The organism is Streptomyces sp. B93, from assembly GCF_018070565.1.
GTDB lineage: Bacteria > Actinomycetota > Actinomycetes > Streptomycetales > Streptomycetaceae > Streptomyces.
Genome location: NZ_JAGPXL010000011.1, coordinates 172,623 through 218,644, shown reverse-complemented (window position 1 = coordinate 218,644; position 46,022 = coordinate 172,623). Strand labels below are relative to the sequence as shown.

Here is a 46,022-nt window from a genome sequence, read left to right as displayed (position 1 = left end):
GGTGGGGGTGCGTGGATTACGGCAGTAGGTTGCCCCTTCTTGACAGCAGGAACTTCTTGAACGCCGCCACCGGTGGGGTGTCCGGGCGGCCCTCCAGCCAGGCGACGCCGATCTCGCGCGCCGCGCGGGGGGCCGTGACCGTGAGTTCCACGACCCCGGGGCGGGGGACGGCCGGGGGTGGCAGCAGGGCCACCCCGAGGCCCGCGGCGACCAGGCCCCTGAGGGTCTCCGCCTCCTCGCCCTCGAAGGCGACGCGCGGTTTGAAGCCCGCCTCCTGGCAGAGGTCGTCGGTGATGCGGCGCAGGCCGTAGCCGGGTTCCAGCGTGACGAAGGCTTCCTCGGCGGCCTCCGCCAGGCGGACGCGCCTGCGGGCCGCGAGGCGGTGGTCCGCCGGGACGACCAGGCGTAGCTTCTGTTCGTCGAGGCGGCGGGCGACGAGGTCGGGCGCGGTGGGGACGGGTGACGTCAGGCAGAGGTCCAGCTCTCCGGCGCGGAGGCGTTCGAGCATGGCCTCGCCGTAGTTCTGGACGAGGCTGAAGCGGACCCTCGGGTGGTCGGCACGGAAGGCGTGGATCAGGCCGGGGACGGTCTCGGCGCCCATGGTGTGCAGGAAGCCGAACGCGACCTTGCCGGTGGCCGGGTCGGCGTCGGCGCGGACCTCCTCCGCGGCGCGTTCCACCTCCGCGAGGGCGCGTTCCACGTGGGTGAGGAAGGTGCGGCCCGCCGGGGTGAGGGAGACGGTGCGACCGCGGCGGGCGAACAGGTCGACGCCGAGGTCCTGTTCGAGGCGGACCATGGCGCGGGAGAGGGTCGACTGGGGGACGTTCATCTCGTGGGCGGCGCGGGTGACGTGCTCGGTGCGGGCCACGCCCGCGAAGTGGGCCAGGCGGGGGGCGAGGCGGGTGACGATGTCTGGTGCGTCACTGGCTGTGTCACTGATTGGTGACAGGCGGGGCTGGGAGCTGGGTTGATGCGTCACGGGAACGATTATGAGGGTTCTGTGCATTGGACGCATGAAAGCGGGTGTACGTAACTTCTGGGTATGTCTCCCGCGAGTACCGGGGCGTCCACGGTTGTGGATGCCGCTGCCATTGCCACTGCCTCCGCTTCCGTTCCTGTTTCCGATGACCGTATGGCGCCGGGTGGTCCCGGTTACCGGCGGATGAGCTTCGCGCTGTTCCTGGCCGGGGTCGCGACGTTCGCGCTGCTGTACTCGACGCAGGCGTTGCTGCCTTTGATCTCCGGCGAGTTGGGGGTGACGGCGAGCGCGGCGAGCTGGACCGTGGCGGCGGCGACGGGTGGGCTCGCGGTGTTCGTGCTGCCGATGAGCGCGCTGTCGGAGCGGTTCGGGCGGCGTGCGGTGATGACGGGGTCGCTGGCTGTGGCGGTGGGTGTGGGGCTGCTGGTGCCGTTCGCTCCGTCGTTGCCGGTGCTGGTGGCGTTGCGGGCGGTGCAGGGGGCGGCGCTGGCGGGGCTGCCCGCGTCGGCTACGGCGTACCTGGCGGAGGAGGTCCGGCCGAAGGCGCTGGTGACGGCGATCGGGCTGTTCGTCGCCGGTAACAGTGTGGGCGGGATGAGTGGTCGGGTCATCACCGGGTGGGTCGCGCAGGAGTGGGGCTGGCGGGTCGCGGTCGGGGTGATCGGGGGGATCGCGGTGGTGTGTGCGGTGGCGTTCCGGGTGTTGCTGCCGGCGCCGCGGCACTTCTCGGCGGGGTCGCTGCGGCCGGGGGTGCTGGTGCGCACGGTGCGGGAGCACCTGGGAAATCCGCTGCTGCGCCGGCTGTACGCCATCGGCGCGCTGTTCATGACGGTGTTCGGCGGCATCTACACGGTGGTCGGGTACCGCCTGACGCAGGAGCCGTTCTCGTTGCCGCAGGGCGTGGTGGGCTCGATCTTCCTCGTCTACCTGGTCGGTACGGTGTCGGCGTCGACGGCCGGACGGCTGGTGGGGCGGCTGGGCCGCAGGGGCGCGTTGTACCTGTCCGGAGGGACGACCGCGGCGGGCCTGCTGCTGTCCCTGGCCGACTCGCTCGGCGCGGTGCTGCTGGGCCTGGTCCTCATCACGGCGGGCTTCTTCGCGGGCCACGCGGTCGCCTCGTCGGCGGTCAGCAAGACGGCGACGCGGGGGCGGGCGCAGGCCTCCGCCCTGTACCAGTCCGCCTACTACATCGGCTCCAGCGTCGGCAGCACGGCGGGCGCGGTGGCGTTCCACGCCGGGGGCTGGGGCGGGACGGTGGCGGTGGGGCTCGTGGCTGTGATGGGGGTCGTGGCCATCACGGTGGCGGGGTCGCGGGCGGCCGCGCGTGCGTGATGCCTGCGGCGGCCTGTTTCCGTCCGGTGCCTGCCGCGCGTAGCGCTGGCCGCCGGGTGGTGGGTCGGGGCCGCGCCGGGGGGTGTCCGTCCTCGGAACCGCGCGATCTGCCAACTGGAACGGCAACGGGGCTTTCCGCGCGAACCACTGCGGGCGGACACCCCCCGACACGTCCCCTTCCGTGACACGGCGGGTGCGGGCGCGCGGTGGCTCGCCGCCGTAGCGGTCCTAGCTGCGGGCAGTCGTGCCGCAGGGCGGCACGGGTGGGCGCAGCGTCACCCCCGTAGCGCCGGGTTGCGCAACGCCCCCCGGCCCGCACTCACGCCGCCAGAAGTCCGCTGACCTGCGACTTCCCCTCTCCAGGCGCCATTGTCAGTGGGCTGCGGTAGCTTCCAAGGTGCTGGGCGCGATGGCGCGACTGGGATGCCACAGGGGTGGGTGGACGGATCATGAGCAACGGCACGGCGACGACGACACAGCTCGAGGAGCAGCTCGAGAAGTACCGCGTCGAGCTGACCGGTTACTGCTACCGCATGCTCGGCTCCTCCTTCGAGGCGGAGGACGCGGTGCAGGACACGATGGTCCGCGCCTGGCGGAGCTACGAGAAGTTCGAGGGGCGGTCAAGCCTGCGGTCGTGGCTCTATCGGATCGCGACGAACGTGTGTCTGGACCTGCTGGCCGCGGGCAACAAGCGGGCGCGGCCGATGGACCTGTCGGAGGCCACCCCGCTGGCGCAGGCGGCGCTGTCGCCGCGCCCTGATCACACCTGGCTGGAGCCCATGCCGGACGCCCGTGTACTGCCGACCACCACGGACCCGGCGGAGGCCGCCGTGGCGAAGGAGTCGGTGCGGTTGGCCTTCATGGCGGCGTTGCAGCAGCTGCCGCCCAAGCAGCGGGCGGTGCTGATCCTGCGGGAGGTGCTGGCCTGGAAGGCGAGCGAGGTCGCCGAGCTGCTCGGCACGTCGGTCGCCTCGGTGAACAGCGCGCTCCAGCGGGCCCGGGCCACGCTCGCCGAGCGGGCGGACAGCGGTGCCGAGGCGGCCGTGTCCGATCCGCTGGACGAGGAGCAGCGCAAGCTGCTGGAGCGGTATGTCGCGGCGTTCGAGGGCTACGACATGACGGCGCTGACCGCGCTGCTGCACGAGGACGCCGTCATGACGATGCCGCCGTTCGACCTGTGGCTGCTCGGCCCGTCGGACATCACCGGGTTCATGACGACGCTGGGGGCGGCGTGCGCCGGGTCGCGGCTGTTGCCGGTGGAGGTGAACGGGCTGCCCGGGTTCGCGCACTACAAGCCGGACGAGGAGGCGGGTGGCTTCAGTCCGTGGGCGGTGCAGGTGCTGGAGATCTCAGAGGGGCGCATCACCGGGTTCCACTGCTTCCTGGACACCAAACGGTGGTTCCCGCTGTTCGGGCTGCCCCTCCATCTCGAAGCGGAGTCCGACCAGGTCGAGGAGGGCGCGTAGGGCTGGGGAGGGGTCGCGCAGGCGGATGTGGCCGCCGGACCGTTTCGCGGTCAGTTGGAGGCGGGCCAGCAGGTCGACCGTCGTCAGGCCCGGTGGGCCCAGTCCGGCGACGTCGCATACGACGACTCTGGCGCCGGTGTCCTCCAGCCGCGCCCGTACGTCGTCACACAGTCCCGTCACCTCGTCCCTGGTGAGGGGGCCTTCGAGCACGAGTTCGGCGGGTGTCTTGGCGTCCACGATCGATAGACCGGGGGAACGCCGTGAACTAATCGGCGCGCACGCCTCCGTCAGTCGGTGAGGAACTCCGAGGTGTCGAGGTCCAGCTCGAAGGGGCTGGGCAGCGGGACTGGGACACCGAACTTGCTCGCGTGCAGGACGCGGTACACCGCCCCGTGCGGCTCACCGAACAGTGTGACAGTGGGCCCTCCCGGCGCCCAGCCGTCGATAAGGAGATAGAGCGGCACCCCGGCTTGCGCATAGCCTGCGGCCTTCTTGATCCGGTCATGGCTCGCGTTCGACTTGGAAGTGATCTCCACGATGAGTTCTGCCGCATCCGCAGGAACGTAGTTGCCTTTCCGGGAGCGGACGACCTCCCTCGGAGCCACAGCGATGTCCGGAATGTAGAGCCCGTCCCTGGAGGGAATGGCCGTGCCCAGTGTCTGGTAGACGCCCCACTCCTTCGAGATCACCTCGTACAGGCTGCGCTGTACTAGATCAGCGATGTCGTTGTGCGGGTTCGACGGCGGCGGCGCCACGGTGACGATCCCTTCGATGATCTCCACCTTGCAGCCCTCTGGCGCGTCCGTCTCCTGCCAGACCCGGACGAGGTCGTCCCACTCGTGGCCGCTGGCCGCCGAGTGGTCGACGGTGAGTGCGCTCATGGCGGTCTCCTTATCGGTGCGTCACCGAGTCCAGCATGCCGAACGGGATCGGCGGTGGTCCACCGATCCCGTTCACCCGAATGAGGAAACCGCAGGTCAGGCGATACGTTCCAGCACGACCGGGGACGCGGTGAAGTCGGTTCCCGTGGGGGCGATGTCGTATGCGTGCGTCAGGGGTTCCAGGGCGTAGGCGAAGCGTTCGGGGGTGTCCGTGTGGAGGGTGAGGAGGGGCTGGCCCTCGGTGACCTCGTCGCCGGGCTTGGCGTGGAGTTCGATGCCCGCGGCGGCCTGGACCGGGTCCTCCTTGCGGGCGCGGCCCGCGCCGAGGCGCCAGGCGGCCACTCCGATGCCGTAGGCGTCGAGGCGGGTCAGGACGCCGGAGGACGGGGCCTTGACGACGTGCTGTTCGCGGGAGGTGGGGAGGGGGGCGTCCGGGTCGCCGCCCTGGGCCTGGATCATGCGGCGCCAGACGTCCATCGCCGAGCCGTCGGTCAGGGCCTTCGCCGGGTCCGCGTCGTGGATGCCCGCCGCTTCCAGCATTTCGCGGGCCAGGGCGAGGGTGAGTTCCACGACGTCCGCCGGGCCGCCGCCCGCGAGGACCTCGATGGACTCGCGGACCTCCAGGGCGTTGCCCGCCGTGCGGCCGAGGGGGGTGGACATGTCCGTGAGGAGGGCGACCGTTCGTACGCCGTGGTCCTTGCCCAGGCCGACCATCGTCCCGGCCAGTTCGCGGGCGTCCTCGAGGGTCTTCATGAAGGCGCCGGTGCCCACCTTCACGTCCAGGACCAGGGAGCCCGTGCCTTCGGCGATCTTCTTGGACATGATCGAGGACGCGATCAGGGGGATCGCCTCGACGGTTCCGGTGACGTCGCGGAGGGCGTAGAGCTTCTTGTCGGCGGGGGCCAGGCCGTCGCCCGCCGCGCAGATCACCGCGCCGGTGGTGTCGAGGACGTTCAGCATTTCGTCGTTGGTCAGCAGGGCCCGCCAGCCGGGGATCGACTCCAGCTTGTCCAGGGTGCCGCCCGTGTGGCCGAGGCCGCGGCCGGAGAGCTGCGGGACCGCCGCGCCGCAGGCCGCCACCAGGGGGGCCAGGGGGAGGGTGATCTTGTCGCCCACGCCGCCCGTCGAGTGCTTGTCGGCGGTGGGGCGGGAGAGGGAGGAGAAGTCCATGCGCTCGCCGGAGGCGATCATCGCCGCGGTCCAGCGGGCGATCTCGCGGCGGTTCATGCCGTTGAGGAGGATGGCCATGGCGAGCGACGACATCTGCTCGTCGGCGACCTCGCCCCGGGTGTACGCGTCGATGACCCAGTCGATCTGTTCGTCGCTGAGTTCGCCGCGGTCCCGCTTGGTGCGGATGACGGAGATGGCGTCCATGGCCATGGGTTTCCTTCCGAGTGGTTCTGGAAGTGTGCGGCCCCTCCGGGTTCTCGTTCGGAGGGGCCGCTGGTGCGTCAGGTGGTGAGGTGGTCCGGGCCGAAGGCCTGGGGCAGCATCGCGGAGAGCGGGAGGATGCCCGCGGGGGTCTCCAGGAGGAGGTCCGGGCCGCCGTGCTCGTAGAGGAGCTGGCGGCAGCGGCCGCACGGGACGAGGATGTTGCCCTTGCCGTCGACGCAGGTGAAGTGCGTCAGGCGGCCCCCGCCGGTGCGCTGGAGTTCCGAGACCAGGCCGCACTCGGCGCAGAGGCCGAGGCCGTAGGAGGCGTTCTCCACGTTGCAGCCGGAGACCGTGCGGCCGTCGTCGACCCTGGCGGCGACGCCGACCGGGTAGCCCGAGTAGGGGGCGTAGGCGTGGGTCATGGCCTCGCGTGCCGCCTCGCGGAGGGCGTCCCAGTCGGCCTCGGTCACTTGCCCTGTCCCTTCCGGTAGGGCAGGCCGTCCGCCTTGGGCATCCGCAGGCGCTGGGCCGAGAGGGCCAGGACCAGGAGCGTGATGACGTAGGGGGTGGCGGAGACGACCTGGTTGGGGACCTCGTTGGTGCCCGCGTACCAGGCGAAGACGCCGGCGCCGACGATGAGGGTGATCATCGCGTGGACGTACTTCTTGCGGACGGCCAGCCAGATCGCGCCGATCAGCAGGAGCAGGGCGCCCAGCAGGAGCAGGGCGTGGACGTTCTCCGAGCCGCCGCGGAGGTTGAGGCTGTCGGTGTAGCCGAACAGGCCCGCGCCGATGGCGAGTCCGCCCGGCATCCAGTTGCCGAAGATCATCGCGGCGAGGCCGATGTAGCCGCGGCCACTGGTCTGGCCCTCCAGGTAGAAGGGGTTGGCGACGATGGAGAGGAACACGCCGCCGAGGCCCGCGAGGGCGCCGGAGATGATCACGGCGATGTACTTGTACTTGTAGACGTTGACGCCGAGGGACTCGGCGGCGATCGGGTTCTCGCCGCAGGAGCGCAGACGGAGGCCGAAGGGGGTGCGCCACAGGACGTACCAGGTGCCGGGGATCAGGGCGACGGCGATCAGGGTCAGCCAGGAGACGTTGGTGACCAGGCCGCCGAGCAGGCCCGCGAGGTCGGAGACGAAGAACCAGCCCTTGGCGTTCAGGTCGCGCAGCCAGTCGGAGAGGCCGGGGACCGTGAAGTGGCCGAGGGATTCGACCGGCGGGGACTGCTTCGCGGAGCCGCCCTGGTGGCCCTCGAAGGCGAGGGGCGCGAGGTAGCGGGTGATGCCCAGGGCGAGGATGTTGATGGCCACACCGGAGACGATGTGGTTGACGTTGAAGGTGACGGTGACGATGGCGTGCAGCAGGCCGCCGATCGCGCCGCCCGCGAGGCCGACGAGGATGCCGGTCCACGGGCCCCACTGGAAGCCCGCCCAGGCACCGAACCAGGTGCCGAAGATCATCATGCCTTCGAGGCCGATGTTGACCACGCCCGCGCGTTCGGCCCAGAGGCCGCCGAGGCCCGCGAGGCCGATCGGCACGGCGAGCTGGAGCGCTGTGGACATCTGGCTGACGTTGGTGATGCCGTCGGCGCCGGTGATGATGCGGACGATCGAGGTCAGGGCCAGGGCTCCGGCGATGAGCAGGAGCAGTACCGGCAGGGAGAGACGGCGGCCGGTGGGCGCCGCGGGCGTCAGCGTCGGCTGGTTGACGTCGGTCGCCGAGGTAGGGGCAGTCATCGGCCAGCCACCTCCTTCGTGTTGTTGTCGGCGCCGAGGACGTTTCCGGCGGCCAGTTCCGCACCGACGCGGCGCTGCTGGCGGCGCAGGCCCCATTCCCGTACGGACTCGTAGGAGACGACGACCGCGAGGACGATGATGCCCTGCATGATCACCGCGATCTCCTTGTCGTAGCCGTGGAAGTCCAGTTCGGGCGAGGCCTTGTCGAGCCAGGCCCACAGCAGGGCGGCGAAGGCGATGCCCACGGGGCTGTTGCGGCCGAGGAGGGCGATACCGATACCGAGGAAGCCGATGCCGGTGGGGAAGTTGAGGCTGTAGGTGTGGGTGCCGCCGAGGAGGATGGGCAGGCCCGCGAGTCCGGCGACGGCGCCGGAGATCAGCATGGCGGAGAGCACCATCCGCTTGGGGTCGACACCGCTGGCCGCGGCGGCGGTCTGCGAGGCGCCGGAGGCGCGCAGGTCGAAGCCGAAGCGGGTGCGGTTGAGGACGACCCAGTAGCCGACGCCGAGGAGTACGGCGAGGAAGACCAGGCCGTAGATCTCGCCCGCCTCGCCCATGTCGATGCCGGGCACCCAGCCGGACTCGTGCATCACGCCGGTGGTGTTGTTGTTGCCGACCTTGACGCCGAAGACGTCCGGCAGCCAGAGGTAGGCGATGACCGAGGTGGCGATCGCGTTCAGCATGATCGTGGCGACCACTTCGCTGACGCCTCGGGTGACCTTCAGGACGCCCGCGATGCCCGACCAGAAGGCGCCGGTGAACAGGGCCGTGAGGATCAGCAGGGGGACCTGGAGGCCGGCCGGGAGGTTCATGTGGGCGCCGACGATGGCGGCCATCATGGCGGCGAGCTGGTACTGGCCGTCGACGCCGATGTTGAACAGGTTCATCCGGAAGCCGATGGCCACCGCGAGCGCCGCGATGTAGTACAGCGAGGCCTGGTTGATGATCAGGACCTGGATGTCGGAGAACGTGGCCTGCTCGAACATCAGGGCGTACGGCTCGACCGGGTTCTTGCCCGAGGCCAGCAGGACGACCGAGGTCAGGGCGAAGGCCACGGCCAGGGCGATGACCGGACCGGCCACCGTCAGGAGCACGCGCTCCTTGTCGAACTTCTTCATCAGCGGGCCTCGTCTTCCGGAGACTCGGGGGCCTTGGCCGGGGTCTCGGGGGTCTCTTCGTGTTCGAGGTGTCCGGAGGCCGCGCCGGTCATGGCGGAGCCCAGTTCCTCCGGGGTGACGGTGGCCGGGTCGGCGTCCGCGACCAGCCTGCCGTTGTAGATCACGCGGAGCGTGTCCGACAGGCCGATCAGCTCGTCCAGGTCGGCGGAGATCAGCAGCACGGCCAGGCCCTCGCGGCGGGCCTCGCGGATGTGGTCCCAGATGGCCGCCTGGGCGCCGACGTCCACGCCCCGGGTGGGGTGGGCGGCGATCAGGAAGCGCGGGTTGCCGCTCATCTCGCGGCCGACGATCAGCTTCTGCTGGTTGCCGCCGGACAGGGAGGCGGCGGTGACGTCGATGCCGGGGGTGCGGACGTCGTAGTCCTTGACGATCCGGCGGGTGTCCTCCTGGGCCGCCTTCGGGTTCAGCCAGACACCCTTGGCGTTGGGGGCCTCGGTGACATGGCCGAGGATGCGGTTCTCCCAGAGGGGGGCCTCCAGGAGCAGGCCGTGGCGGTGGCGGTCCTCGGGGATGTAGCCGATGCCCTGTTCGCGGCGCTTGCGGGTGGGCCAGGAGGTGATCTCCTCGTCGGCGAGGGTGATCGTGCCGGAGTCGGCGCCCTTGAGGCCGATGAGCGCGTCGACGAGTTCGGTCTGGCCGTTGCCCTCCACGCCCGCGATGCCGAGGACCTCGCCCGCGTGGATGGTGAAGGTGATGTCGTCCAGCAGGGCCTTGCCGCCGGGGGCCGCCAGGCGCAGCTTGTCGACGGTGATGACCGCGCGGTCGGTGACCGTGGACTCGGCGGTCTCGGGGGTGGGGAGTTCGCTGCCGACCATCATCTCCGCGAGCTGGCGGGGGGTGGTCTCGGCGGGGACGGCCGTGCCGACGGTGGTGCCGCGGCGGATGACGGTGATCTCGTCGGCGACCGAGAGGACCTCGCCCAGCTTGTGCGAGATGAAGATGACGGAGAGGCCTTCGGCGCGCAGTTCGCGCAGGTTGGCGAAGAGCGCGTCCACCTCCTGCGGGACCAGGACGGCGGTGGGCTCGTCGAGGATCAGGGTGCGCGCGCCACGGTAGAGGACCTTGAGGATCTCCACGCGCTGGCGGGCGGCGACGCCGAGTTCCTCGACCAGGCGGTCGGGCTCGACTCCGAGGCCGTAGCGCTCGGAGATGTCCTTGATCTTGCGGCGGGCCTTGGCTCCGATGCCGTACAGCTTCTCGCTGCCGAGGACCACGTTCTCCAGGACCGTGAGGTTGTCGGCGAGCATGAAGTGCTGGTGGACCATGCCGATGCCGCGGGTGATGGCGTCGGCGGGCGAGGAGAGCGTGACCTGCTCGCCGTCGATGGTGATGGTGCCCTCGTCCGGCTTCTGCATGCCGTAGAGGATCTTCATCAGGGTCGACTTGCCGGCGCCGTTCTCGCCGACGAGGGCGTGGACGGTGCCCTTGCGGACGCTGAGGTGGATGTCGTGGTTGGCCACGACGCCGGGGAAGCGCTTGGTGATCCCGGCGAGTTCGACGGCGGTCTGCTGACCGTGGACCGCCGCTCCGGCCGGAGGGCTGCTGGACGCGTTGATGGCGCACTCTCCTGGGGACGGGGGTCGTCTACGCGCGTAGCGCCCCTACGGCATACAAAGGGGCGACGCACCGCTGACAACGGGGTACGGGGAGAAGCCTCCCCGTACCCCGTTGAGCGGACGTAACCCCGCGGTTACACGCTGCTCAGGGTCGTTCGAAAGTGTCAGCTGGACTTGACCTCGATCTCGCCGCTGATGATCTTCTCCTTGGCCGCCTCGACGGCCTTCTGGAGGTCGGCGTCGTCCTTGAACGCGGGGTTCGAGTCCGACAGGCCGACCTCACCCGTCTTCAGATCGCCCTTGACGATACCGGTCGCGGGGCTTCCGTCCTCGACCGACTTCGCCAGGTTGTAGACCGCCTTGGCGACATCCTTCATCGCCGAGGTCAGGATCGAGTCCTTGTACTTGGCGAGGGCTTCCTGCTGGTACTGGTCGGAGTCGACACCGATCGCCCACACCTCGTTGGCGGCGGCGGCCTCGATCACGCCCTGACCGGAGAGACCGGCCGCCGCGTACACGACGTCGGCCTTCTTCTCGATCTGGCCCTCGGCGGCCGTCTTGCCCTTGTCGGGGCTGGAGAAGCCGCCCTCCTCCGCCGTCTGGGTCAGGTACTGGGAGAGCACCGTCACCTTCGGGTTGGTGTCCTTCACGCCCTGCTCGAAGCCCGCCTGGAACTTGTGGATCAGCGGGATGTCCACGCCGCCCACGAAGCCGACGGTGTTGGTCTTGGTGGACTTGGCCGCGGCGACACCGGCCAGGTACGACGCCTGCTCCTCGGAGAAGACCAGGTCCGCGACGTTGTCCGCCTCGATGGTGGCGTCGTCGACGATGCCGAAGGTGGTGTCGGGGTACTTGGCCGCGGCTTCCTTCACGGCGGCGGCGTACGCGTAGCCGACGCCGATCACCGGGTTGTAGCCCTGCTTGGCCAGCGAGGACAGCCGCTGGGTCTTGTCGGCGTCCGTCTCGCCCTCGGTGGGCTCGATGTCGGCCGTCTCGTAGCCGAACTCCTTCTTCGCCTGCTCCAGGCCCGCGTACGCGGCGTCGTTGAAGGACTGGTCGCCCTTGCCGCCGACGTCGTACGCGATGGCGAGACCCTTGTCGCCCTGGGACTCCGAGGAGGCGTTGTCGGAGGACGTACCGCCGCAGGCGGCGAGGGCGAGGGCCAGGGAGGCGGTCGCTGCGCCTGCGACCGTGATCCGGGAAATCCGGCGCATGGTGGTGCTCCTGTCGTACTAGCGGGTCCGGGGAGGGATGGGGTACCCCCGCCCCCGGGGTCGCTCCGCGCCGGGACGGTTCAGCAACGGCGCTGGCTTTTCCGCAGATTAACGCGCGTAGACCAGCCTGAAAACCCCTTCTGTCCGCCTTGTTATGTCCCCGTGCCCAAGGACCCGGAGACCTTGGTCACAGGGTCGCCGACCGCGAAGGGCGGGTGGCGGTCGGTGATGCCCGGCGGGCAACGGTGAAGCGGGCGGGCCCCCAGGGCGCCGCCCGCTTCGTCACCGTGGGAGCACGGCGGTGGTCACTCGGTGTTGACCTTGATGGAACCGTCGATGATGCCTTCCTTGGCCTCGTTCACGGCGTCCTGGAGACCCTCGATGTTCGCGAACTCGGGGTTGGACTCCGACAGGCCCACGCCGTCCACCTTCAGGTCGAAGGTCTGGACGCCGGTCAGCGGCTCACCGTCCTCGACGGACTTGGCCAGCGTGTACACCGCGCCGCCGACGTCCTTGAGCGCGGAGGTGAGGATGTAGTCCTTGTACGCCGCGAGGGCTTCCTGCTCGTACTGGTCGGAGTCGACGCCGATCGCCCAGACCTTCGCCTTGGCGGCGGCCTCGATGACGCCCTGCCCGGAGAGACCGGCCGCCTGGTAGACGACGTCGGCCTTCTTCTCGATCTGGCCCTCGGCGGCGGCCTTCCCCTTGTCGGGGCTGGAGAAGCCACCCTCCTCCGCCGTCTGGGTCAGGTACTGGGAGACGACCTTGACCTTGCCGCCGCTGGTGTCCTGGACGCCCTGCTTGTAACCGGCCTCGAACTTGTGGATCAGCGGGATGTCCACGCCGCCCACGAAGCCGACGGTGTTGGTCTTGGTGGCCTTGGCGGCGGCGACACCGGCGAGATAGGACGCCTGCTCCTCGGCGAAGACCAGGGAGGCGACGTTGTCGCCCTCGACCACGGAGTCGACGATGCCGAAGGTGGTGTCCGGGTACTTCGCGGCCACGGCCTCCATCGCCGGGCCGTAGGCGAAGCCGACGCCGATGACGGGGTTGTAGCCCTGCTTGGCGAGGGAGGCCAGCCGCTGTTCCTTGTCGGCGTCGGTCTCGCCCTCGGTGGGCTCGATGTCGGCGGTCTTGTAGCCGAACTCGTCGCGGGCCTTCTCCAGACCGGCGAACGCGGCGTCGTTGAAGGACTGGTCGCCCTTGCCGCCGATGTCGTAGGCGATGGCGAGGCCGAGGTCGTCCTTGCCGCCGTCGCTGCCGCTGTCGTTGTTGTCACTGCTGGTACCACCGCAGGCCGTGGCGGCGAGCGCGAGCGACGCGACCCCCACCGCGACGCGGGTCAGTTTGGATATCCGACGCATCGTGAAGTTCCCCATTCTCCAAAGCCCCGCAGTGGGTGCTCAGTTCGGCGCACATTAACGCGCGTAGACACTCCTGGGAACGGGGTCTTGGCTGGCCGTTATCCATTCGTGCCGATGGCCGGTTACGTCCCCGTGAACCACCGGATCAAATGGTGTGCATAGGACAAGGTGCGCGTGCTTGAGCGTCACGCGCACCACGTTGCCCCCACGTCCGAGGGGCCGCAACCCGAACGCGGCCCGGGAATCACCAGCCGCCGTCGACAAGCGCGGCGGCCGTGAACAGTTCCACTCCTACGGTGATGGCGTGCTCGTCCGCGTCGAAGTCGCCCTGGTGGAGATCGCGCACGGTGCGCTCGCCGGGGGTGCGCACGCCGAGGCGGGCCAGCGCGCCGGGGACGTGCTCCAGGTACCAGGAGAAGTCCTCGCCACCGAGGCTCTGCTCGGTGTCCTCGATCGAGTCGGCGCCCCGGCGGGCGGTCATCGCGGCGCGCAGGTGCTCGGTGACGTCGGGGTGGTTGACCACGGGCGGCACCCCGCGCACGTAGTTGATCTCGGACTTGGCGCGGTGCAGGTTGGCCACCTCGTCGACGGCCGCGTGCACGACGTCGGGCGCGGTGCGCCAGGTCTCCAGGTCCAGGCAGCGCACGGTGCCGGACAACTCGGCGTGCTGCGGGATGACGTTCGGGGCGTGGCCGGACTCGACGCGGCCCCAGGTCACAGCGAGCCCGCTGCGGGTGTCCACACGCCGGGCGACGATCGCCGGGACGTCGGTGACCACCCGGGCGACGGCGGTGACCAGGTCGGTCGTCAGGTGCGGGCGGGCGGTGTGACCGCCGGGGCCGTCGAGGGCGATCTCCAGCCGGTCGCAGGCCGAGGTGATGGGGCCCTGGCGCAGACCGATCCGGCCCACGTCGACGCGGGGGTCGCAGTGCACGGCCATGATCCGGCCGACGCCGTCCAGCGCGCCGCACGCGATGGCGTCGGCGGCACCGCCCGGCAGCACCTCCTCGGCGGGCTGGAAGACCAGCCGCACCGGGCGGGGCAGCAGGCCACGGCGGTGCAGGTCGGCGAGGACCAGTCCGGCGCCGAGGACGACGGTGGTGTGCACGTCGTGGCCGCAGGCGTGGGCGCGGTCGGGGACGGTGGACCGGTAGGGGCACTCGGTCTTGGCGTCCGGGATGGGCAGCGCGTCGATGTCGGCCCGCAGGGCGAGGATGGCGGGGCCGCCCTCACCGCCGTCCTCGTCGACGCCGATGTCGCAGACCAGTCCGGTGCCCACGGCGAGAACGCGTGGCTTCAGGCCCGCCTTCTCCAGCCGGGCCTTGATCGCGGCGGTGGTGCGGAACTCCTGGTTGCCGAGTTCCGGGTGCATGTGCAGATCGCGGCGGAACGCGATCAGCTCGGTGCGCAGGGCCTCCGGCAGGGTGCCGGGAAGCCCGGCTTCCCCGGGGGCGCCGGCTTCGGACTCCAGTGACATCAATTGCTTCACCCTCTGAAGGGTAGGACGCCCGGACGGCCAACTGACCCGAGATCAACAAAACTTCAGCCCGTTAGGGGAAGAAAATCTGGCCGCCGGACGCATAGGCGTCGGGACGGATGGGTAGACTCGCCGGATTTCGTGCCCAGTGGGCTGTCCTCCGGCACCCATCCTCTCCCTCACGCATACCACGCCCCATGCCGCCCACGCTCGCGCGTTCAGCTGGCGGACGGGTGGGGGGAGTTCCCCGCGCCCCTCGGGGCGCCGCCCTCATGTTCCCCGGACGGCCAGGAGGCGGTCCACTCCCCTCGCCGTGCCCGTTACGCCGTTCAGGAAGCCCTGCGCCCGGGGGGACGCCCCGTGGGTGAGCCAGTCGGGGTCGATGTCGCAGACCGCGACGCGGACGCCGGTTCCGGCGAGGGCCAGGGGCAGGGTGTGGACGACCGTCGAGGGGAAGCTGAGGATCGTGCCGCCGATGGGGCCGCGGCGGGCGATCAGCTCCAGCGGGAGTTCGGGGCGTACGACCTCCAGGCCCGTCTCCAGCGAGAGGCGGTGGAGCTTGTCGGCGCCCTCGCGGCGGTGGGCGAAGTAGCGGGTGGCGCCGTGCGCCTTGGCGAGGGTGCGTACGGCCTCCAGGTACCGTTCGCCGTCGACGACGCCGGTCTCCACCAGGGAGGTGCCGACCAGGTCGGCGCCCCTGGTGATGCGGGGCGGGCCGAAGCGGGCGCGGGTCCAGGAGAAGTCGTTGGCGGTGATCTCCACACCACCGGGGGCCTCCGCGATCGGCATCGAGGAGAAGACGGTGACGCGGCGGCGCTCGCCGGGGGTGAGGCGGCGCCGGGCGGCGCCGGAGACCGGGCCGAAGACCAGGTCGCGGGGGCCGGGGCGGCTGCCCTTGCGGTGCCAGCGGACCAGGCGTTCGCCGCGGGCGAGCTGGGTGACGAACTCCATGGTGGCGGTGCCGTCGTCGACGACGACCAGGTCACGGGCGCGGGTGATCGTCAGCAGCAGCTGGACGTAGCGCGAGAAGGGATCGCCCATGACGATCCGTTCCGCGCGGCGCAGCGGGCCCATGAGGCCGCCGATGGTCTGGAAGGGCGCGGCGGCGCCGCCCCGCGCCTCCTCCCAGCGGACCTCGTACCCCTCCTCGCGGGCCAGCTCGGACATGCGTCTCAGCTGGCCGCGGGTCATCGGGTCGTTCGGGGAGAGCACGACGAGCGTGAGGTCCGCGCCGGGGGCGTGGCGGTGCGCCCACTCCAGCACGTTCAGGAGCTGGACCGGGCTCTCGACGAAGGCGAGAGTGGGGGCGCTGGCGTTCCCGGCGCGGGGGCTCATCGGCGTACGACCGTCCCGTGGGTGGGGTGGGGGTGGGGTGGGTTGATCAGACGGTGACCGGCTCGCCCGCGGCGGCGGCGATCTCGGCCTCGGCGACGGCGCCCTGGACGCGGCGGAGCTTCTTCATCGGGCCCAGCTCGGAGTCGTAGACCTTCTTGATGCCGTCGCCGAGGGAGGCCTCGATGGTGCGGATGTCGCGGACGAGGCGCTGAAGGCCCTGCGGCTCCACGGAGGCGGCCTGGTCGGAGCCCCACATGGCGCGGTCGAGGGTGATGTGGCGCTCGACGAAGACGGCGCCGAGGGCGACCGCGGCGAGGGTGGTCTGGAGGCCGGTCTCGTGGCCGGAGTAGCCGATCGGGACGTTCGGGTACTCCCGCTGGAGGGTGTTGATCACGCGCAGGTTCAGCTCCTCCGCCTTCGCGGGGTAGGTGGAGGTGGCGTGGCAGAGCAGGATGTTGTCGGAGCCGAGGACCTCGACGGCGTGGCGGATCTGCTTCGGGGTGGACATGCCGGTGGAGAGGATGGTGGTGCGGCCGGTGGCGCGCAGGGCGCGCAGCAGTTCGTCGTCGGTGAGGGAGGCGGAGGCCACCTTGTGGGCGGGGACGTCGAACTTCTCCAGGAAGGCGACGGCCTCGGTGTCCCACGGGGAGGCGAACCAGTCGATCCCCTTCTCCTTGCAGTACTCGTCGATCTGGCGGTACTCGTCCTCGCCGAACTCCACGCGGTGGCGGTAGTCGATGTAGGTCATCCGGCCCCAGGGGGTGTCGCGCTCGATGTCCCACTGGTCGCGCGGGGTGCAGATCTCCGGGGTGCGCTTCTGGAACTTGACCGCGTCGCAGCCCGCCTCGGCGGCCACGTCGATCAGCTTGAAGGCGTTCTCCAGCTCGCCGTTGTGGTTGATCCCGATCTCGCCGGTGATGTAGACGGGCTGGCCGGGTCCGGCGGTCTTCGAACCGAGGGCGCGGAGGCGGGAGTTGGTGCTCATGGCTGGGGATTCCTTACTTGGTGAGGGGGTCGAGAGAGTCGAGCGAGGGTCCGAGGATCCAGCCGGCGATCTCTCGGATCGCGCCGTCGCCACCGGGGACGGTGGTCACGGCACGGGCGGCGCCACGGACGATGTCGTGGGCGCTGCCGACCGCCACGGGCCAGCCGACGAGGGCGAAGCACGGGAGGTCGTTGACGTCGTTGCCGACGTAGAGCACGCGCTCGGGCGCGATGCCCTGGTCCTCGCACCACTGCTTGAGGGCGAGGTCCTTGCGGTCGACGCCGTGCAGCACCGGAAGCTTCAGCTTGCGGGCGCGGGCGGCGACGACCGGGTTCTGTTCCGTGGACAGGATCAGCATCTTCAGCCCCGACCTGCGCAGGGCGGCGATGCCGAGTCCGTCGCCGCGGTGCACGGAGACGAACTCCCGTCCCTCGGAGTCGATCAGCACCCGGTCGTCGGTCTGGGTGCCGTCGAAGTCGAGGACGACCGCGTCGATGTCGTCGGCGGTCGGGAGGGCGCCCGGGCGGTCGGCGTCGAAGAGCGGGGCGAGGGCGCGGGCCCGGGCCAGCTCGTGCGGGTCGTCGATCTCCAGGACGCGCGCGGGGTCGGTGCGCACGAGTTCGGTGTGGCCGAAGAAGCGGTGCCCGTGCTCGCGGAAGCCGGGGGCGGCCATCGCGTAGGCGGCGCCGGTCTCCAGGTAGTCCTGGGGGCGGTCCTGGCGGCGCGGGCGGAAGGACTTGTCGTGGTTGACGCCGTAGCCGCCGGTCACCGGCTCGCCCTCGGTGTCGGTGGCCTCCTGGTCGGCGTCGCGCCAGACGAAGCCGTGGAAGGGGGCGACGGTGACGGCGGTGTCGGCGCCGTTCTCGGCGACCGCGGCGGCCACCGCGTCGATGTCCTCGCGGACCAGGAAGGGGCTGGTGCACTGGACGAGCAGGACCACGTCGACGGGGACGCCGTGCAGGGCCTCGTGGGCGTCCATGGCGTGCCGGACGGCGGCCTCGGAGGTGGCGGTGTCGCCCGCGATGGCGGCGGGGCGCAGCACGACCTCGGCGCCGGCCTGCCGGGCGGCGGCGGCGATGGCGTGGTCGTCGGTGGAGACGACGACGTCGGTGACGAGCCGGGCGGCGCGGCACTCGCGCACGGCGCGGGCGACCAGGGGGACGCCGCCGACGGGGGCGAGGTTCTTCGCGGGCACGCCCTTGGAGCCGCCCCGCGCGGGGATCACGGCGAGCACCCGGCGCGGCGCGGCGCCCGGTGTCGCTTCCGGGTTGGACATGGAGGTACTCCTGCTTCGAAGGGCGTGCGGGAGGGTCACAGCTCCCCCATCCGCCGGATGACGGGCGCGACCCGCTGGACTCCGTGGCGGTAGGCGCCGCGGGCGGCGCGGCGCACTATCTGCCGTACGGGGCCGGGCTCGCGGTCGTGGGCGGGGGCGCCGGGCAGCGGGGTGCCGTCGGGGCCGAGGTGGTGGCGGGCGAGGATGCCGGGGAGGTATCCGGGCGCGGTCACGGGTGTGTAGTACGGCCGGATCGGCGGGAGTCCCCCGGGCCGGTCGAGGAGTTTGGCGATCCGTTCGCGGGCGGCGTCGAAGGCGGTCGGGTAGGAGCCGTCGGCGCACACGCCCTGGCGGGCGGTCCACTCCTCGTCGGGGGCGGGCCGGTGCCCGGCGTCGAGCTGGTCCCAGGAGGCGAGGCAGCCCGAGCCGGTGAAGTGGTGGTTGCCGAGCGTCTCGCGGATGCCGAGGTCGGTGAGGACGACGGTGGGGATACGGCGGTGCAGTGACTCCAGCGCGGCCGTGGAGCTGACCGTGACCAGCAGGTCGGTGCGGTCCAGGACCTCGCCCATGTTGCCGTAGACGAGCTGGAAGTTGGGCGGCAGTTCGCCGTGCCGCTGGGCGAGCTTCTGGTAGGGCAGTTCCTCGATGTGGGTGGTGTGCTCACCGGGCTTGGAGCGCAGTTTCAGCAGCACCTCGCGCTCGGGGTGCAGCCGGGCGTGCTGGATCAGCCGGTCGAGGAGGTAGGTGCGGTCCCTGCGGCTGTCCGGTACGGAGGGCTGGGCGGCGAACACCACGGTGTACGGGTCGTGTTCGCCGGTGTAGGGGGTGCCGCCGAGGAACGGCAGCGCCACCTCGGTGACCGTGGTCGAGTCGGCGCCCACCCCGTCGTACACGGCGCGGAAACGCTCGGCGTCCTGGCGGGAGTTGGCGAGGACGAGGTCCGCGCCGTGCCGCAGCAGCAGGCCGTCGGCGAGCTTCTCGTAGACGACGCCGACATAGCCGGTGACGATCACGGGCCGGTCCGCGCGGTCCTCGTAGACGCGTGCCAGACCGTGCAGCATCGCCTGGACACCGCCGCCGACCAGTGACAGGACGAGGACGTCGTACGACTCCCGCGCCATGGTGCGCAGGAACTCGACGGCGGTGACCTCGCGCAGCGAGTCGGCGCGCACGCCGACCTCGGCGAGCTGCCGGGCGGTGGGGGTGGCGCGGCCGCGCAGCAGGAATCCGTCCAGCGCAGTGGTGACTTGCGTGTCGCCGAGCGCTCCGGCTTCCATGGACGGGCCCGGAACGATGCGGCCCGCGGTCAGCGCACCCCATTTCCAGCGGGTGTCGGAGTCCGCGAGTACTGCGATCCGTGGGGGCTTCGTTGTACTTGGTGGCACATCCCAAAACCTAGGGAGGAATTCCTAGTTGTGGTCGAACCGCCACGCAACAAAAAGTAAACAGCAGACCACCGAAAGCCGAACTGGCTCGTCAACGCCCAGGAAGTACGCGGCATGCACCGTTCCGACACATTGAGTTCACCTTCCGTACCCCAAGCGGAAAGTTCCGCAGCCGGGCCACCTCCTAAGCTTTCCCAGGTGCCCAAGCTCTCCGTGATCGTGCCGTTCTACAATGTCCAGCAATACGCTCCGGACACCCTCAGGAGTCTTCGCGCAAACGCTCGAGAGGATTTCGAATTCATCCTCGTGGACGACCATTCGAGGGATGAAACACCGGCGATTCTCGAACGCGCTGCCGAGGACCTCTCGAAGGTCGCCGAAGTGCGCCATGTCCGCCACGAGGTCAACGGCGGCCTCGCCACGGCCCGCAACACCGGTCTCGACCTCGCCCGCGGCGAGTACCTCACCTTCCTCGACGGCGACGACTGGCTGGCCCCCGGCTACCTCACTGAACTGGTGACCGCCATCGAGGACTTGGGGTGCGACTTCGTGCGCACCGACCACGTACAGACCACCGCCCGCGCCCGGTCCGTGCACCGGGCCCCGGTCGGCCGCCGGTACGAGGTGCTGAACCCGCGTGAGGCCATCCTCCCCGTGGACCGCACCACCTCCGTCGACTACGCCTACGCCTGGGCCGGGGCCTACCACCGCAGGCTCCTCGACAAGGGGGTCCTGCACTTCACCGACGGGCTGCGCACCGCGGAGGACCGGCCGTGGATCTGGAAGCTGCACCGCGAGGCGGAGACCTTCGCCGTGGTGAGCCTGCTCGGCGTCTTCTACCGCCGTGGGGTGGCCGGTTCGCTCACCCAGATCGGTGATGTCCGCCAACTCGACTTCATCCGGGCCTTCGACCAGGTCGTCGAGGAGACGGCGGCCGACCGGGACGCGGACAAGCTGCTGCCGAAGGCGGTGCGCACCTACTGCGCGATCATCGCCCACCACCTGTCGGGGATCGAGAAGTTCGAGCCCCCGGTGGCCAAGCAGCTGCGGGTGATGGCGGCGGCGGCCATAAAGCGCATGCCCCAGGACGCCCTCGGCGACGTCCTCGACACCATGGACCTGCGGCGCGCCGCCAAACTGCGGCGGCTGCGGCGCCGTATCACTCCAGCGAAGGCGGCCGCCTGATGTCCCGAACCACCCGGACCACCCAGATCTTCTGTGTCTCCACGCTGTACGGCGCCGCCACCCTGGCCGCCGCGCTCGACTCCGACCTCTTCGAGGACGCGGACCGCCGGATGCTGCTGGTGTTCAACAACTCCACGACCCCGGAGACCACCCCGTCCGTGCACGAGATGCCCGGCTTCGGGCCCCTGCGCGACCACTTCGACGACGTCGCCCTCTACAACGACGCCATCCGGCCCTTCCACCCCGGAGCCTGGTCGCCGCGCCCCGACGACCTGCCGCTGTTCGAGCGGTATCTGCGGCTGCTGTGGGACCTGGGCGACGACCGGGTGGAGTTGGTGCTGGAGTCCATCCAGGTCAACCCCGCGCTCGCGCTCGCGCAGATGTTCACCGACGCGCCGGTGCACGTCTACGCGGACGGGCTGATGAGCTACGGCCCCACCCGCAACAAGCTGGACCCGCTGGTCGGCACGCGTGTACGGCGGCTGCTCCACCTCGACCTGGTGCCCGGTCTCACGCCGATGCTGCTCACCGAGTTCGACGTGAGCGCGCAGGTGGTGCCGACGCAGGCCTTCACCAAGGTGCTCAGCAGCCTCACCGGCGCCTCCGGTGAGCTGCCCGCGCTGCCGGAGAACGCGGCGCTGCTGCTCGGCCAGTACCTGTCGGCGCTGAACATCCTCACCCCGGCCGAGGAGGAGGAGCTGCACGTACGGATGATGCGGGGCGCCGTCGAACGCGGGCACCGCTCCGTCGTCTTCAAGCCGCACCCCACCGCCCCGGCCCGTTACAGCCTGGCCCTGGAGGCGGAGGCGGAAAAGCTCGGCGTGGAGCTGACCGTGATCGGCTCACCCGTCCTCGCCGAGGTGCTGTTCGAGAAGACCAGGCCCGCGCTGGTCGTCGGCTGCTTCTCCACCGCGCTGTTCACCGCGTCCGCGTTCTACGACCTCCCGGTCGCCCGCGTCGGCACCGAGCCGCTGCTCGACCGGCTCACGCCCTACCAGAACAGCAACCGCGTCCCGGTCACCCTGGCCGACGCGCTGCTGCCCGAGCTGTCCGACCAGCGCGACGGCAGCCGCGACGACCTCGCCGTCCCGGCCGAGCTGCTGGGCGGACTGGTCACCGCGGTCGGGTTCACCATGCAGCCGCAGATCTACCCGAGCCTGCGGCCGGCCGTCGAACGGTTCCTCGCCGCCCACTACGGGCCTCGCCTCCAGCGCTATTTCAAGCGCCGCCGTCTGACCTCCCTGGGGCTGCCGGGAGGCATCCCGGAGCGGCTGGGCTTCCTGCCGCGCAACGCCACGGCACGGCGCGTCGTGCGCCGGGCCCGGGCCCTGAAGAAGGCGGTACGGCGCTGACCGTCCGGGCGGGTCACGGCGGTGCGCCGCGACCCGCCCACCCGGGGGTTGCCCGGACGACGGCGAAATCCCGGTGAACAGCGCAGGAACGGATGTCCGAGCCGACGGGCCCGGTCCTACGCTCGCCGGGTGCGCATTCCTCAACTCGAAGAAGCCAACGCCCGCACGCTGGCGCATGCGGCGACCGTGCGGCCGGTGTCGACCGGGGACATCATCCGCAGCCACCGGAAGAAGCACCCGTACCGGGGTCTGGCCCAGATCGACTCCCCGTACGGACCACCCTTCGTGATGTTCTGCGTCAACGACGACGCCGTGGCCCTCGACACCCTGTGGAACGGGCGGTTCGGCTATGAGCCGGGCACCCTGTCCACCTGGTCGCGACTGGCCGCCGGGAGCGGGACGGTGGCCGACGTCGGCGCACACGTCGGCTACTTCACCATGATCGCCGCGCTGGCGAACCCCCGGGCGAAGGTGCACGCCTTCGAGCCGGTGGACATGATCCACGCCCGGCTCGCCGTGAACCTCCGGCTGAACAACGTGCAGAACGTACGGCGCCATCAGGCCGGGGTGTCCAGCGAGCCGGGCTGGGCCGACATCAGCGTCCGCTTCGCCGGGAACCTGCTGTCCACCGGCTCGACCCTGGAGCAGTCCGCCGGGGACGCCGAGCTGAAGCGGATACGGCTGGTCACCCTGGACGAGGTGTTCGACGGGACCCGGCTGGACCTGGTCAAGATCGACGTCGAGGGCCATGAGATGTCGGTGCTGCGGGGCGCCCGCGGGACGCTGGCCCGCGACCGGCCGACGGTGCTGCTGGAGGCTCTGGTGGGCGCCCCCCTCGACCCCCTGCTCGCCGAGTTCTCACCCCTCGGCTATGACGCCCACTGGATCGCCGAGGCCGACGGTGAACTCGTCCCGGCCTCCGCGCCGCGCCCGAAGGGCACCCGGAACCTGCTGTTCACACCGCGGCCCTGAGCACCGAGGGTCCCGGCGGCGCCGCCGGGACCCTCTCGCCGTGCCGGATGCCGTCAGCCGCCCAGCAAGGTGCGCAGCTCCGCCGCGTTCGCCTGGGTGACCTTCCACAGCTCCTGCTGCCGTCCGTGGAGGTCCGCGACGGTCCGGTCGTGGTCGGCGAGGAGATCGCGGGCGCGTTCCACCAGGACGGCGGCGAGGTTCCGCTCGTGCACCGAGACGCCCCACTCGGGCCGCTCGATGTCCCGCAGGAAGTACGCCATCTTCGGGTGCGAGATCAGGCTGATGATGGGCGTGCCACAGCCGAACGGGATCATGCCCGCGTGCCCGCGCATGCCGATGACCAGCCGGGTACGGGCGTAGAGGTCCCGGATCTCGTCGTTGTCGAAGTCGTACATCGGGATGACCGGCAGGGAGATCCCGTGCTCGCGGCGCAGGTCGAAGGCGATCCGCTCGTCGTCGAGGGAGTGCGCCACGCACCGCACCTCGGCGAGGTCACCGAGGTCCCGCACCGCCTGGGCCATCTGCGCGAGGAAGTGGCCGTAGTCGTGGCCGAAGCGCAGGGCGGCGCGGTCGTAGGCGGCGTTGATCAGGATGGTGTCCTCGCGCCGGGACGGGTCCGTCCAGCCGTCGACGAGCTGGCGGGTGACCGTGGTCGGGCAGGGCTGGAAGCGCACCCTGTCGTGCAGGTGCGCCGGGAGCATCGCGCGGACCTTCTCGATCGAGCCGTGGTTGCGCAGTCCGAAGAACGCGGACTTCTCCACCAGCAGCCGCAGCGACTCACGGAACCTGGTGGCGCGGTAGGACTGGCCGTCGAATGCGTTGAATCCGACGGCGTACACCGCGATCGGCACCTCGATGCGCTTGAGCAGGTCGTCGGGGACGTTCCACTGCCAGGCGCTGTTGCCGTTGGGCATGGTGTCCGGGATGAACAGGCCGCCGCCGCCGATGACCATTCCGCGGCGGGCGTTGACCCGTTCGAGGGCGGCCTCGTCGAAGAGGCGGTGGGCGTGCACCGGGTGCCAGCGGCGGGGGCCGGTGTCCTGGTCGAAGGCGAGCCGGACGCTCTCCGGGAGGAGCTTGTCGCCCGCGTTGCCCTGCCGGTCCATGTAGAAGGCGACGTGCGCGAGCTGGTCGGCGGCGCTGCCCTGCTGCTGGGCGGGGACGCCGACGGCGCGCTGGTGCCAGATGCGGCTGGCGCGGTGGGTGGGGTCGACGGTGAGGCCCTGGAGGGCGTACTTCTGCGCGGTCTCGTCGTCGCCGTGCACCCAGGCGATCTGGGCGAGCCGGGAGAAGGCGGTGGCGGCGCGGTTGGGCGCGGCGGTGGCCAGCAGCAGCTGGGCGCGGGCCTCGGCGTAGCGGGAGACGCTCAGCAGGGCGTGGCCGTAGACCTCGTGCGGCCAGGCCTCGTCGACGGGTATGTGGACGCGTTCCATGATGTCGACGGCGGCCTGGTAGTCACCGGTGCCGATGTGCGCGAGGGCGACCCGGCGGGCGGTGTCGACGTCGCCGGTGCGCTCGACGTGCGGGGTGCCGTAGTGCACCAGCAGGTCCCGGTGCGGGGCGCCCTTGGTGAGGAAGGCGGTGTGCAGCTCGGCGTCGTCGATGTCGAACTCGCGCCAGCGCTCCTGCGCCCTGTCGTAGCCCGCCTCGCCGCCCTGCCAGGGCTTGTGGCGGCCGGTGAAGTGCAGGATGGCGGTGTCCTCGGGCACCGCGAGGTCCCCGGACAGGCGCCGCTTGACGAAGTTGTACCGGGCGTCCAGGCGGACGAAGTCGCCGTCGAGGACGGCGTTCAGGATGCCCTGGTCGTGTTTGTCGAGTTCGTAGGAGCCGGAGCGGCCGACCTGGTCGATCTTCCGGCAGAACTCGTCGGTCAGGTACTCCTTCTGGATCACCAGCAGACCGCTGTTGAGCTTGTGCTGCCCGTAGAAGAACTGCGGTACGGCGGCCAGGCCCTCGCGCAGCGACAGCAGTTCGGCGATCGAGTCGAGGACCACCATGTCGGTGTCCAGGGTGATGACCGTGTCGTAGTCGCGTATCCGGAACACGTCGAGGATGAAGTAGGCCTTGCGGACCAGGTAGTTGTCCTGGTCGCCCTTGGCGTACGTCTCGTAGTGGTCGGCGTCGACGCGGCGGAAGACCACGCGCGGGTGCAGGGCGCGGATGCGGGCCACGGAGGACGGCTTGAGGTCGTCGTGCAGGACGATGAAGTCCTCGCAGACGGCCGGGTTGGACAGGGCCAGGGAGCGCAGCAGGACGAGGAACCCCGGCAGGTAGTTCTCGTCGACGAAGCTGGCGAAGGCGATCCGCCGCTTGCCGGTGAGGGCGCGGGCGTCGGTGGCCGGTCCCGCCGGCGCGGGGGCTGCGGGTATGTGGGTCGCGGTCATCGCAGGGAGATCCTCATGCCGGAGACGCTCTGGGCCCGTTCCATGACCCACGCCTTCTCGCTGGTGTATTCGTGCACGGACGTGATCGGCATCTTCATCGCGGCGTCGAGTCGGTACGCGCCGCTCTCGTAGAAGTCGAAGCCGATCAGGTCGAGGGTGGGGCTGACGTCGAGGAAGTCGAGCAGCCAGAGCATGTTGAAGCCGCTGGTGGGGATCGCGGGCCAGGCGTCCGTGCCGAGCTTGCCGATGTTGCGGACGGGCCAGCGCAGCGATTCGTCGCCCAGGTACTTCTGCGCGCCGGGCACCAGGCGGTTGCGCAGGGAGTGCTTCCAGTCGCCGGAGATCCCGCCGAAGACGAGCCGGATGTCGACCGGCCGGTCCCAGTTGAAGCCGTGCTTGTGGATGGTGACGTGGATGTCGGTCCGCGCGCCGGTGTGAGCCGGGTCGATCTTGAAGGAGTTGAAGCGGACCACCAGGTCGTAGGCGTCGATCTCGGCGCCCAGCGAACTCGTGCCGACTTTGCCGGAGTTGGCTATCAGGCAGATCGACTTGCCCGCGATCCTGTTGCGGAACTCACCGAGGGTGAGCCACTGGAGGCCGCCGAAGGTCGGGTCGGACAGCGGGCCGCGCATCCGGTTGCGGCGTTGTTCGGCGAAGCGGGCGATGATCTCGGTGAGTTCGGGGGTGGGGCGGGCCGCCCGGTCGCCGGTGCACAGGTCCAGGTAGTGGCTGAGCGCCTCCTGGAAGTCCTGCTCGGGGCTCTCGGCCCGGTCCATGGCGAGCAGGGCGCCGACCAGCCGGGGCTCGGCCCCGTCCCAGTCCCCGGCGCCGTACGCCGCGAGCCCGTCGGCCCACACGTCGGTGGGCGGCTGCCCGGCGTACTGCGCCGCCTCGGGGACACCGCGTTCCAGCAGGGCCAGCAGTTCGGCGCGTCCGGCCTGGGCGGCACGCAGTCCGGCGATCTTGGTGCGGACGCCGAAGCCGTCCTCCTTGGTCAGCCCGACGTAACGGTCGAACGCCTCGATGGCGGCGTCCGGGTGACCCATCGTCTCCAGCAGCCGGCCGCGCAGCCGCCAGCCCGCGCGCGAGTTCCTGCGCTGGCTGAGCACGGTGTCGGTGATGAGCAGGGCGAGGTTCAGCTCGTCGTCGTAACCACAGTCGAGGGCCTTGTTGCCGACCGCGAGGAGGGCGTCGAGCAGGTCGTTGTCCAGCTGCCCGCCGGCTGCCTTGGTGCCGCGCCGCAGCAGTCCGCCGCCGCCCGTGGCGGCGGCCGTCTCCTGGGTGGCCCACAGGGCGAGCAGCTTGCGCAGCTGTTCGGCGAGGGCGATGCGACGGTGGTCGAGGCTGCCCACGAGCTTGCCGCTGTGCACCGCGCAGGCCCGTAGGCAGTCCTCCAGCTCGGCGGGGCCGGGCTGTGCGGTCGGCGGACCGGCGGCGTCTGGCGCGGAGGCCGGGTCCCCCGTCCGGGGACGTGACCATCTGCTGCGAACCCTCGTCATGGTGCTCCTGCGAGTCTGGCGTTGAAGAAACGATCCGGGTGAAGCGTCGACGGCATGGATATGCCACGGCATCAAGGAAGGTTGGAGAACACTAAGAAACCAATACGACCTTCAGGTGAACCACGAGGGGCCGTCGGGCAAATCGTGGTGCCCTCGAACGGAAGTACGCGGGAAAGCGTCCTAGGGTCGGGGTATTCACCCCGCCGTTCGAGAGGTATCAGCGTGACCGAAACGGTCGTGAACACGGCACCGACTTCCGCCACGGCCGTGGTGCCCGACGTTCGGGCCCCTCAGTCCGCGCCCCGCGGCCGGCGGAATTCCGGCGGCAGGCTGCGCGCCCTCGACGGACTGCGTCTGCTGGCCGCCCTGATGGTGGCGCTCTACCACTACGGCGGACGCGGCGGTGACATTACCGTGGCCTGGGGATCCTCGCCGAAAGTGCAGTTCCCGACCCTCCACTCCGTTTTCGCCTACGGCCCCCTCGGTGTGCACATCTTCTTCGTCATCAGCGGGTTCGTGATCTGTATGAGCGGGTGGGGGCGCTCGCTGCGCTCCTTCTTCGCCTCCCGGGCCGCCCGGCTGATGCCCGCCTACTGGGTGGCCGTCGTCCTCGTCACGGGCGTGTTCGCGCTGCCCGCCGTGGTGTACGACGCGGTGACGCCGAGCGAGGCGCTGCTGAATCTGACGCTGCTCCAGGAACCGCTGGGCGCGCACCGGGTGCTCGGGGTGGACTGGACGCTGTGGGTGGAGGTCCGCTTCTACGCGCTGTTCGCGCTCTGCATCGTGCTGCCGGGGGCGAGCCGTCACCGGGTGGTGCTGTTCTGCTCGGTGTGGACACTGGCGGCGGCGCTCGCACAGGCATCCGGAGAACCGTTCCTGGACCTGCTGCTGATGCCCAAGTACGCGCCCTTCTTCATCGGCGGCATCGCCATCTACCTCATCCACCGCGACCGCCGGGACATCACCGCGTGGGGCATCCTCGCCGTGAGCTGGCTGACCGGGCAGCACATCGCGGTGTCCAACCTGTGGCACAGCGACCACCCCGGCCAGTTCTCCTACCGCTCGGCCTCGGTCATCATCCTCATCGTCACCTTCGGGTTCGCCGCGGTCCTCGCCATCGCCCTGGGCTGGCTCCACTGGGCGGACTGGCGCTGGCTGACCGTCGCGGGCGCCCTCACCTACCCGTTCTACCTGGTCCACGAGCACCTGGGCTGGGTCGTCATCAAGTACCTCCACCAGGACCTCGGCGTCCCGTCCGCCGCCACCTTCGCGGCCACGCTCACCGCGATGCTCGCCCTGGCCTGGCTGCTCAACCGGTACGTGGAGCGGTGGGCCACGCCCGTGCTGCGCAAGGCGCTGACGACGCCGGGGAACACCGGAAAGGGGGACGCGGTACGCCGGGCGGGTGACTCTTGAGCCCACTTGGGCACCAAGGCAGGGGAATTGGCGTGAAGTTCGGGTTCTGAGAGGTTTGCTCGCCCTGCTGCGGGCAAGCAGTGCCCAGTTCCTGACCCGCCCCACCGCACAAGGAAGTGCTCCCCCGCTATGAGCGACGCACACACCGCCGTACGCGACGGCGCCCCGGGTCTCCCCGCGGGCGCCACCGCGCCACCCCGCCGTCTCGACGACGTCCGCGGCTGGTTCCCCGTACTCGACCAGGTGCTCTTCGCATGGCTCCTCGACCGGCAGGAGGCCGACGGGGCCAGGGGCGACCTGCTGGAGGTCGGCGTCTACCTGGGCAAGAGCGCGATCTTCCTGGGCCGTCATCTGCGCCCCGGCGAGCGGTACACGGTCTGCGACCTGTTCGAGGGCGACGCGCCCGACGACGCCAACCGGGCCGAGTCCACCAAGTCGTACGCCACGCTCACCCGGCGCGCGTTCGAGACGAACTACCTCGCCTTCCACGACGAACTCCCCCGCGTCCTCCAGGGTCCCAGCTCCCTGGTCCCCGGCGAGGTGCCCCCGGGCTCCTGCCGGTTCGTGCACATCGACGCCTCGCACCTCTACGAGCACGTCCACGGCGACATCGGCGCCGCCCGCGACGCCCTGCTGCCCGACGGGATCGTCGTCCTGGACGACTTCCGCTCCGAGCACACCCCCGGCGTCTCCGTCGCCGTCTGGGAGGCCGTGCTCAACCGGGGCCTGCGCCCGATCTGCCTGAGCACCCAGAAGCTGTACGGCACCTGGGGCGACCCCGGGCCCGTCCAGGAGGACCTGCTGGCGATGGTCCGCGGCCGGGACGACTGCCACCTGAGCGTGCAGCAGGCGGCGGGCCACCGCATCATCCGGCTGAAGGCCAAGCGCGAGATGCGGGCCCCGGCCTTCCCTCTGTCCCGCTACGGCCAGGAGGCCCAGGAGGACGTCCCGGCCGAGCCCACACCACTTCCCCACCAGCCGGTACCGGCACCACCCGCGCCCGCCGCCAAGGCGTCTCCTCCCCGCCGCCCCCGCAGCCGCGCCCGCCGCGTCGTCATCGACCTGCTGCCGCCCCTCGTCACCCGTGCCCTGGTCAAGGCCCGCACGGCATGTCGGCCGACAGCCCGGTAGAACGCCGCACCCGAAACCGGTGGAGCCCTACGCCAACGACAACTTCACCGCGAACCCGAAGAACAACGCCCCCGCCGCCGACGTCGCCCCCGCGGACAACCGCCGGCGGCGGCGGAAGGCGGCCGCCAGCCTCGTCCCGCTGAATATCAGCGCACTGAGATAGACGACGCTGGCCAGCTGCGCCAACGTGCCCAGCACGACGAACGAGAGCACCGGATAGGCGTACCCGGGGTCGACGAACTGCACGAAGAAGGCGACGAAGAACAGGATCGCCTTGGGGTTGAGCAGGCTGATGACCAGCGCCCGCCGGTAGGGCCGCTCGTCGGCGGCGGGGGCCGCCCCGTCGTCGGCGACGGGCGTCCGCCGCGTCCGCCACATCCCCCACGCGGCCCGCAGCATGCCCACCGCGAGCCAGCTCAGATACCCGGCGCCCGCGTACTTCACGATCCCGAACAGCACGGCGTTGGCCTGGAGCAGCGAGGCGACCCCGGCGGCCGACAGCGTCATCAGCACGGTGTCCCCGCACCACACGCCCGCCGCGGCGGTGTACCCGGCGCGCACACCGCGCCGGGCGGCCACGGACAGGACGTAGAGCGAGTTCGGACCGGGCAGCAGGACGATCAGGATCAGGCCCGCGAGGTACGTGGGAAGGTCGATGACACCGAACATGGAAGGGAGTGTCGCACGCGGCTACGACACTCGGCCCGGCCCGTCCGGATCCCGATCAGATCCCGCTGAGAAGCCGAGCAGATCCCGATGAGAACACGCTCCGGACCCGCTCCGAACCCGGTCCGAACCGGATCAGAAGGCGTCCGAGGGGACGTACGTCCCCCACACCTCCCGCAGCGCGTTGCAGACCTCGCCCACCGTCGCCCGGGCCCGCAGCGCGTCCTTCATCGGGTACAGGACGTTGTCCTCGCCCTCGGCGGCCTTCTTCAGGGCGGTCAGGGCGGCGTCGACGGCCCCCTGGTCGCGCTCGGCGCGCAGCTTCGCCAGCCGCTCCGCCTGCTGGGCCTCGATGGCCGGGTCGACGCGCAGGGGCTCGTAGGGCTCCTCCTCGTCGAGCTGGAAGCGGTTGACGCCGACGACGACCCGCTCTCCGCTGTCGGTCTCCTGGGCGATGCGGTAGGCGCTGCGCTCGATCTCGTTCTTCTGGAAGCCGCGCTCGATGGCGTTGACCGCGCCGCCGAGGTCCTCGACCTTCCGCATCAGCTCGACGGCCGCCGCCTCGACGTCGTCGGTCATCTTTTCGATGACGTACGACCCGGCGAACGGGTCGACGGTCGCCGTCACGTCGGTCTCGTAGGCGAGGACCTGCTGGGTGCGCAGGGCGAGCCGGGCGGACTTGTCCGTCGGCAGCGCGATCGCCTCGTCGAAGCTGTTGGTGTGCAGCGACTGGGTGCCGCCGAGGACCGCGGCGAGGCCCTGGACGGCGACGCGGACCAGGTTGACCTCGGGCTGCTGGGCGGTCAGCTGCACGCCCGCGGTCTGGGTGTGGAAGCGCAGCATCATCGACTTGGGGTTCTTGGCTCCGAACTCGTCGCGCATCACCCGGGCCCAGATCCGGCGGGCGGCACGGAACTTGGCGACCTCCTCCAGGATCGTCGTACGGGCGACGAAGAAGAACGACAGCCGGGGCGCGAAGTCGTCGACGTCCATGCCCGCGGCGACCGCCGTGCGCACGTACTCGATGCCGTCGGCCAGCGTGAACGCGATCTCCTGCGCGGGTGAGGCGCCCGCCTCTGCCATGTGGTAGCCGGAGATCGAGATGGTGTTCCACTTGGGGATCTCGGCCTTGCAGTACTTGAAGATGTCGGCGATCAGCCGCAGGGAGGGCTTCGGCGGGAAGATGTACGTCCCGCGCGCGATGTACTCCTTCAGCACGTCGTTCTGGATCGTGCCGGTGAGCTTGTCGGCGCTGACGCCCTGCTCCTCGGCGACCAGTTGGTAGAGGAGCAGCAGCAGGGCGGCCGGGGCGTTGATCGTCATCGACGTCGACACCTTGTCCAGCGGGATGCCGCCGAACAGCACCCGCATGTCGTCGACGGAGTCGATCGCCACGCCGACCTTGCCGACCTCACCGTGCGCGATCGGGGCGTCGGAGTCGTGGCCCATCTGGGTGGGCAGGTCGAAGGCCACCGACAGGCCCATGGTGCCGTTGGCGATCAGCTGCTGGTAGCGGGCGTTGGACTCCGCCGCCGTGCCGAAACCGGCGTACTGGCGCATCGTCCAGGGGCGGCCCGTGTACATCGACGGGTAGACACCGCGCGTGTACGGGTACGAACCCGGCTCGCCCAGCTTCTCCTCGGGCTCCCAGCCCTGGAGAGCGTCCGGACCGTAGACCGGCTCGATGGGGAGTCCGGACTCCGACTCGCGTGCCATGGTGCGCCTCCGCGTTTGCTTGCTACTCGCCAGTACAGGCCGACCCTCGCCACGGACTGTAGCGGCGGCCGTGCGCCCGGTGGAGGGCCTCCCGCTGGGACCTTCCTCACAACAACCATGCCCCACGGTTGGCCCGCGCTCACGGAAGGGGAAGGATCCCGGGCATGGGGAGTGTGAGGTCGTACGTCACCCTGCTCGGCCTGTCCGGCGCACTCGCCGCGCTGGCGGCGACCACGGTGGCGGGCTGCACGGTCCAGCCCGCCGGGGAGGACGGCAAGCCCGTGCCGCCGCTGCGGGTGGAACTGCCGTCGTCGGCACCGGCGGAGGACGGCGCCCCGTCCGCCCCGGCCCGCCCCCCGACCACCAACGCGCCCGCGCCCGCAGCGCCCGCGCCGGTGCTCTACGCGCCCGGGGACAGCGGGCGGGACATACGCGAACTCCAGGCCCGGCTGCGTCAGATCGACTGGCTCTTCGACGGGCCGACCGGCACCTACGACGACCTGACCGAGCAGGCCGTACGCGGCTTCCAGGGCAAGCGCGGACTGCCCCCGACCGGCCGGACCGACACCGTCACCTGGCAGCGGCTGCTGGACATGACCACGGAACCGGGCAGGTGGCAGCTCTATCTGATGGGCGGTCAGCCCGCCGACGCGCCCGATCCGCGCTGTCTGACGGGACGGGTGCTCTGCATCAGCAAGTCCAGCCGGACCCTGCGCTGGATGATCGACGGCCGGACGGTGTCGGTGATGCCGGTCCGGTTCGGCTCGGAGTACACACCGACCCGGGAAGGTGTGTTCGAGGTCTACTGGAAGTCACGGCACCATGTGTCAACGCTCTACGACTCCCCCATGCCGTACGCCATGTTCTTCAGCGGCGGACAGGCCGTGCACTACTCCTCCGACTTCGCGGCGCGCGGCTACGCGGGCTCCTCGCACGGCTGCGTCAACGTCCGGGACGAGCCCGCGATCGCGGATCTGTTCGCGCAGGTGAGGAACGGCGACAAGGTCGTCGTGCACCGGTGAGGGCTTCTTGTGGGGCGCGGGCGGGACCGGGGGAACGTGTCCCGCCCGCGCCAAGGAGCACAAGCCCTGGGTACGGGGGGAACCCTGGCTCTGTGCCATGAAGCCGATGACCAGTCGGCTCACTCATTACTGCGCCTCGGGGGCCGAATGTGTCACACCCTGCGCAGGAAAAGTTCCACGCGACACGAAAGCGCAGGTCAGGGGGCGTCCGACGCCTTGTTCTTGCCGGGGGTCTTGTTCTTGCCGGGGGTCTTGTCCTTGCCGGACGCCTTGTCCTTGTCCTGGCCGCCCTTGTTCTCGTCCCGGCCCTTGCCGTTGCCGCCGCCCTTGCCGTTGACCTTGCCCTGGTCCTCGTCCTGGTCCTCGTCCTTGGTCTCTTTTCCCTTGGCCTTGCCCTTGTCCTTCTCTTTGTCGCCGTCCCCGTCGGCCTTCTCCTGGTCGCCGTTGCCGTCGCCGCCGTTGTCTTTGGTGGCGCCGCTGCCGACGGCCTTGTCCTTCAGGGCGGCCTCGCAGTACTTCGGGACCCGGGACGGCCCGCCCGCCGCACCCTCCAGGGCGCGGCGGCGGTCGACGTCCAGCTTCTTGCCGTCGCGCAGATCGCGGCAGGCGGCGGCTTCCTTGCCGTCCGCCTCGCCCGAGGGGGCCGTGGCGGACGGGCTCCGGGTGGCGTGCTCTCCGCCGACGGCCGTTCCCGAGCCCTGGCCGCGGGTGCCGTCGGGGGAGGGGGAGACCAGCGGGCGCTCGGGGGCCGCAGCCGAGACCGAACTGGCCGGGGCCGGTGTGCTGTCGTCGAACGGTGTCGGCAGGACTCCGGTTCCGGCCGCCACGGCGACCCCGCCGACCATTCCCGCGGTCAGCGCGGCGGCCAGTCCGAGGCGCAGGGGGCGGCCCCAGCGCGGGCGGCGCGCGCGGCCGGAGCGGTCGGCGCGCGGGGGACGTACGCCGATCCGAACCAGCCCGGCGTCGGCGCCAGGGCGGGCGCGGGAGCCCACGCCAAGGGCGGCGTGCTCCTCCTCGCGGTCCGTCCGGGCCTTGCGGAAGGCGGCCAACGCGGCGTCCTCGCCGGGGAGTTCCTCGCTGGTCAGCGGGGTCTGCGCGGAGAGCGCGCCGAGGGCGTCGGCCAGTCGGCGGGCGGGTTCACGGGCGTCGGCGCCGGCAGCGTCCAGCGGCTCTCCGCGCAGCAACCGCTCCGCCGTATCGCGGTCCAGCCACCTGTACTGCTCGTCGGCCATCACACATCCTTCTGCGTCCGCGCGCGCGTATGCGTCACAGTCGCGGACGTCACCGTCCGCCCGCGCGGTTGCCGCGGGGCGGGGACGGCGTCGAGCCCACCGGTGGATTCCGGATCGTCGCCGAGTTGGTCGCCGAGGAGTTCCGCGAGCCGTTTCAGGCCGCGGTGCGCGGCGGTGCGGACGGCGCCGGGGCGTTTGCCGAGCGTGTCCGCGGCCGTCTTGGCGTCGAGGCCGACGACGACCCTCAGGACGACGGCCTCGGCCTGGTCCTGGGGCAGCCGGGCGATGAGGGAGAGGGTGCGGTCGGTGGCCAGTGACTCCATCGCCTCGCCCGCGGTGTCCGACTCGGCGGCTCGGCCGGTCAGTTCGGTCTCGTCGCCGCCGATCGCGGGGCGGCGGCCGCGCATGCGTATGTGGTCCAGGGCCCGGTTGCGGGCTATCCGGGCGGCCCAGCCGCGGAACCGGTCGGCGTCGCCGCTGAAGCGTTCCAGGTCCCGGGCGATCTGGAGCCAGGCCTCGGAGGCGACGTCCTCGGCGTCGGGGTCGCCGACCAGCGTCCGTACGTATCCGAGCAGCCGTGGGTGCACCGCGCGGTACACAGTCCGGAACGCGGTCTCGTCCCCGTCCTGTGCCGCAAGCACCGCGGCCGTCAGCTCCGCGTCGTCCCCCAGCACCGTACGCCCCTCTTTTGCGCCTTCGGCTTCTCGTGGTTGGTGTGTGTGCGGCTCACTGCCAGCCGGTGGTGGCGGCAGTCACCCGTCACCCCTGTTGATCATCCGCACTCGGCGCGAAACGCACGTTACGGCGTGAAACCGCTCCCCGTCCATGTTCATAGAGGATGCAACTAACTCGTGACGCAGAGGGTGTGACAGAAAGCGCACCCGCGGCGCTGTAGGAAGTACGGGCCGCCGCGCGGCCCGTGCCGCGCGACGGCCGGGGCCTCTCCTGTGGGGGGTGGCGGCCCCGGTCGTCCCCGGCGCCACCGCCGTGACCTCGGGCGATTCCCAGCGCCCCCTCCGGCCTACTGGTTCTTCCCGTTGCTCTTGTCGGCGTTTTCGGCGTTGTCAGCGTTCTCGCCGTTCTCAGCGCTGTCGCCGTTCTCAGCGCTGTCGCCGTTGTCGGCGTTGTCCGCGCCGCCCTCGCCGCCGCTCTTGCCCGTGCTCCGCTCCGGTGCGGACGGGCGGGCCGTACCGGTGGGCCGGGGCGGGTCCGTGGGGCGCGCCGACGGGCCGGTCCGCGCGGCGCAGTAGGCGTCGACCTCGTCCACGCCGCCCGCCGCGGCCACGAGCCGCTGCCAGGAGGTGGCGTCCAGCGCCTTGCCACGGCCGCCGACCTGCTCGTACGCCCGGCAGTGGGCCTGGGTGTCCTGGGCGGCGGGCGGACGCCCGGGCTGCGTGGACCCGGCGTCGGAACCGGCGGTGCCGGGCTCGGCGGCCGGGGCGTCCGGGCGGGACGTGGTGGTGCGGGGCCGTTCCCGGTCCTTGGTGGCGTCGCCGGCCGTGGACCCGCCCGAGCCGATCGCGGCGACCGCGACACCGCCCAGCGTGAGGCTGCCGAGCAGCACGGCGAACGTGGTCCGCAGCGAGCGTCCGGCGCGGCGCCGCGGCCGGGTGCGCCAGTCGTCCCGGCGCCGGGTGCGGGCGCTGTGCGCTCCGGCGTCCCGGGCGGTGCGGAACGCGGCGACGGCGCGCTGCTCGGCGTCGGCGTCGATCCGGCGCTCGCGCAGCGCCTCGGTGAGCAGCGCCTCCAGGGCGCCGTCCTGCTCCGCCCACCAGGGGCCGGACGCGGCGTCACCGGGGTGCGCACGCCGACGGCCGGAGACTCCGCCGTCGCTCATCCGTTCGCCCATGTCCGCTTCCGTTCCTGTTCCGCCTCGCTGATCCGACCCGGCCCGGCACCATCGCCGTACGACCGACAACGCCCGGCCGACCGGGCGGACGCGCCTGACCGACCGCACCGGCTCCCTTGCCGGCACCGGCCCGGGCGACCGCCTCGGACCGCCCGCGCACCCGCGCCCAGCCAACCGCACCGGGCACCCCCCGCGCACCACCGCCACCCTCCGCCCCCGGCGTCGTCGCGCGGGCCGTGCGGCGGGTCGGTGGTCGGGGACTGTCGGCGTCGCTCATTTCGACTCACCCAGCGTCCGGGGGCCGTCATCCGTCACACCCCCGGTCGTGGCGTCCCCGGCGCCGAGGCGGCGGGCGAGGCGTCTGAGGCCGCGGTAGGCGGCGGTGCGGACGGCGCCGGGACGCTTGCCGAGGACGCGGGCGGCGGCGGGTCCGTCGAGGCCGACGACGACCCGGAGCAGTACCGCTTCCGCCTGGTCACGGGGCAGTTCGCGGACGAGCTGCAGGGCGCGCTCGGTGGACAGCGCCTCGAACGCCTGGTCGTGGGTGGTGTGCGGTCCGGGCAGCTCCAGTACGTCCTGTTCGAGGGCGCTGGGGCGGGGCCGCACCCGCTGGCGGCGCAGGTGGTCGAGCGCCCGGTGCCGGGCGATGGTCGCGGTCCAGCCGCGGAACCCGGCACCGTCGCCCTTGAACCGCCCGAGGTCCCGGGCTATCTCCAGCCAGGCGTCGGACGCCACGTCCTCGGCGTCGTCGCCGACGAGCCCGCGCAGATAGCCGAGCAGGCCGGGCTGCACGATCCGGTACGCGACCGCGAACGCGGCCTCGTCACCGTCCTGCGCCCGCGCGACGGCCGCGCCCAGCTCCCCGTCGTACGCCTGTGCGCGCCGGGGTTCCCCTCCCTGGCCCAAGACTGTCCTCGTTCGTACCGGGTCCGTTGCTAGTCCGCGCCGTGCGACACGCATCGGCCGTGTCGACGCCCCCCAAGGTCATCAGCGCCGGTGCTCACAGAAGTGTCACAGCCCGTCAGAACGCGCGAGGAAGATCGACACGGCGTTCGACACGGTTCCGGCCGAGGTGGGGCGGGTCGTCAGGCGGCCGGTCTCTGGGAGCGGCCGTGCAGGGTCAGGTAGAAGGTCTGGAGCGACTCGTCGGGGCCGCCCGCCTCGAAGCGGTTGAGGACCTTGCCGAGGGGGTTCCAGATCCGGCCGTCGGGCATCCGGACGCCGACCGGCTGGCCGAGCACGGCCCGCTGACCGGCGTCGAGGTCCACCCAGGCGGCGCCCGCGCGGCGTACGAGCACCTCGCCGACGTAGGCACCGAGGCCGCAGAGGGTGTCCCGGGCCCGGTCCTGGTCGGCGCCGCCCTTGCGCAGGCCGTCAATGAGGAAGTCGACGACGCGCAGGCTGCGGACGGAGTAGTCCAGCGGCAGTCGGTTCCGGGCGGTGACACGCGAACGCCGTGGCGTACGCCCGCATCTCGGTCGCACACGGCACGTACTCGTCCACTCGGCTCATGAGACCCCCACCTCTTCGCTCGGCGTCGGGAACGCACAGCGGTCCCCCTCAGTCCCAGCGGATCCCCGCCGCGAAACGACACGGGCCCCGGACATGCCGAATGTCACAGGGGAATCGCGGGTGCCCCGTACAACCTTTTCCGGGCTCGTTGGTCTGTCGTGTGCATGGCGCAATCGACAGGAGGCATCAGGCTGTGATCTAGACCACTTAGCCCTGTGGGCAAGTGATGTTCGCCCAGCACAATGCGCTGGGTACAGCAGGCCATCCCCGTGACGGATGTGCCTTGCGTGACTACTTCTTTCGATCTTCTGTGGCCCGTCGCGGCCAATTTGGGGTGGGTTCGTCTTGAGTCGTCGTACGTCGCACGCGTACAGACCGCTGAGCTTGAAGCGCAGAGCCTGGCTCACGCTCGGCGCCGTCGTCCTGGGGGGTGGCGGCGTCGTGACGTACGCCCTGGCCAGCCCCTCCGACGACCCGCAGGGGGTGGAGACCCGTGCCAAGCGGCCGGTCAAGGTCTACGACATCGCCCTCAAGGGCAGCGGCAACCGCGAGCGCGAGCTGCCGCGCACCAGCACCCAGCAGTTCTCCCTGCTCGGCGTCTCCTGGACCGGACCCCGGGTGCAGCTCGACGGCACCGCGCAGGTGCGCACCCGCAGCACCGGGACCGGCGACTGGACCGGCTGGCAGGACCTCGAGCTGGGCCAGGACCCGCCGGAGGGCATCGAGCTGGGCGCCCGCGGCGCCTCCGAGCCGCTGTGGGTCGGCCCGTCCGACGGTGTCGAGGTGCAGGTCGTCCGGGAGGACGGCACGTCCAGCGCCGGGCTGCCCAAGGGGCTCGAGGTCAACCTCGTCGACCCGGGCGTGGTGACCAACGCCGAGACCAAGTCCATCGGCACCGAGATCGAACCGGTGGCGTTCGCCGCCGAGACCGCCAGCCCCACCGCCACGGAGACGACGGACGGCACGGCCACCGACTCCGCGACCGACACGGTCACCGCGACGGCCACGGCCACCGAGACCACCGCCGGGAGCACGGAGACCGCCGAGGCCACCGGGACCGCCTCGCCGACCGGCTCCACGACGGCGTCTCCCACCGACACGGCCACCACGTCCCCGTCGCCGACCGAGACCAAGCCGGTCGCCCCGCCGTCCACCGTCACCAAGCCGCCCGTCATCAGCCGGGCCGGGTGGGGCGCCAACGAGTCGCTGGTCGAGGACCCGCCGAGCTACATCGACAAGGTGCAGGCCGTCTTCGTGCACCACACGGTCGGCTCCAACAGCTACAGCTGCGCCCAGTCGGCGTCGCTGGTGCGCGGCGTCATGGCGTACCACGTCCAGGTCAACGAGTGGAACGACCTCGGCTACAACTTCCTGGTCGACAAGTGCGGCCAGATCTTCGAGGGCCGCGCGGGCGGCATCGACCTGCCCGTGCAGGGTGCACACACCTACGGCTTCAACTCCTACTCCACCGGCATCGCCGTCCTCGGCGACTACGAGGGCGACCCGACCAAGGGCATCCCACCGGCCCGCCCCACCCGGGCGACGCTGGAGTCGGTGGCGCGGGTCGCCGCGTGGAAGCTGGGCCAGTACGGCGGCAACCCGACCGGCAAGGTCACCCTGACCGCGGGTGGCGACACCGGCGTGTGGAAGAAGGGCGACCAGGCCACCCTGAACCAGATCGCCGGCCACAAGGACGGCTACGCCACCGAGTGCCCCGGCCGGACCCTGTATTCCAAGCTCGGTGAGATCCGCCGGTTCGCCGCCAGCCCCGGCGCCAGCTCGGCCATCCCGACCTCCGACTTCAACCGCGACGGCGTCAACGACCTGGTCGCGGGCCTGCCGAACAGCAACCGCCTCGTCGTGGTGCCGGGCGGCACCGACGGCCCCGTCGCCGACCTGCGGCGTTCGCTCAGCCAGGGCAGCCCCGGGGTGCCCGGCGGCAACGAGACCGGCGACGCCTTCGGCGCCTCCACCGCCTGGGGCGACAACAACGGCGACGGCTACGCCGACCTGGTGATCGGTTCGCCCGGCGAGGACGACACCAGCGGCCACGCCGACCGCGGCCAGGTCACCGTGCTGTACGGCCCCGGCCTGAACAGCGGCTACTCCTTCACCACCGCGTCCGGCATCACCGCGACCGGGGCGAAGCTCGGCTCCACCGTGAGCGTCGGGGACTTCAACGCCGACGGCAAGGCCGACATCTTCACCGCGGGCACCGGCAAGGGCGGCAGCTACCAGGTCCGCCACCGCGGCGGCGCCACAACGACCGGGAGCCTCACGAGCGCGACCGGTTCGATCGCCCTGCTCGACTCGGCGACCGGCGACTTCAACCGGGACGGCTACGCGGACGTCGCCCTCAACTACCGTGACGCGGGCGGCGTCGGCCGCGTGGTCCGGTTCGCGGGCTCCGCGAACGGCCTCACCAAGGTCGGCGTCATCTCCGTCAAGGGCGGCCGGTCCATCGCCGCGGGCGACTTCAACGGCAACGGCTACGACGACATCGTCATCGGCCAGGTGAAGTCCAGTGAGTCCGGCGCCTACACGGGCGGCCAGATCACCATGGTCCTCGGCACCTCGTCCGGCTTCACCACCACCGGGATGCGCACCCTGCACCAGAACAGCAGCGGGGTTCCGGGCGGCGCCGAGTCCGGAGACGACATGGGTCACGCCGTCTCCGCCGGGGACTACAACGACGACGGCTACGCGGACGTCCTCGTCGGCCTGCCCAACGAGGACATCACCCGCAGCGGCACCAACCGGTCCAACGCGGGCATGGTCCTGCTGCTCCCGGGCTCCTCGACGGGTCTGACCGGCTCCGGCGGCAAGGCCTTCCACCAGGACTCCAGCGGCATCGGCGGCGTCACCGAGACCAACGACAAGCTCGGCTCCTCGGTGGTGCTCCAGGACCTGTCCGGCTGGGGCCGGGCCGACCTCGCCATCGGTGCCCTCGGTGAGGACGGCTACGACGGTGTCATCCTCCAGCTGGACAGCGGCAGCTCCGGCGTCGACTCCAGCAGCTACACGTACTACAGCCGCGGCAACCTCGGCACGCCGGCCGGCGGCCGGCTCGGCCAGACGCTGACGCCGTAGCACGGCACGCGGAAACAGCGAACCGGCCGGGGCCCGCAACGGGTCCCGGCCGGTTCGTCGTTCTCAGCCGCGCCCGCCCGCCGTGGCGTCCCGGCACAACAGCCGCAGCGAACCGTCGCCGGTGAAGCAGCGGGTGGCCTCCTCGATGGGGTCCCAGAGACGGCCGTCGGGCGTACGGACCCAGTGGTCGCCGCCCGACGCCCACCACTCCGCGCCGGCCTGACGGACGATCACCTCACCGGCGTAGGCCCCGAAGCCGCGCAGCACGCTCTCCACGGCCGCCGCCGGGGTGCCCTCCTGGCGCAGTTCGTCGATCATCCGGTCGACCCGCCACAGACTCTGCGCCGTGTAGTCGAGGCGCACCCGGGCGCCCTCCCGCATGGTCGCCACCGCGTCCGCGGCCCAGCGCACCGGCTTCGCGGCGGCCTGCGGTCTGCTCCCGGCCTCGCCCGGAACCTGCCTCGTCACACTCGTCGTCGCACTCGTCACATACGGGAAAGCGAGGTCCGGGGTCATTTCGTCACCCGTTCGGGTGCACCTTCCCCCAACCCGTACGAAACCGTCCCGGGCCCGTCACGACGCAGGCACCTCAGCCGCCCACCCGAGCGCGCCGGGACACCACCGCGCGCAGGACGCGGCGTCCCTCGATCGACACCTCCAGGGCCTGGCGCAGGCCGCCCGCACCGTGGCCGGCGAGGAGTTCGAGGACCTGGATCTGGCGTCGCAGTTCGGCGGCGACCAGCGGCGACATGCACTCCGTACGGCCCTCGCGGCGGGCCTCGACGCTGTCCGCGCCGTCCTCCGCGGGGTCGAGCAGCCGGTGGACGCGCAGGGAGGCGACGGAGCAGGCGTCGGCCCAGGTCCGCACCTCGTCGGCGGCCCGTGTCTCCGGGGCGGCCGCCAGCATCCGCCGTGCCAGCTGGGCGGCCTCGCCCCCGGCTGCGCCGCCCCCGGCGCCGATCCGGTCGCGCACCTCCTCCAGGAGCCCGCCCCAGGCTCCGGGGTCACCGGCGTCGACGAGGTTGGCCCACAGCGGCCGCAGTACCTCGTCGTCGCCGCCCAGCAGGGGCACGCACCGATCCAAACAAGCCAAGGCGCTGGTAGCCAGTCCGCGCTCGTCGGCCTGTGCGATCAGTTCCACCAGGCTCATCCACGCCTCCCTCGCCGGGGCGCCATCCCTTACGGAGCCCGCACTTCCCCTAACTGCGCGCGACGGGCCCGTAATGTCACAGCGGCACCACCCCGAGCCGGTCGAGGAACCGGAACAGCAGGTTTTCGGCCACCGGATCGGGGTCGGCGGTCAGCAGGCCGAGCAACGGTTCGGCGGCCACGGTGAGCCCGCCCTCCGCCGCCCAGGCGACGGCCCGCCCGGCGGCGTCCCGCGGCTCCAGGAAGTAGTCCTCCAGCGTCAGCCCCTCCTGCCCGGCCCCGATGTAGCGGGCCATCGCCGCCCGGCCCAGACAGGCCGTCCACGCCCCGCTCTCCGGCGCCGCCGCCTCGATGATCACGCAGGCACTGTCCATGACGTACCCGAAGAGCGCGGGCGCCCCGGTCTCCCGCGCCAGGACGTTCATGCTGCCGACGTCACCGTCCCCGTTCGGGTACTCCCACAGCTGCCATCCGTCCGCCGTCTTCTGCTCCCGGCGCGTCAGCCGTTCCGCCGCCCCGGCCAGCGCCTCGCACTCCCCGAGCGGCCGCTGACCGCGGCCCACGACGAAGTACCCCCAATAACCCATCTCCGGTTCCCCCCGGTTGCTCGCTTGCACTGCCGTCCGACACCATCACAGCCGTACGCCAGTGCGCATGGAAATCACCCCAATCGGTCCGCGAGCCGCCGGAACTGGGCCCATGACAGCTCCGGCGCGTCCGGGTCCCACAGCTTCTGCACGGTGGCCCGCAGCGGCAGCCGGATGCCCGCCGCGACCTGGTCCTGCGTCTGCGCACCGGCCAGGTCGCACCACACCGCGAAGGAACCGCCGAGGATCTGGCCGTCGTAGCGCTCCGCCACCGCCTCGGTGCCGCGCAGCACCCGCGGCGTCCACTGCTCGTAGATGCGCTGTCCGGTCGGATAGACGAAGGTCTGCGGCTCGCCGAGGACGTAGTAGAGGAACTCGTCGTTGTAGTTGACGACCTTCCGGCCCGCGCTCAGGTACTCCACCGGCTGCCGCGCGCCGATCTCCTTGCCCGTCCAGTAGGCGACCTGGATGTCCTCGGCGGCCCGCACGGACGCGTCCCGGTAGAAGCCGTCGTTCCAGGCGCGCGGGGTGCGGCCGTGGCCGCGGACGGTCTCGGCGCGGTCGTTCAGCCAGCCGGTCGCCAGGTCCGCGACCGTGGCACCGGACCCGAACCTCTTCCGCGCCGCCGCCGCGAGCTGCGGGTACGACGCCTCGGGGTCGGCCACCGTCAGCGCCCGGTACTCGTCGCCGCCCAGATGCCACTGCCCGCCCGGGAACAGCCCGGCGTACTCGTCGAGCAGCTCGTCCACGATCGTCGCGGCGTCCGCCCGGGAGATGTCCACCGCCCCCCGCGCGGCCTGCCCCCGCGCGTCCCGCAGCTGCAACTCCGGATGCGCCGCGATCACGGCCCCCAGGTGCCCGGGCGAGTCGATCTCCGGTACGACGGTGATGTGCCGCTCGGCCGCGAGGTCCACGATCCGCCGCACCTCGGCCTTGCTCAGCCGCTGCTCGGACACGACCTCGGGGTGGCTGTCGGACTCGATCCGGAAGCCCTGGTCGTCGGAGAAGTGCAGCCCGAGCTGGTTGAACTTCAGGTCCCCCAGCTCCCGCACCCGGTCCTCGATCCAGGACGCGGTGAAGTGCTTGCGCGCGATGTCCAGCATCAGCCCCCGCTGCGCCTTGGCGGGCTCGTCCCGTACGACGCCCTCCGGCGCCGTGCCCCCGTCGCGCACCTCCTGCTTGAGCGTGCGGGTGCCGTAGAACACGCCCGCGTCGCTCGGCCCGCTGATCTCCACCCCGCCGCCGCGCACGGTCATGGTGTACGACTCCGGCCCGGCCCCCGCGCCGTCCCCCAGCGTCAGCCGTACGTCCCCGGCCCGCCGGTCGCCCCGCTCCCCCGCGTACGTCAGCCCCAGCTCACCGGCTATCAGCCGCCCCTCGTCGGCCAGCTCACCGTCGCCGACGACCACCCGGTACCCGTCCCGGGGCCGCCACCCGGGCCCGCGCTCCGCGGTGTGCTCGCGCACGGCGGGGATGGTGCGCGGTGCCTCGGAGAGCGGATAGCTGCGGCTGGGACTGGGGGTGGGCGACGGCGACGTGCTCGCGGAGATGTCCCCGGACGGGCTCATCGCGGACCCGCCGTCCCCGTCGCCCGCGGTGGCCCACAGACCGAGGCCCACCCCGCCCGCGATCACGGCGAGGCCCACCCCCGCCGCTATCAGACCCTGCCTCCGTGTCCCGTGTTCCGCCGCGCGGCGCCTGTGCTGACTCACCCCGCCAACCTACGACCGCAGCGGACGACAGGCGTCCACCACCCGTTCCGAAACTCTTCCGTCCGGGTGAATTTCGGGCATCCATCGGACACGTCATGACCGCTCTGGATAACGTGACGGTACATCTCCCACACCATCCCCTGCCGAAACCCGTGACGCCCCCACACCTTCCCGGCGAAGTCGCCATATCCCGGCTGGACCACTTCAACGGCGCTCCCGCGGCCGACCTCCAGCCCGCCCTCCTCAGCTGCCTGCGCAGCCACCACTGGGCCCACCGCATCACGGCCCACCGCCCCTACCCCGACCTCGACTCCCTCCTGGCCGCCTCCGACGAGGCCGCCTACGACCTGGCCCCGACCGACCTGACCGAGGCCCTGGCGGGGGAAACGTTGCCAACGCTCCCGGAGGACACCTACGAGGCGGCCCATACGGCCCTGAACGCGGCGTATGCGGCGTACGAGGCGAAGTTCGGACATGTGTTCGTCATCCACCTCTGTGACACCCCGGCCGGGGAAGCGCTGGACCGTGTCCTGGAGGCCATTCGGTCACGACTGGCGAACGATCCGGAGGAAGAACGCCAGATAGCGGCGGAGCAACTCCGGCGCCTGGCAAGAGACCGGCTGACGAGGCACCTGAGAGGCGCGGAGAACTGCGCGACCAGCCACAAACAACCCGCACCCGACAGATAACCGGCGAATCCCCCATCCGCGTGCCAGTTTGATCACACAGACAGGCCCGCTGTAAGCACCACACGCATCCGTCGCTACCATGCTGGGGGCCGGTGGACCGTACCCGGCCGGGCCCGACCGACACGGAAAGCCGGCGCGGCCCCAGTCCCCGCTCCCGGAGGGTTCTTCCGTGCCGGCTGGAACGCTGTACCGCGGCCGGGAAGGAATGTGGTCCTGGGTGGCTCACCGAGTCACCGGCGTCCTCATCTTCTTCTTCCTGTTCGTACACGTCCTGGACACGTCTCTCGTCCGTGTCTCCCCCGAGGCCTACGACGAGGTCGTGGCCACGTACAAGACGCCGATCGTGGCCTTGCTGGAGTACGGCCTCGTCGCCGCCATCCTCTTCCACGCGCTCAACGGCCTCCGCGTCATCGCCGTCGACTTCTGGTCGAAGGGCGCCCGCTACCAGAAGCAGATGCTCTGGTCCGTCGTCGGCCTGTGGGTCGTGCTGATGCTCGGGGCGATCTACCCCGTCCTCGGCCACGCCGCTCGTGAACTGTTCGGGAGCTGACGCGTATGTCCACCACTGAGACCACCGCCACCGCCGTCGGCCCCGTCGAGGGCGTGCCCGTCTACAGCGTCGACAACCCGGCGCCGCTGATCGAGGCCCCGCGCAAGCGCACCAAGAAGACGCCGAAGTCCAGCCGCGGCAACTTCGAGATGGCCGCCTGGCTGTTCATGCGGCTCTCCGGCGTCGTGCTGGTCGTCCTGGTCATCGGTCACCTGCTCATCCAGCTGGTGCTGGACGGCGGCGTCTCGAAGATCGGCTTCGCGTTCGTGGCCGGTCGCTGGGCGAGCCCGTTCTGGCAGGTCTGGGACCTGTTGATGCTGTGGCTCGCCATGCTGCACGGCACCAACGGCCTGCGCACGGTCATCAACGACTACGCCGAGCGCGCGAACACCCGGCTGTGGCTGAAGGGCCTGCTCTACACCGCCGCGGTCTTCACCATCCTGCTGGGCACGCTGGTGATCTTCACCTTCGACCCGAACATCCGCTAGGCACGGGGCTGCGAGAATCATGAAGATCCACAAGTACGACACCGTCATCGTCGGCGCCGGTGGCGCGGGCATGCGCGCGGCCATCGAGTCGACGAAGCGCAGCCGCACCGCGGTGCTCACCAAGCTCTACCCCACCCGCTCCCACACGGGCGCCGCGCAGGGCGGCATGGCCGCCGCGCTGGCCAACGTGGAGGAGGACAACTGGGAGTGGCACACCTTCGACACGGTCAAGGGCGGTGACTACCTGGTCGACCAGGACGCCGCCGAGATCCTGGCGA

Annotated in this window: 41 protein-coding genes (1 of these 41 only partly in view); 13 read left to right on the top strand and 28 right to left on the bottom strand. The window is 71.2% G+C overall.

Annotation, left to right across the window (positions count from 1 at the left end; all coding sequences use genetic code 11):
* Positions 1–16 precede the first annotated feature (16 nt).
* Positions 17–979: a LysR family transcriptional regulator gene (locus KBY47_RS14205; RefSeq protein ID WP_210921434.1), complete on the bottom strand. Its 963-nt coding sequence runs from the start codon at positions 977–979 to the stop codon at positions 17–19.
* 63 nt (positions 980–1,042) lie between these two features.
* Here KBY47_RS14205 and KBY47_RS14200 point away from each other — a divergent pair, with 63 nt between their 5' ends.
* Positions 1,043–2,311, top strand: a complete 1,269-nt coding sequence (locus KBY47_RS14200; RefSeq protein WP_210921433.1) for an MFS transporter — start codon at positions 1,043–1,045, stop codon at positions 2,309–2,311.
* A 449-nt stretch (positions 2,312–2,760) separates the two neighbouring features.
* Positions 2,761–3,777 carry a sigma-70 family RNA polymerase sigma factor gene (locus KBY47_RS14195; RefSeq protein WP_210921432.1) on the top strand — a complete coding sequence of 339 codons (1,017 nt, stop codon included), beginning with the start codon at positions 2,761–2,763 and terminating at the stop codon, positions 3,775–3,777.
* Here the strand turns inward: KBY47_RS14195 and KBY47_RS14190 are convergent.
* The 14 genes from KBY47_RS14190 to KBY47_RS14125 all read right to left on the bottom strand — a co-directional run bounded on the left by KBY47_RS14190 (position 3,661) and on the right by KBY47_RS14125 (position 19,543).
* The gene (locus KBY47_RS14190) at positions 3,661–4,047 is read right to left on the bottom strand and encodes a lipid asymmetry maintenance protein MlaB (protein WP_210921453.1); all 387 of its coding nucleotides are present in this window, start codon (positions 4,045–4,047) and stop codon (positions 3,661–3,663) included. The genes KBY47_RS14195 and KBY47_RS14190 overlap by 117 nt on opposite strands.
* A gap of 17 nt (positions 4,048–4,064) precedes the next feature.
* Positions 4,065–4,658 (bottom strand): Uma2 family endonuclease, encoded by a 594-nt coding sequence (locus tag KBY47_RS14185; protein ID WP_210921431.1) that lies wholly within the window; start codon positions 4,656–4,658, stop codon positions 4,065–4,067.
* Between the two features lie 96 nt (positions 4,659–4,754).
* Entirely contained in the window at positions 4,755–6,038 is a 1,284-nt protein-coding gene (locus tag KBY47_RS14180; RefSeq protein ID WP_210921430.1) for a thymidine phosphorylase, read from the bottom strand.
* Positions 6,039–6,109: 71 nt separating this feature from the next.
* A complete protein-coding gene (locus KBY47_RS14175) occupies positions 6,110–6,502 on the bottom strand; it encodes a cytidine deaminase (protein WP_210921429.1) in 393 nt (130 codons plus the stop codon).
* Positions 6,499–7,773, bottom strand: coding sequence for an ABC transporter permease (locus tag KBY47_RS14170; RefSeq protein ID WP_210921428.1), 1,275 nt, complete (start codon positions 7,771–7,773; stop codon positions 6,499–6,501). The genes KBY47_RS14175 and KBY47_RS14170 overlap by 4 nt, the downstream gene beginning before the upstream one ends.
* Positions 7,770–8,891, bottom strand: coding sequence for an ABC transporter permease (locus KBY47_RS14165; protein WP_210921427.1), 1,122 nt, complete (start codon positions 8,889–8,891; stop codon positions 7,770–7,772). Before KBY47_RS14165 ends, KBY47_RS14170 begins: the two co-directional genes overlap by 4 nt.
* Entirely contained in the window at positions 8,891–10,507 is a 1,617-nt protein-coding gene (locus KBY47_RS14160; RefSeq protein WP_210921452.1) for an ABC transporter ATP-binding protein, read from the bottom strand. Before KBY47_RS14160 ends, KBY47_RS14165 begins: the two co-directional genes overlap by 1 nt.
* A gap of 164 nt (positions 10,508–10,671) precedes the next feature.
* On the bottom strand, positions 10,672–11,721 hold the full coding sequence (locus KBY47_RS14155) for a BMP family protein (RefSeq protein ID WP_210921426.1): 1,050 nt from the start codon (positions 11,719–11,721) through the stop codon (positions 10,672–10,674).
* 305 nt (positions 11,722–12,026) lie between these two features.
* A complete protein-coding gene (locus KBY47_RS14150) occupies positions 12,027–13,085 on the bottom strand; it encodes a BMP family protein (protein WP_210921425.1) in 1,059 nt (352 codons plus the stop codon).
* A gap of 244 nt (positions 13,086–13,329) precedes the next feature.
* On the bottom strand, positions 13,330–14,562 hold the full coding sequence (locus tag KBY47_RS14145) for an amidohydrolase (protein WP_210921451.1): 1,233 nt from the start codon (positions 14,560–14,562) through the stop codon (positions 13,330–13,332).
* A 270-nt stretch (positions 14,563–14,832) separates the two neighbouring features.
* Positions 14,833–15,897: a hypothetical protein gene (locus KBY47_RS14140; RefSeq protein WP_210921424.1), complete on the bottom strand. Its 1,065-nt coding sequence runs from the start codon at positions 15,895–15,897 to the stop codon at positions 14,833–14,835.
* Between the two features lie 46 nt (positions 15,898–15,943).
* Positions 15,944–16,882 (bottom strand): N-acetylneuraminate synthase family protein, encoded by a 939-nt coding sequence (locus tag KBY47_RS14135; protein WP_210921423.1) that lies wholly within the window; start codon positions 16,880–16,882, stop codon positions 15,944–15,946.
* Between the two features lie 13 nt (positions 16,883–16,895).
* A complete protein-coding gene (locus KBY47_RS14130) occupies positions 16,896–18,158 on the bottom strand; it encodes an N-acylneuraminate cytidylyltransferase (RefSeq protein WP_210921422.1) in 1,263 nt (420 codons plus the stop codon).
* Between the two features lie 35 nt (positions 18,159–18,193).
* Positions 18,194–19,543: a DUF6716 putative glycosyltransferase gene (locus tag KBY47_RS14125; RefSeq protein WP_210921421.1), complete on the bottom strand. Its 1,350-nt coding sequence runs from the start codon at positions 19,541–19,543 to the stop codon at positions 18,194–18,196.
* Between the two features lie 198 nt (positions 19,544–19,741).
* Here KBY47_RS14125 and KBY47_RS14120 point away from each other — a divergent pair, with 198 nt between their 5' ends.
* From KBY47_RS14120 to KBY47_RS14110, 3 genes are all read left to right on the top strand, one after another.
* Positions 19,742–20,728 carry a glycosyltransferase family 2 protein gene (locus KBY47_RS14120; protein WP_210921420.1) on the top strand — a complete coding sequence of 329 codons (987 nt, stop codon included), beginning with the start codon at positions 19,742–19,744 and terminating at the stop codon, positions 20,726–20,728.
* Positions 20,728–22,080 (top strand): alpha-2,8-polysialyltransferase family protein, encoded by a 1,353-nt coding sequence (locus KBY47_RS14115; RefSeq protein WP_210921419.1) that lies wholly within the window; start codon positions 20,728–20,730, stop codon positions 22,078–22,080. The genes KBY47_RS14120 and KBY47_RS14115 overlap by 1 nt, the downstream gene beginning before the upstream one ends.
* Positions 22,081–22,209: 129 nt before the next feature.
* Positions 22,210–23,052, top strand: a complete 843-nt coding sequence (locus tag KBY47_RS14110) for an FkbM family methyltransferase (RefSeq protein ID WP_210921418.1) — start codon at positions 22,210–22,212, stop codon at positions 23,050–23,052.
* 53 nt (positions 23,053–23,105) lie between these two features.
* Here the strand turns inward: KBY47_RS14110 and KBY47_RS14105 are convergent, their stop codons facing one another.
* Together KBY47_RS14105 and KBY47_RS14100 are read right to left on the bottom strand one after the other, a co-directional pair.
* Positions 23,106–25,436 carry a glycosyltransferase gene (locus KBY47_RS14105; protein WP_210921417.1) on the bottom strand — a complete coding sequence of 777 codons (2,331 nt, stop codon included), beginning with the start codon at positions 25,434–25,436 and terminating at the stop codon, positions 23,106–23,108.
* Positions 25,433–26,935: a glycosyltransferase family 29 protein gene (locus tag KBY47_RS14100; protein ID WP_210921416.1), complete on the bottom strand. Its 1,503-nt coding sequence runs from the start codon at positions 26,933–26,935 to the stop codon at positions 25,433–25,435. Before KBY47_RS14100 ends, KBY47_RS14105 begins: the two co-directional genes overlap by 4 nt.
* A 222-nt stretch (positions 26,936–27,157) precedes the next feature.
* On the opposite strand from KBY47_RS14100, the gene KBY47_RS14095 reads away from it, so the two are divergent.
* Positions 27,158–28,351 carry an acyltransferase gene (locus KBY47_RS14095; protein ID WP_308405153.1) on the top strand — a complete coding sequence of 398 codons (1,194 nt, stop codon included), beginning with the start codon at positions 27,158–27,160 and terminating at the stop codon, positions 28,349–28,351.
* A gap of 129 nt (positions 28,352–28,480) precedes the next feature.
* Complete coding sequence (locus KBY47_RS14090) at positions 28,481–29,482, top strand: class I SAM-dependent methyltransferase (protein WP_210921415.1); 1,002 nt, start codon at positions 28,481–28,483, stop codon at positions 29,480–29,482.
* 27 nt (positions 29,483–29,509) lie between these two features.
* Here the strand turns inward: KBY47_RS14090 and leuE are convergent, their stop codons facing one another.
* Together leuE and KBY47_RS14080 are read right to left on the bottom strand one after the other, a co-directional pair.
* On the bottom strand, positions 29,510–30,151 hold the full coding sequence (gene leuE, locus KBY47_RS14085) for a leucine efflux protein LeuE (protein WP_210921414.1): 642 nt from the start codon (positions 30,149–30,151) through the stop codon (positions 29,510–29,512).
* 132 nt (positions 30,152–30,283) lie between these two features.
* Positions 30,284–31,864, bottom strand: a complete 1,581-nt coding sequence (locus KBY47_RS14080) for a methylmalonyl-CoA mutase (protein ID WP_210921413.1) — start codon at positions 31,862–31,864, stop codon at positions 30,284–30,286.
* A gap of 164 nt (positions 31,865–32,028) precedes the next feature.
* On the opposite strand from KBY47_RS14080, the gene KBY47_RS14075 reads away from it, so the two are divergent.
* Entirely contained in the window at positions 32,029–32,886 is an 858-nt protein-coding gene (locus KBY47_RS14075; protein WP_210921412.1) for a L,D-transpeptidase family protein, read from the top strand.
* 197 nt (positions 32,887–33,083) lie between these two features.
* Here the strand turns inward: KBY47_RS14075 and KBY47_RS14070 are convergent, their stop codons facing one another.
* The 5 genes from KBY47_RS14070 to KBY47_RS14050 all read right to left on the bottom strand — a co-directional run bounded on the left by KBY47_RS14070 (position 33,084) and on the right by KBY47_RS14050 (position 37,451).
* Positions 33,084–34,118: a hypothetical protein gene (locus KBY47_RS14070; protein ID WP_210921411.1), complete on the bottom strand. Its 1,035-nt coding sequence runs from the start codon at positions 34,116–34,118 to the stop codon at positions 33,084–33,086.
* Complete coding sequence (locus KBY47_RS14065) at positions 34,118–34,792, bottom strand: RNA polymerase sigma factor (protein ID WP_210921410.1); 675 nt, start codon at positions 34,790–34,792, stop codon at positions 34,118–34,120. Before KBY47_RS14065 ends, KBY47_RS14070 begins: the two co-directional genes overlap by 1 nt.
* Positions 34,793–35,139: 347 nt before the next feature.
* Positions 35,140–35,967, bottom strand: coding sequence for a hypothetical protein (locus tag KBY47_RS14060; RefSeq protein WP_247694648.1), 828 nt, complete (start codon positions 35,965–35,967; stop codon positions 35,140–35,142).
* Positions 35,968–36,240: 273 nt separating this feature from the next.
* The gene (locus KBY47_RS14055) at positions 36,241–36,873 is read right to left on the bottom strand and encodes an RNA polymerase sigma factor (protein WP_210921409.1); all 633 of its coding nucleotides are present in this window, start codon (positions 36,871–36,873) and stop codon (positions 36,241–36,243) included.
* Between the two features lie 179 nt (positions 36,874–37,052).
* Positions 37,053–37,451, bottom strand: a complete 399-nt coding sequence (locus tag KBY47_RS14050; RefSeq protein ID WP_374103077.1) for a hypothetical protein — start codon at positions 37,449–37,451, stop codon at positions 37,053–37,055.
* A gap of 412 nt (positions 37,452–37,863) precedes the next feature.
* Here KBY47_RS14050 and KBY47_RS14045 point away from each other — a divergent pair, with 412 nt between their 5' ends.
* On the top strand, positions 37,864–40,569 hold the full coding sequence (locus KBY47_RS14045) for an FG-GAP-like repeat-containing protein (protein WP_210921408.1): 2,706 nt from the start codon (positions 37,864–37,866) through the stop codon (positions 40,567–40,569).
* A 63-nt stretch (positions 40,570–40,632) separates the two neighbouring features.
* On the opposite strand, the gene KBY47_RS14040 is transcribed toward KBY47_RS14045, so the two are convergent.
* From KBY47_RS14040 to KBY47_RS14025, 4 genes are all read right to left on the bottom strand, one after another.
* Entirely contained in the window at positions 40,633–41,085 is a 453-nt protein-coding gene (locus KBY47_RS14040; protein ID WP_247694647.1) for a hypothetical protein, read from the bottom strand.
* Positions 41,086–41,158: 73 nt separating this feature from the next.
* Positions 41,159–41,719: a hypothetical protein gene (locus KBY47_RS14035; RefSeq protein ID WP_210921407.1), complete on the bottom strand. Its 561-nt coding sequence runs from the start codon at positions 41,717–41,719 to the stop codon at positions 41,159–41,161.
* A 76-nt stretch (positions 41,720–41,795) separates the two neighbouring features.
* Positions 41,796–42,305: a hypothetical protein gene (locus tag KBY47_RS14030; RefSeq protein ID WP_210921406.1), complete on the bottom strand. Its 510-nt coding sequence runs from the start codon at positions 42,303–42,305 to the stop codon at positions 41,796–41,798.
* A 74-nt stretch (positions 42,306–42,379) separates the two neighbouring features.
* On the bottom strand, positions 42,380–43,963 hold the full coding sequence (locus KBY47_RS14025) for a glycoside hydrolase family 20 protein (RefSeq protein ID WP_374103079.1): 1,584 nt from the start codon (positions 43,961–43,963) through the stop codon (positions 42,380–42,382).
* A 149-nt stretch (positions 43,964–44,112) separates the two neighbouring features.
* Here KBY47_RS14025 and KBY47_RS14020 point away from each other — a divergent pair, with 149 nt between their 5' ends.
* The 4 genes from KBY47_RS14020 to sdhA form a co-directional block, all read left to right on the top strand.
* On the top strand, positions 44,113–44,706 hold the full coding sequence (locus KBY47_RS14020; protein ID WP_210921404.1) for a 2-oxo-4-hydroxy-4-carboxy-5-ureidoimidazoline decarboxylase: 594 nt from the start codon (positions 44,113–44,115) through the stop codon (positions 44,704–44,706).
* Positions 44,707–44,875: 169 nt separating this feature from the next.
* Positions 44,876–45,256, top strand: a complete 381-nt coding sequence (gene sdhC, locus KBY47_RS14015) for a succinate dehydrogenase, cytochrome b556 subunit (RefSeq protein ID WP_210921403.1) — start codon at positions 44,876–44,878, stop codon at positions 45,254–45,256.
* Between the two features lie 5 nt (positions 45,257–45,261).
* The gene (locus KBY47_RS14010) at positions 45,262–45,744 is read left to right on the top strand and encodes a succinate dehydrogenase hydrophobic membrane anchor subunit (RefSeq protein WP_210921402.1); all 483 of its coding nucleotides are present in this window, start codon (positions 45,262–45,264) and stop codon (positions 45,742–45,744) included.
* Between the two features lie 19 nt (positions 45,745–45,763).
* A protein-coding gene (sdhA, locus tag KBY47_RS14005) for a succinate dehydrogenase flavoprotein subunit (protein WP_210921401.1) crosses the window boundary here: on the top strand, positions 45,764–46,022 show its beginning. It continues 1,496 nt past the right edge of the window; 259 of the gene's 1,755 nt are visible here — the first part of the coding sequence; it begins with the start codon at positions 45,764–45,766; the stop codon falls past the right edge of the window.

Bases quoted from the DNA above. Each gene is read 5' to 3' on its own strand.
- KBY47_RS14080 (WP_210921413.1), bottom strand. From the start codon at position 31,864: ATGGCACGCGAGTCGGAGTCCGGACTCCCCATCGAGCCGGTCTACGGT.
- KBY47_RS14155 (WP_210921426.1), bottom strand. From the start codon at position 11,721: ATGCGCCGGATTTCCCGGATCACGGTCGCAGGCGCAGCGACCGCCTCC.
- KBY47_RS14090 (WP_210921415.1), top strand. From the start codon at position 28,481: ATGAGCGACGCACACACCGCCGTACGCGACGGCGCCCCGGGTCTCCCC.
- KBY47_RS14200 (WP_210921433.1), top strand. From the start codon at position 1,043: ATGTCTCCCGCGAGTACCGGGGCGTCCACGGTTGTGGATGCCGCTGCC.
- KBY47_RS14020 (WP_210921404.1), top strand. From the start codon at position 44,113: ATGACCGCTCTGGATAACGTGACGGTACATCTCCCACACCATCCCCTG.
- KBY47_RS14195 (WP_210921432.1), top strand. From the start codon at position 2,761: ATGAGCAACGGCACGGCGACGACGACACAGCTCGAGGAGCAGCTCGAG.
- KBY47_RS14165 (WP_210921427.1), bottom strand. From the start codon at position 8,891: ATGAAGAAGTTCGACAAGGAGCGCGTGCTCCTGACGGTGGCCGGTCCG.
- KBY47_RS14100 (WP_210921416.1), bottom strand. From the start codon at position 26,935: ATGACGAGGGTTCGCAGCAGATGGTCACGTCCCCGGACGGGGGACCCG.
- KBY47_RS14010 (WP_210921402.1), top strand. From the start codon at position 45,262: ATGTCCACCACTGAGACCACCGCCACCGCCGTCGGCCCCGTCGAGGGC.
- KBY47_RS14105 (WP_210921417.1), bottom strand. From the start codon at position 25,436: ATGACCGCGACCCACATACCCGCAGCCCCCGCGCCGGCGGGACCGGCC.
- KBY47_RS14115 (WP_210921419.1), top strand. From the start codon at position 20,728: ATGTCCCGAACCACCCGGACCACCCAGATCTTCTGTGTCTCCACGCTG.
- KBY47_RS14030 (WP_210921406.1), bottom strand. From the start codon at position 42,305: ATGGGTTATTGGGGGTACTTCGTCGTGGGCCGCGGTCAGCGGCCGCTC.
- KBY47_RS14180 (WP_210921430.1), bottom strand. From the start codon at position 6,038: ATGGCCATGGACGCCATCTCCGTCATCCGCACCAAGCGGGACCGCGGC.
- KBY47_RS14070 (WP_210921411.1), bottom strand. From the start codon at position 34,118: ATGGCCGACGAGCAGTACAGGTGGCTGGACCGCGATACGGCGGAGCGG.
- KBY47_RS14060 (WP_247694648.1), bottom strand. From the start codon at position 35,967: ATGGGCGAACGGATGAGCGACGGCGGAGTCTCCGGCCGTCGGCGTGCG.
- KBY47_RS14075 (WP_210921412.1), top strand. From the start codon at position 32,029: ATGGGGAGTGTGAGGTCGTACGTCACCCTGCTCGGCCTGTCCGGCGCA.
- KBY47_RS14140 (WP_210921424.1), bottom strand. From the start codon at position 15,897: ATGAGCCCCCGCGCCGGGAACGCCAGCGCCCCCACTCTCGCCTTCGTC.
- KBY47_RS14170 (WP_210921428.1), bottom strand. From the start codon at position 7,773: ATGACTGCCCCTACCTCGGCGACCGACGTCAACCAGCCGACGCTGACG.
- KBY47_RS14130 (WP_210921422.1), bottom strand. From the start codon at position 18,158: ATGTCCAACCCGGAAGCGACACCGGGCGCCGCGCCGCGCCGGGTGCTC.
- KBY47_RS14035 (WP_210921407.1), bottom strand. From the start codon at position 41,719: ATGAGCCTGGTGGAACTGATCGCACAGGCCGACGAGCGCGGACTGGCT.
- leuE (WP_210921414.1), bottom strand. From the start codon at position 30,151: ATGTTCGGTGTCATCGACCTTCCCACGTACCTCGCGGGCCTGATCCTG.
- KBY47_RS14150 (WP_210921425.1), bottom strand. From the start codon at position 13,085: ATGCGTCGGATATCCAAACTGACCCGCGTCGCGGTGGGGGTCGCGTCG.
- KBY47_RS14040 (WP_247694647.1), bottom strand. From the start codon at position 41,085: ATGACCCCGGACCTCGCTTTCCCGTATGTGACGAGTGCGACGACGAGT.
- KBY47_RS14135 (WP_210921423.1), bottom strand. From the start codon at position 16,882: ATGAGCACCAACTCCCGCCTCCGCGCCCTCGGTTCGAAGACCGCCGGA.
- KBY47_RS14145 (WP_210921451.1), bottom strand. From the start codon at position 14,562: ATGTCACTGGAGTCCGAAGCCGGCGCCCCCGGGGAAGCCGGGCTTCCC.
- KBY47_RS14185 (WP_210921431.1), bottom strand. From the start codon at position 4,658: ATGAGCGCACTCACCGTCGACCACTCGGCGGCCAGCGGCCACGAGTGG.